The 53,880-nt window shown below is 57.7% G+C and carries 59 protein-coding genes and 4 pseudogenes (1 of these 63 only partly in view); 36 read left to right on the forward strand and 27 right to left on the reverse strand.

Going from position 1 to position 53,880, the window contains the following annotated elements:
- Window positions 1–1,224: 1,224 nt before the first annotated feature.
- Both JQ629_RS22495 and JQ629_RS22500 read right to left on the reverse strand, forming a co-directional pair.
- Window positions 1,225–1,434 carry a hypothetical protein gene (locus JQ629_RS22495; protein WP_212414501.1) on the reverse strand — a complete coding sequence of 70 codons (210 nt, stop codon included), beginning with the start codon at window positions 1,432–1,434 and terminating at the stop codon, window positions 1,225–1,227.
- Between the two features lie 31 nt (window positions 1,435–1,465).
- A complete protein-coding gene (locus tag JQ629_RS22500) occupies window positions 1,466–1,606 on the reverse strand; it encodes a hypothetical protein (RefSeq protein WP_212414502.1) in 141 nt (46 codons plus the stop codon).
- A gap of 48 nt (window positions 1,607–1,654) precedes the next feature.
- Here JQ629_RS22500 and JQ629_RS37190 point away from each other — a divergent pair.
- Window positions 1,655–1,750: pseudogene (locus JQ629_RS37190) on the forward strand (non-homologous end-joining DNA ligase); the annotation flags it as partial.
- A gap of 30 nt (window positions 1,751–1,780) precedes the next feature.
- Here the strand turns inward: JQ629_RS37190 and JQ629_RS22505 are convergent.
- From JQ629_RS22505 to JQ629_RS22520, 4 genes are all read right to left on the reverse strand, one after another.
- A complete protein-coding gene (locus tag JQ629_RS22505) occupies window positions 1,781–2,290 on the reverse strand; it encodes a hypothetical protein (protein WP_212414503.1) in 510 nt (169 codons plus the stop codon).
- A 717-nt stretch (window positions 2,291–3,007) separates the two neighbouring features.
- The gene (locus JQ629_RS22510; RefSeq protein WP_212414504.1) at window positions 3,008–3,253 is read right to left on the reverse strand and encodes a hypothetical protein; all 246 of its coding nucleotides are present in this window, start codon (window positions 3,251–3,253) and stop codon (window positions 3,008–3,010) included.
- Window positions 3,254–4,466: 1,213 nt separating this feature from the next.
- Window positions 4,467–4,634, reverse strand: a complete 168-nt coding sequence (locus JQ629_RS22515) for a hypothetical protein (protein ID WP_212414505.1) — start codon at window positions 4,632–4,634, stop codon at window positions 4,467–4,469.
- Window positions 4,635–5,077: 443 nt separating this feature from the next.
- Complete coding sequence (locus JQ629_RS22520; RefSeq protein WP_212414506.1) at window positions 5,078–5,215, reverse strand: hypothetical protein; 138 nt, start codon at window positions 5,213–5,215, stop codon at window positions 5,078–5,080.
- 148 nt (window positions 5,216–5,363) lie between these two features.
- Between JQ629_RS22520 and JQ629_RS22525 the strand changes: the two genes are divergently transcribed.
- The 5 genes from JQ629_RS22525 to JQ629_RS37930 all read left to right on the forward strand — a co-directional run bounded on the left by JQ629_RS22525 (window position 5,364) and on the right by JQ629_RS37930 (window position 9,198).
- The gene (locus tag JQ629_RS22525) at window positions 5,364–5,564 is read left to right on the forward strand and encodes a hypothetical protein (RefSeq protein ID WP_212414507.1); all 201 of its coding nucleotides are present in this window, start codon (window positions 5,364–5,366) and stop codon (window positions 5,562–5,564) included.
- Between the two features lie 62 nt (window positions 5,565–5,626).
- Window positions 5,627–5,980 carry a nuclear transport factor 2 family protein gene (locus JQ629_RS22530; protein ID WP_212414508.1) on the forward strand — a complete coding sequence of 118 codons (354 nt, stop codon included), beginning with the start codon at window positions 5,627–5,629 and terminating at the stop codon, window positions 5,978–5,980.
- A 1,385-nt stretch (window positions 5,981–7,365) separates the two neighbouring features.
- Entirely contained in the window at window positions 7,366–7,689 is a 324-nt protein-coding gene (locus tag JQ629_RS22535; RefSeq protein WP_212414509.1) for a hypothetical protein, read from the forward strand.
- A gap of 396 nt (window positions 7,690–8,085) precedes the next feature.
- Complete coding sequence (locus tag JQ629_RS22540) at window positions 8,086–8,364, forward strand: hypothetical protein (RefSeq protein ID WP_212414510.1); 279 nt, start codon at window positions 8,086–8,088, stop codon at window positions 8,362–8,364.
- 624 nt (window positions 8,365–8,988) lie between these two features.
- Window positions 8,989–9,198 (forward strand): DUF6894 family protein, encoded by a 210-nt coding sequence (locus JQ629_RS37930; protein WP_502753242.1) that lies wholly within the window; start codon window positions 8,989–8,991, stop codon window positions 9,196–9,198.
- 6 nt (window positions 9,199–9,204) lie between these two features.
- Here JQ629_RS37930 and JQ629_RS37935 read toward each other — a convergent pair whose 3' ends face one another.
- Together JQ629_RS37935 and JQ629_RS22545 are read right to left on the reverse strand one after the other, a co-directional pair.
- Window positions 9,205–9,444, reverse strand: a complete 240-nt coding sequence (locus JQ629_RS37935) for a DUF6894 family protein (protein ID WP_502753243.1) — start codon at window positions 9,442–9,444, stop codon at window positions 9,205–9,207.
- Window positions 9,445–12,396: 2,952 nt separating this feature from the next.
- The gene (locus JQ629_RS22545; protein WP_212414511.1) at window positions 12,397–12,714 is read right to left on the reverse strand and encodes a PilZ domain-containing protein; all 318 of its coding nucleotides are present in this window, start codon (window positions 12,712–12,714) and stop codon (window positions 12,397–12,399) included.
- Between the two features lie 171 nt (window positions 12,715–12,885).
- On the opposite strand from JQ629_RS22545, the gene JQ629_RS22550 reads away from it, so the two are divergent.
- The 4 genes from JQ629_RS22550 to JQ629_RS22565 all read left to right on the forward strand — a co-directional run bounded on the left by JQ629_RS22550 (window position 12,886) and on the right by JQ629_RS22565 (window position 15,664).
- On the forward strand, window positions 12,886–13,308 hold the full coding sequence (locus JQ629_RS22550; protein ID WP_212414512.1) for a response regulator: 423 nt from the start codon (window positions 12,886–12,888) through the stop codon (window positions 13,306–13,308).
- 94 nt (window positions 13,309–13,402) lie between these two features.
- On the forward strand, window positions 13,403–13,762 hold the full coding sequence (locus tag JQ629_RS22555; RefSeq protein WP_212414513.1) for a hypothetical protein: 360 nt from the start codon (window positions 13,403–13,405) through the stop codon (window positions 13,760–13,762).
- Window positions 13,763–13,765: 3 nt separating this feature from the next.
- Window positions 13,766–14,686, forward strand: a complete 921-nt coding sequence (gene ligD / locus JQ629_RS22560) for a non-homologous end-joining DNA ligase (protein WP_212414514.1) — start codon at window positions 13,766–13,768, stop codon at window positions 14,684–14,686.
- Window positions 14,687–14,935: 249 nt separating this feature from the next.
- A complete protein-coding gene (locus JQ629_RS22565) occupies window positions 14,936–15,664 on the forward strand; it encodes a Crp/Fnr family transcriptional regulator (RefSeq protein ID WP_212414515.1) in 729 nt (242 codons plus the stop codon).
- Here the strand turns inward: JQ629_RS22565 and JQ629_RS22570 are convergent.
- Window positions 15,661–15,876 (reverse strand): DUF6894 family protein, encoded by a 216-nt coding sequence (locus JQ629_RS22570; RefSeq protein WP_212414516.1) that lies wholly within the window; start codon window positions 15,874–15,876, stop codon window positions 15,661–15,663. The genes JQ629_RS22565 and JQ629_RS22570 overlap by 4 nt on opposite strands.
- A 790-nt stretch (window positions 15,877–16,666) precedes the next feature.
- Between JQ629_RS22570 and JQ629_RS22575 the strand changes: the two genes are divergently transcribed.
- The 4 genes and pseudogenes from JQ629_RS22575 (at window position 16,667) to JQ629_RS37210 (ending at window position 19,083) form a co-directional block, all read left to right on the forward strand.
- The gene (locus JQ629_RS22575; protein WP_212414517.1) at window positions 16,667–16,849 is read left to right on the forward strand and encodes a hypothetical protein; all 183 of its coding nucleotides are present in this window, start codon (window positions 16,667–16,669) and stop codon (window positions 16,847–16,849) included.
- A gap of 132 nt (window positions 16,850–16,981) precedes the next feature.
- Window positions 16,982–17,478: pseudogene (locus JQ629_RS22580) on the forward strand (ferritin-like domain-containing protein).
- A gap of 2 nt (window positions 17,479–17,480) precedes the next feature.
- Window positions 17,481–18,764 carry a DUF892 family protein gene (locus JQ629_RS22585; RefSeq protein ID WP_212414518.1) on the forward strand — a complete coding sequence of 428 codons (1,284 nt, stop codon included), beginning with the start codon at window positions 17,481–17,483 and terminating at the stop codon, window positions 18,762–18,764.
- A 181-nt stretch (window positions 18,765–18,945) separates the two neighbouring features.
- Window positions 18,946–19,083 (forward strand): hypothetical protein, encoded by a 138-nt coding sequence (locus JQ629_RS37210; protein WP_249135216.1) that lies wholly within the window; start codon window positions 18,946–18,948, stop codon window positions 19,081–19,083.
- Between the two features lie 148 nt (window positions 19,084–19,231).
- On the opposite strand, the gene JQ629_RS22595 is transcribed toward JQ629_RS37210, so the two are convergent.
- Complete coding sequence (locus JQ629_RS22595) at window positions 19,232–19,711, reverse strand: hypothetical protein (RefSeq protein ID WP_212414520.1); 480 nt, start codon at window positions 19,709–19,711, stop codon at window positions 19,232–19,234.
- A gap of 1,184 nt (window positions 19,712–20,895) precedes the next feature.
- Between JQ629_RS22595 and JQ629_RS22600 the strand changes: the two genes are divergently transcribed.
- Together JQ629_RS22600 and JQ629_RS22605 are read left to right on the forward strand one after the other, a co-directional pair.
- On the forward strand, window positions 20,896–21,105 hold the full coding sequence (locus tag JQ629_RS22600; RefSeq protein ID WP_212270015.1) for a hypothetical protein: 210 nt from the start codon (window positions 20,896–20,898) through the stop codon (window positions 21,103–21,105).
- 1,070 nt (window positions 21,106–22,175) lie between these two features.
- On the forward strand, window positions 22,176–22,691 hold the full coding sequence (locus tag JQ629_RS22605) for a Phasin protein (RefSeq protein WP_212414521.1): 516 nt from the start codon (window positions 22,176–22,178) through the stop codon (window positions 22,689–22,691).
- A gap of 424 nt (window positions 22,692–23,115) precedes the next feature.
- Here JQ629_RS22605 and JQ629_RS22610 read toward each other — a convergent pair whose 3' ends face one another.
- Together JQ629_RS22610 and JQ629_RS22615 are read right to left on the reverse strand one after the other, a co-directional pair.
- Window positions 23,116–24,306, reverse strand: coding sequence for an extracellular catalytic domain type 1 short-chain-length polyhydroxyalkanoate depolymerase (locus tag JQ629_RS22610; RefSeq protein ID WP_212414522.1), 1,191 nt, complete (start codon window positions 24,304–24,306; stop codon window positions 23,116–23,118).
- 5 nt (window positions 24,307–24,311) lie between these two features.
- Window positions 24,312–24,731 (reverse strand): ribbon-helix-helix domain-containing protein, encoded by a 420-nt coding sequence (locus JQ629_RS22615; RefSeq protein WP_211996179.1) that lies wholly within the window; start codon window positions 24,729–24,731, stop codon window positions 24,312–24,314.
- 321 nt (window positions 24,732–25,052) lie between these two features.
- Here JQ629_RS22615 and JQ629_RS22620 point away from each other — a divergent pair.
- Window positions 25,053–25,256 (forward strand): annotated as a pseudogene (locus JQ629_RS22620) (ATP-dependent DNA ligase); the annotation flags it as partial.
- Window positions 25,257–25,310: 54 nt separating this feature from the next.
- Here the strand turns inward: JQ629_RS22620 and JQ629_RS22625 are convergent.
- Window positions 25,311–25,853 carry a DUF421 domain-containing protein gene (locus JQ629_RS22625; RefSeq protein WP_249135217.1) on the reverse strand — a complete coding sequence of 181 codons (543 nt, stop codon included), beginning with the start codon at window positions 25,851–25,853 and terminating at the stop codon, window positions 25,311–25,313.
- 311 nt (window positions 25,854–26,164) lie between these two features.
- Window positions 26,165–26,455, reverse strand: a complete 291-nt coding sequence (locus JQ629_RS22630) for a hypothetical protein (RefSeq protein ID WP_212414587.1) — start codon at window positions 26,453–26,455, stop codon at window positions 26,165–26,167.
- A gap of 340 nt (window positions 26,456–26,795) precedes the next feature.
- On the opposite strand from JQ629_RS22630, the gene JQ629_RS22635 reads away from it, so the two are divergent.
- Complete coding sequence (locus JQ629_RS22635; RefSeq protein ID WP_212414523.1) at window positions 26,796–26,969, forward strand: hypothetical protein; 174 nt, start codon at window positions 26,796–26,798, stop codon at window positions 26,967–26,969.
- Between the two features lie 1,015 nt (window positions 26,970–27,984).
- A complete protein-coding gene (locus JQ629_RS37215; RefSeq protein WP_349631308.1) occupies window positions 27,985–28,248 on the forward strand; it encodes a hypothetical protein in 264 nt (87 codons plus the stop codon).
- A 48-nt stretch (window positions 28,249–28,296) separates the two neighbouring features.
- Here the strand turns inward: JQ629_RS37215 and JQ629_RS22640 are convergent, their stop codons facing one another.
- The 4 genes and pseudogenes from JQ629_RS22640 to ku form a co-directional block, all read right to left on the reverse strand.
- Window positions 28,297–28,911 carry a cell envelope biogenesis protein TolA gene (locus JQ629_RS22640; protein ID WP_212414524.1) on the reverse strand — a complete coding sequence of 205 codons (615 nt, stop codon included), beginning with the start codon at window positions 28,909–28,911 and terminating at the stop codon, window positions 28,297–28,299.
- 54 nt (window positions 28,912–28,965) lie between these two features.
- Window positions 28,966–29,643: an HAD family hydrolase gene (locus JQ629_RS22645; RefSeq protein WP_212414582.1), complete on the reverse strand. Its 678-nt coding sequence runs from the start codon at window positions 29,641–29,643 to the stop codon at window positions 28,966–28,968.
- A gap of 52 nt (window positions 29,644–29,695) precedes the next feature.
- Window positions 29,696–29,820: pseudogene (locus JQ629_RS37940) on the reverse strand (ATP-binding protein); the annotation flags it as partial.
- Between the two features lie 26 nt (window positions 29,821–29,846).
- A complete protein-coding gene (gene ku / locus JQ629_RS22650; protein WP_212414583.1) occupies window positions 29,847–30,770 on the reverse strand; it encodes a non-homologous end joining protein Ku in 924 nt (307 codons plus the stop codon).
- 146 nt (window positions 30,771–30,916) lie between these two features.
- Here ku and JQ629_RS22655 point away from each other — a divergent pair, with 146 nt between their 5' ends.
- The 3 genes from JQ629_RS22655 to JQ629_RS22665 are packed head-to-tail and all read left to right on the forward strand — an operon-like array spanning window position 30,917 to window position 32,211.
- Window positions 30,917–31,312, forward strand: a complete 396-nt coding sequence (locus JQ629_RS22655) for a hypothetical protein (RefSeq protein ID WP_212414525.1) — start codon at window positions 30,917–30,919, stop codon at window positions 31,310–31,312.
- Between the two features lie 36 nt (window positions 31,313–31,348).
- Window positions 31,349–31,798 carry a hypothetical protein gene (locus JQ629_RS22660; protein WP_212414526.1) on the forward strand — a complete coding sequence of 150 codons (450 nt, stop codon included), beginning with the start codon at window positions 31,349–31,351 and terminating at the stop codon, window positions 31,796–31,798.
- 53 nt (window positions 31,799–31,851) lie between these two features.
- On the forward strand, window positions 31,852–32,211 hold the full coding sequence (locus tag JQ629_RS22665) for an alpha/beta fold hydrolase (protein WP_212414527.1): 360 nt from the start codon (window positions 31,852–31,854) through the stop codon (window positions 32,209–32,211).
- Window positions 32,212–32,251: 40 nt separating this feature from the next.
- Here the strand turns inward: JQ629_RS22665 and JQ629_RS22670 are convergent, their stop codons facing one another.
- A complete protein-coding gene (locus JQ629_RS22670) occupies window positions 32,252–32,416 on the reverse strand; it encodes a hypothetical protein (protein ID WP_212414528.1) in 165 nt (54 codons plus the stop codon).
- Window positions 32,417–32,542: 126 nt separating this feature from the next.
- Between JQ629_RS22670 and JQ629_RS22675 the strand changes: the two genes are divergently transcribed.
- Window positions 32,543–32,797, forward strand: coding sequence for a hypothetical protein (locus JQ629_RS22675; RefSeq protein WP_212414529.1), 255 nt, complete (start codon window positions 32,543–32,545; stop codon window positions 32,795–32,797).
- A gap of 29 nt (window positions 32,798–32,826) precedes the next feature.
- Here the strand turns inward: JQ629_RS22675 and JQ629_RS37945 are convergent, their stop codons facing one another.
- Entirely contained in the window at window positions 32,827–32,970 is a 144-nt protein-coding gene (locus JQ629_RS37945) for a DUF4385 family protein (RefSeq protein ID WP_212414530.1), read from the reverse strand.
- 112 nt (window positions 32,971–33,082) lie between these two features.
- On the opposite strand from JQ629_RS37945, the gene JQ629_RS22685 reads away from it, so the two are divergent.
- Window positions 33,083–33,496: a hypothetical protein gene (locus JQ629_RS22685; RefSeq protein ID WP_211996190.1), complete on the forward strand. Its 414-nt coding sequence runs from the start codon at window positions 33,083–33,085 to the stop codon at window positions 33,494–33,496.
- 282 nt (window positions 33,497–33,778) lie between these two features.
- Here JQ629_RS22685 and JQ629_RS22690 read toward each other — a convergent pair whose 3' ends face one another.
- From JQ629_RS22690 to JQ629_RS22700, 3 genes are read right to left on the reverse strand one after another with little or no spacing between them, the layout of a single operon-like run.
- Window positions 33,779–34,216: a pyridoxamine 5'-phosphate oxidase family protein gene (locus tag JQ629_RS22690; RefSeq protein WP_212414531.1), complete on the reverse strand. Its 438-nt coding sequence runs from the start codon at window positions 34,214–34,216 to the stop codon at window positions 33,779–33,781.
- Window positions 34,217–34,273: 57 nt separating this feature from the next.
- Window positions 34,274–34,711 carry a type 2 periplasmic-binding domain-containing protein gene (locus tag JQ629_RS22695; protein ID WP_212414532.1) on the reverse strand — a complete coding sequence of 146 codons (438 nt, stop codon included), beginning with the start codon at window positions 34,709–34,711 and terminating at the stop codon, window positions 34,274–34,276.
- Between the two features lie 56 nt (window positions 34,712–34,767).
- Window positions 34,768–35,223: an ABC transporter substrate-binding protein gene (locus tag JQ629_RS22700; RefSeq protein WP_349631310.1), complete on the reverse strand. Its 456-nt coding sequence runs from the start codon at window positions 35,221–35,223 to the stop codon at window positions 34,768–34,770.
- A 1,343-nt stretch (window positions 35,224–36,566) separates the two neighbouring features.
- Between JQ629_RS22700 and JQ629_RS22705 the strand changes: the two genes are divergently transcribed.
- On the forward strand, window positions 36,567–37,742 hold the full coding sequence (locus JQ629_RS22705) for a zinc-dependent alcohol dehydrogenase (protein ID WP_212414534.1): 1,176 nt from the start codon (window positions 36,567–36,569) through the stop codon (window positions 37,740–37,742).
- Between the two features lie 445 nt (window positions 37,743–38,187).
- On the opposite strand, the gene JQ629_RS22710 is transcribed toward JQ629_RS22705, so the two are convergent.
- Window positions 38,188–38,406, reverse strand: coding sequence for a hypothetical protein (locus tag JQ629_RS22710; RefSeq protein WP_212387376.1), 219 nt, complete (start codon window positions 38,404–38,406; stop codon window positions 38,188–38,190).
- Between the two features lie 369 nt (window positions 38,407–38,775).
- On the opposite strand from JQ629_RS22710, the gene uvrA reads away from it, so the two are divergent.
- The 8 genes from uvrA to JQ629_RS22750 all read left to right on the forward strand — a co-directional run bounded on the left by uvrA (window position 38,776) and on the right by JQ629_RS22750 (window position 48,213).
- Entirely contained in the window at window positions 38,776–41,301 is a 2,526-nt protein-coding gene (gene uvrA / locus JQ629_RS22715) for an excinuclease ABC subunit UvrA (protein WP_212414535.1), read from the forward strand.
- A 381-nt stretch (window positions 41,302–41,682) separates the two neighbouring features.
- The gene (locus JQ629_RS22720) at window positions 41,683–43,467 is read left to right on the forward strand and encodes an AI-2E family transporter (protein WP_212414536.1); all 1,785 of its coding nucleotides are present in this window, start codon (window positions 41,683–41,685) and stop codon (window positions 43,465–43,467) included.
- Between the two features lie 3 nt (window positions 43,468–43,470).
- Complete coding sequence (locus tag JQ629_RS22725; RefSeq protein ID WP_212414537.1) at window positions 43,471–44,682, forward strand: DUF3618 domain-containing protein; 1,212 nt, start codon at window positions 43,471–43,473, stop codon at window positions 44,680–44,682.
- A 1-nt stretch (window position 44,683) separates the two neighbouring features.
- Window positions 44,684–45,310: a YtxH domain-containing protein gene (locus JQ629_RS22730; protein WP_212414538.1), complete on the forward strand. Its 627-nt coding sequence runs from the start codon at window positions 44,684–44,686 to the stop codon at window positions 45,308–45,310.
- Window positions 45,294–45,686, forward strand: coding sequence for a phage holin family protein (locus JQ629_RS22735; RefSeq protein WP_212414539.1), 393 nt, complete (start codon window positions 45,294–45,296; stop codon window positions 45,684–45,686). The genes JQ629_RS22730 and JQ629_RS22735 overlap by 17 nt, the downstream gene beginning before the upstream one ends.
- The gene (locus JQ629_RS22740; RefSeq protein WP_212414540.1) at window positions 45,683–46,360 is read left to right on the forward strand and encodes a hypothetical protein; all 678 of its coding nucleotides are present in this window, start codon (window positions 45,683–45,685) and stop codon (window positions 46,358–46,360) included. Before JQ629_RS22735 ends, JQ629_RS22740 begins: the two co-directional genes overlap by 4 nt.
- Before the next feature lie 113 nt (window positions 46,361–46,473).
- Window positions 46,474–47,337: a hypothetical protein gene (locus tag JQ629_RS22745; protein WP_212414541.1), complete on the forward strand. Its 864-nt coding sequence runs from the start codon at window positions 46,474–46,476 to the stop codon at window positions 47,335–47,337.
- Between the two features lie 495 nt (window positions 47,338–47,832).
- Window positions 47,833–48,213: a hypothetical protein gene (locus tag JQ629_RS22750; protein ID WP_212414542.1), complete on the forward strand. Its 381-nt coding sequence runs from the start codon at window positions 47,833–47,835 to the stop codon at window positions 48,211–48,213.
- A gap of 846 nt (window positions 48,214–49,059) precedes the next feature.
- Here the strand turns inward: JQ629_RS22750 and JQ629_RS22755 are convergent.
- On the reverse strand, window positions 49,060–51,036 hold the full coding sequence (locus JQ629_RS22755; RefSeq protein WP_212414543.1) for an AI-2E family transporter: 1,977 nt from the start codon (window positions 51,034–51,036) through the stop codon (window positions 49,060–49,062).
- A 504-nt stretch (window positions 51,037–51,540) separates the two neighbouring features.
- Between JQ629_RS22755 and JQ629_RS22760 the strand changes: the two genes are divergently transcribed.
- Window positions 51,541–51,894, forward strand: coding sequence for a hypothetical protein (locus JQ629_RS22760; RefSeq protein WP_212414544.1), 354 nt, complete (start codon window positions 51,541–51,543; stop codon window positions 51,892–51,894).
- Here the strand turns inward: JQ629_RS22760 and JQ629_RS22765 are convergent.
- Entirely contained in the window at window positions 51,854–52,201 is a 348-nt protein-coding gene (locus JQ629_RS22765; protein WP_212414545.1) for a hypothetical protein, read from the reverse strand. The genes JQ629_RS22760 and JQ629_RS22765 overlap by 41 nt on opposite strands.
- Before the next feature lie 118 nt (window positions 52,202–52,319).
- On the opposite strand from JQ629_RS22765, the gene JQ629_RS22770 reads away from it, so the two are divergent.
- Together JQ629_RS22770 and JQ629_RS22775 are read left to right on the forward strand one after the other, a co-directional pair.
- A complete protein-coding gene (locus JQ629_RS22770; RefSeq protein ID WP_212414546.1) occupies window positions 52,320–52,778 on the forward strand; it encodes a TspO/MBR family protein in 459 nt (152 codons plus the stop codon).
- Window positions 52,779–52,952: 174 nt separating this feature from the next.
- Entirely contained in the window at window positions 52,953–53,276 is a 324-nt protein-coding gene (locus JQ629_RS22775; protein WP_212414547.1) for a hypothetical protein, read from the forward strand.
- A 446-nt stretch (window positions 53,277–53,722) separates the two neighbouring features.
- Here the strand turns inward: JQ629_RS22775 and JQ629_RS22780 are convergent, their stop codons facing one another.
- Window positions 53,723–53,880 carry the final stretch of a hypothetical protein gene (locus tag JQ629_RS22780; protein WP_212414548.1) on the reverse strand. 193 nt of this gene lie beyond the right edge of the window, so the window shows 158 of its 351 coding nt (coding positions 194–351); its start codon lies beyond the right edge, outside the window; the stop codon is at window positions 53,723–53,725.

Below are 53,880 nucleotides of genomic sequence, written 5' to 3' on the forward strand. Positions count from 1 at the left end.
GATCCGCCGGGTGCAAACACCCTAAGGTTGGTTCCCTTAATCCCTGAAACCCGCTTAGTCGCTTCGCGCCTTCGGACCACTCCCGCTTAACGCGAGGGACTTAAGCGAACCACCTAACGGGACGACCTCGGGATGCCCCCCTCCGTCGCAGGACGATAAGAGCCGAACAGTTCCGATCAGGCAACAAAAGACAGCCACGTTTGAGGCAAGTCCGCCGCTTTTGCAGGCGCTTGTTGCAAAATTACCACGACACAAAAACGTGAATTACGCAACTATCTCCTTGAAATAACTAGTTTTTCGAGAAGCGAACTCGACCAGCTGATTTCAAGCCTCCGGGGGGTGCCGAGCAAGCAACGGAGCGGTGGTCGCTGGATAACTCGCCCCCTTGGTGAGAGAATCGGGGCAACGAACAAAACGACAAGCCCCGCTGTTTGGGGCATCGACACTAAGCAACACGGCCTCGCCGCGATCACTAACGAGGTATTCCTGTACGCTGGGCCGCTTCCGTAATGAGCGATCGCTCCAATCGAAACCGTTGCGGTGAATCGATCGCTCCGCCTGCCAACCCAATCGACCGACGGCCGCGCGCGTTGCTTATGCGGCAAGCGGCAGGCCCGCGCGGTGCATTGCATACTTCCAAGCCGTCCAAGCGTGGGCTTGGTTGGCATCAGGGCGTTGCCAGAATGATACCCATCGCAATCAGGGTGCGTCGGCCGATGCGGTTCATGCGTGCGGGAGGTCGGCAGATGCTCGGCTTGAACATGTTGGTCCATGGTCGCCGGATCGATCGCAGTGCGGTAGGATCGGACATGGATCACAGGGGCATCGAGTTCAGCGTCGTCCAGAGCGCCAATCCTTTCGGATGGGTCTGGACCGTTCACCTCCCTGGTGATCGCGAGAAGACCGGCAGGTCGCGGTCCCGGCTCCTTGCGGTGGAGCGTGCTCATGCAATGATTGATGATGCGGTCGCGGACACAGGCGCGGCACAGGTGCGAGAAAGTTAGGAACGCCCGGCCTCTCCTGTGATTATACCATCGTGCCGGGCCGCCCCCGGCACAAATCCGAGTGCCCGAGACGGTCTCAGCTCGCCCCCGCGCTGGGGCCGTCTTCACCGGCTAACTCATCAAGCGATAGACGACGCTGATCGCGGCGTTACCGAGGCAAACCGCGAGCACGAGGCATACCAGCACTTCATCACTGTGGCGTATGGGTTCGACCCAGCCATCAGCGGCTTGCCGCCTTTTCGCGCCGCACACCCTTGAACTTCTTCGCCGCCTTGGTCTTCTTGGCGACTTTCTTCACGGCCATGAACTCGCCGCTCTTCTTGTTGCGCTTGGTCCAGGCCGTTGCGCCACCCAACGTGGTCTTTACCTGCGATCGTTTCTTCACCGCGCCCTTGCGGGCATTGTCGCCCACCGGTTTGTTGACTGCCATTTTTAGACTTCTCCTAATGGGTGCCGGATTTCTACCACTTCTCAAGGTCGAGCTCGGCGTCGGCGTTTCTCTGCTCCTTTTCCGGATTACCTTTCCAAGGTTTGTCGGTTTGAGCGTGCGAGCCTTGGTCGGTTCGTTGACGGGGGTCGTCTTTCGGGGTTTCTTTGCTCATGGGCTCCTCCACCTGAGGTAATTACTTGAGCCCGCATCCGTTCCGAGTGAGCCGGACCTGCTGGCGGAGATCGAGTACCGGGCCAAGTCTGCCGAGGGTAAGGTGCGGCACCCGTTCTTCAAGGGGCTGCGGGAGAACCTATAATGACGCCTCGAACAAAGCGATGTCCCCGACTCATGGCGGAGCGACGATCAGACGGTCAAGCTCCGTCTGATCCAGCAAATCGCAATTAAACAGCGCCTCCGGCACACGCTCGACAGCGGTCCAATGCTGGTTGAGCAATGCTGCCGTGTCCTGCCGTAGCCGACGAAGGATTACATCTGCGTTCTCAACGATGGCGACATCGACCTCAATTTGTCCCCGGTCGCCGGGTTGCAGTTCGGGGATCGGCTCCCCAGCCATCAGCAAAGCAACTCTAATGGCGCAGCTCTCGCTTACGGCAATGTCATGTGACGCGCCGTCTCTCATTCTTCGGCTTTGCAGGCGGGATTTCCGGTACAGAGCATCTCCTACCGGCCCGGCGAGGGCAATCCTCGCATCAATTTCCAGGCCTGCAATCTGCGATGCGGTATCTAACTTCGCATCGTGAGCAGCGGACCGGCTCAACACACTAGCAGGAGTATCTTGATCAGTCCGAAACATCATCACGCCGACGACTTCGACGCCCTGCAGGCGGGTAGCCACGGCGTGGCAAGCCTCATGCCAAGCGATCGCCGCTGCATCAACGACCCCTCCCTGACCGAGTCGTTAAGATCGCACCGGGACCGCAAAGCTCTCCCTTGTCGTTCATGCCGCACCTCGTTCAACTGAACGAGAAAACAGCCAGCATTATCTAGCTTGCGCTGTTCAAAAGGAGACTCTGAACCCCCAATATATTTTCCGTTATTACCCCTGCAGGTGCTTGGCGCAGGCTTCTACAACGATCGCGCGATGAACACCTCGCGTTGAAACTGATTTAAAGCTGCCCGTGAAAGTATCGTCACACCTTAGGGAATTGTAAGGCGTACCCGTTTGAAGTCGCCGCGATCTATTACCGCACGATGGACCTTGCACGCCCGCGCGACGCTCGCTGATGCGGGCGGCGCGGCGGTTGAAGGTTTGTTGCCGGGCGGATCAAACGGCTCTCAGCGAGCCCCGACGGCCGCTTTGCCGCACATGACGGACTCTAGGCGGACATCGCGCCATGTCCGAAGGTGCCACATGCAGACATAGGCAAACGGATGCGTCTCGGCCAAGTTTCCGTGACCGAGAACGGACTGGGGGCCACCACTCCACACGGAGTCGGCGTTGACTCAGGGAACCAATGCAATCTCGCTCGGCCGCCGCTGGCACAAGCGGGCAAAGCATCAGTTGCGCGCGCAACCACTATCCTGCGCCATCACCCTTGCCCATCGCGCTCCGTTAATAAGCACCACGCCGCACGGCGCGACGCGTATGGCGGTACACGCGACGGTCGACACGACGTGCAGTCACGCGGGCGCGCCGGTACGTGACGGCCTGCGCTTGATCAACGCTTAACTCCACGCCCTGGGGTGTCACCTGCGGCGAGACCGGAATCGTCGCAAACACCAGGCCCGACGCCGCGAGCCCGAGCAGGGAAAAAACCCTTCGACGCGAAATCACTTCCGGCTTGATCTTTTCAGTCATCACAGTCTCCTGTTGGGCTTTGAACTCTAGCTGATAAGGCCGCTGCGACCTTGACCTAGACCGGACTTACCGTATTGCAGTGGTCGAGCCGACATCGGCGCAGCTCAACACGACCAACCTCGCTGCCTTGCGGCGCGGTTTGGAAGAACTTGGATACGCCGAGGGGCGCAATCTTGTCTTGGACTATCGGTCTGCAGACGGCAATGCCGCGCTCTACCCCAGCCTTGTTGCCAATGCGGGTAGCAGGTGTTCCGGTTGAGCTGGTTGAACGATATCTTCTGGCTCTCCGAAACACTCATCGAAGATCGGTGAAAATTGACTGCGGTTCTCGTGCAGCAGTCCAGGCGAAAGATCGCCGATTCCTCGCAATTGAAAACGGAGATCGGATCGAAACCGAGTGCCGCGGTCGGGGCGGCAGTGGTGATCGAACCGGTCTCCGCCGATAGTCTCCGCAAAACGGGAATATTGGCGGATATGGCCGGAGACTTTCGGCGATTTCTCTCTCAACTTCGGCAAACAGGGAGTCTGGAGACAAAGGCGAATGCGCGAAAAGTCGGGATTCCGGCCGATTCTCGCGTCTCTTCGGAAGCCTGGCCGAATCTCACAATGGGTGGCTGGCGACGCAGTGCTGATCGCACCCGTCTCCGGACAAATTCCCTGCAAACAGGGAATTTTACAGGGAATCTGGCGATTCTGGCGGCTCGGAGACCCAGCCACTGGCCAGAAAACGCTGTAGCGCAGCGCCTTTCGGGCCGATTCCCTGCGCAACTAACAGGGAATTTTATTTGGCGAACAGGTGTCTTCGGGAGCATAACAGGGAATCCGTAGGACGCCCGCGCGGCGACCGAACATTGCGGGCATGGCGGTTCAAGACTTAAGGGATCGCGGGGCTCGAACGGACTGGCTGCCGCTAAATCTGTATCTAGTGGGCCATCTGAACCGCCTTAGGTGAATAACGCTCATCCGCGCGCTGTTCCGCGCGGCTCACCGCTATGTCGGCTACCTCGCATCGATGCCGGGCGTATTTCCTTATTAGCGCGACCGCGGTGGTGCGCAACTCGTGCGACGAGCACGAGCTGGTCACGTTGCGCTGGAGCATGCCGCCACCGCCGCGCACAGCGGCCCGCTGGTCACCAACATCGGCAACACTACATCGCCGCACTCGCGCGCAGGCTGAGCCGGAGAACAGGAGTCTGGTCCCGGCCACTAGCTTTTAAGCCGGTGGCTGCAACTCCTTAGAAGCCACCCAATCGTCCATTTTGGCGTAGGACCGATATTGCCGGACTTTCTCAATCAGAACATCGCGCTCTGGGCTCGGTGGCATCGCGTCGGCTTGTCGCGAGCACTCTTCCGCCATGCGCGCATAATCAGCTGCTTTCATTTTGCCCCCCTGTTTGTTAGTATGAAAGTCTTGGCCAGAAATCCGGGCGGAACTTTGCCGAAAATAAAGCCACAGGTTGCGCTTTTTTGTCTCCAAGTGGATCGCGCCTCGCCGGGCGCCCACTGCCTTGGACCGTGTCCTAGCGCCGACTACTGTTGTCCACCGTAAGCCGTAGCGGCTTGCCGACCGCGCGACGCGCGGATCGGCTCGCATGTGAAGCCTGGAACAAGCGCATGCTTGGCCTTCAGGGAGCCGCACAACTTAGGCCTCAGTGGCGCCCTCAACGCTGTTTACCCCTCTCTTGAAGTCAAATGCCTTGGCTGCAACACGCATCAAGCGGTGCGGCGGACCATCGTGCGCCGACCGCTATCCGGCGGCGATCGCAAGGGGCTCGCGGAGCTGACCAATGCTGGTTTTAGCAATCTTTTTGCAACGAGCGACCGTCACCGACGGGTGACGATTACGCCGAGCAAGAATGCAATCGCCAGCAAATGAATGGGCGCCTCGCGCGTCAACGCGCTCACCCGGTCGATCCAGTTTGTTGGCCGCGGTGCGACCTCATTGGCGAGATCCTGCGACATGCTGTGGATTGCATCTGTCGCGTGCTCGATTCGGCGCTCGGCGCTTCCAGTGGAGGACGGAGGGTCTGCAGTCGTCATGGAGCTTAAACTCATCATTGCCCACGCGGGTTCCCTTACTCGCCCGACGCACTCATGAGGGAATGTGGTCATGACGAACTATCGCGAGGCCGGCATCTGCCAGCGCAGCAACGATGCACTTCGCCATGTGCTTGGCTTCCTCGGGATCAATCTGATCTGGGTGATCCGTGCGACATTCGCAGATGGCGGTGGCAATAATCGTGTTGACTTGGTGCTGATCGACCATGAGTTCCTCCGTTCTGATTTGACTAACCGAATACCAGCTAAATGAACGGTTCATCCGTTGTTCACTGCGATTGCCCTATTCCGCCGCGGGGCCAAAGCGAGGTGGACATGGCACAGGGCCAAGGCGGCTTCGACGCGATTGGAATAGTCGTTGATTGGATCGACGCCTGTAAAGGGCGACGCCTTTCGGCGCTGCTCGATCTTTACGAGGCAACGGCAACCGTTGAATGCTGCGAAGGTGGAACTTTCCGCGGGCGCGTCGAGGTTGAGCGGTATTGGACGACAAAGCTGGCCCGACCCGCCGCCGGCGCCTTTGAGATCGACGCCCTTTATCCCGAGGCCGACGGCATCTGCCTGGATTACCGGGGCTACAATGGAGAGCCCGTCCGGACACATTTCCGCTTCGGCGAGTCCGGCAAAATTCGCTCGACGGCGTGCGCACCGATCAAACTGGCAGCGTAAGTTCTACGGATCAGCCGCGACCACCCTGCTCCGCTGTCGGCGACGATCGCAAAGTCCAACGACCTTGATGCGCGGTGGCACTGGTCGGTGGAATTACCACTAACAGGGCCATCCGCCTCATCGCCTTCGCTGCGTCTTGATCATGTCCGAAGCACAGCGTTCGAGTTCATGGATTGGCATTGCCTTCGGCCAGGCGGACGACATGCGGTGCAAAGACGGCGAACGCCCTTGTGGCATTCATCGCGCGACGATGCGATCCGTGGGCCAGTTCCGGCACTCGATACCGCAGCCCACATGAGCGAATGGTCTTAGGCCCGGGCTTTAGGTCGGCAAGTTCGGCTTCCAGCTGATTCCGACATTTTTAATAAATTCGGAGCAGCCTCCCGTCAGCGGCAGGAGGTGTATCATGCGTAATCATGACTTCGTGTCTGACGGATTCCTCGCGCTAATCGTAACCGCCCTTGTGATGTTGTGCTCAGGTTGGCTCGTTCTCGCGTTCAGCTAGGCGGGTCAATCGCGCGTACGAGGGAAACTAGCTCCTATGCGGCTCCGACTGAAGCTGGCTGACGTGTTAAAAACCGGCCCCAGCGCGGGGACGCAACTGGAGCCGTGAAGACTTAACACGTCAAATATACCTCAAAGCTCGCAAGCGTCTGTACACTTGTGAACGCAGGAACCGAGTTGCGCGAATTGGGGCGCTCCCAGACGCGCGGAACCCGTTTCTTCGCTCCATTAGAAATGGGCAGTACGTTGTCTCGGGTGTTGACGGCCTCGCTATTGCCCGCCGATCGCCACACTGGCTCAACGTGAATCCCGCCTCACCTGCCATGCGCCGTGCGCAAGATGCCTTCAGTATGCGCACGAAATAAGCCGCCTGATCTCGATATTCGCTACAGCACTGGACCTTTTCGGCGCGACAGCCAAGCCCACTTGAGGTCGTTGCCGGTGGTTCCCGTCGCTCGAGTCCTTTGATGCCGTTGCACGCGCGGCCCCGCCGGCACTGGACGGCAGATTGGTATTCGGCTGGGAGAAAGATGGCGGTAAGAAAGCTACCGGTCCCTAACGGGGGTGGCGACCTGGTTTAAATAAACCTTCAGGCGCCGTCGCAGCCTCCGCCAATCGCCTTGGCCCTCGGACGCGGCGAGAATCTAGTTCGCATGACGAGAGCCCTGACCTTGTCGGCATTTTTGTCGCGTCAAACGCTACCGGCCCGGTCGATACTGATCGACGAGGCCGTCGATCCGGGGCGCCAGCCGTTATAGCGCTCGCCCACATAGGCCAGTACGACCAAAGTTGCCGCTCCTGCGCTAAGATGATCACGTCGGCTGTTAACCGTCGCTTCGCACGCCCCAACAATTAGCCCTCCACATGACTGAAGTGTTCAAATGAATAAGTTAGCTATCGTACTTGCCGTCGGTGCAGCAGCCCTGCTCGGTGGTTCCGCCGCAAATGCTGCGGACAATACGGCGAAGCCGAAAGCAGCAACCGTCCTAACGCAGCAGTCTACCGAAATCAGTTCTCAGCGTCGGCATTATCGTCACAACGGACAACGTGGCTTTCGTCCGTATTACGGTAACAGCTACGGCTATTACGCTCCTCGTCCCTACTATGGTGGCGGATACGGCGGCGGACCGTACTATGGCGGAGGTTATGGTTATGGTGGTCCGAGCGTTTCGTTTGGCTTCGGGGGCGGCCCGGGCTGGTACTAAGAACAGGAAGCCCGCAGCTATGCGGGCTTTTTCTTTGCAGCGAAAAAACTCGCTGCGTGGGCCCTCTCGAGCCGACGGAGAATACTAACCGGCCCTGGCAGAGTTATAGGCGAGAACCGTCCGACGACCAACTTCGACTTCTTCGGAGCACCTTCGTCTACGCGGCCTGGTCGGGCCCCGCGGCATCACCTCCAAGCTCTGCTACTGCAAAGCTCGTTTAACGGGCTGTCTCGGAAATAGCTACGTTGCGTGCGCGATGGGGACTTTGCCGTCTAACCAGTCCTGCTCGTCAGCAAGCGCCAGCCAACTGGCGGCCATTCGCTGATACCGCTTAAAGGTCGGATCGTCCGTTTGACGTCGAAGGCAGTTCTCGGCGTTCTCTCTGTGGATGTCTGATTGCTTCATTCTCCGTACATGAGGCGCCGTCCGGACGGTTCAAATCATCTCTACGTGATGCCTTGTGGAACTCTGGGTGGCACCAAACGTATGCTTGCTATGGAGTATGTTTACAAAGACAAGCTGCCGCCCACCAAAGATGAGCGTGTGGCAAAAAAAGAGAAAGCCCGCGGGGACGCGGAGCAGAACCTTGCTGCTCGCAAGAAAGTGGATGATGCCTTCCGCTCGAACTTCGAGAGGTTGAAGGCCGAGCGTCTCGCGCGGGAAAACAAACCATAGTCCGCGCCATCTCGGCTTACGAGCGCCTTAGAGAGCCGAAAGCTGCATAGTTCTTTCGTAAACGGTCGAGGGCTCATAAACGCAGCATCTGGTGGCGCTGGCCAACCAAAACTCGGCGGCGATCCACCATCGACCTGGTAGTCGAGTGAACGGTGCGAAGATCACCGAAATACCGCTCGGGCTGTTGCATCCACGCAACCTTCTTTCTAATCCGAAACGATAGTGTTTGGCTTCGGATCGGAGGTGGCACATGTTCGACGTGTACCTAAACCATAAACGTGATCTGCTAGTGGTGAGGCAGGGATCGTCGATACCTCTCGGTGACACGTCGGGAAGATGGCAAAAGAGAAAGAGGCGGGTCGCCAGCGTCAGCGACGAGATTAAGTCTACCGTTCAGAGGCAGGGCTATTACATGCGGAAGCGAAGTGAGTTGAAGACAAACTAGGTCAAGCCCGCGTATTGAAGCGTGGCTTTCATGTGCAATATCTGTTCGATCACCACCGACCAAGCATGGATCAGCGCGCTGGTTCGCATGAACCTTTGCGTCGGCAACCTTGCGCCGATGATGCACGGCGTTCCACGCCCCCTCTTGGAACAATGATGCGTCACCGGCATTACGTACCAATGCCGCACTATCATTTTGAATTAGCGAATGGACATCGAATTCCTGACCCGCGGGGCCTCAACTGTAAAGATAACGATGATGCGATCGCCAAGGCGCACCAAATTGCGAATGCGATGGCCGTAGAAGTCGGGGAAACTCCTCGTTGCCTTGTCGTGGTAGACGATGAAGGAAACGATCTATGTAAAGTGCCGATCGCCCCGGCGCCCTGAATTAGGTCAATTTAGTCGGCTTATTCGGAACTCCAGCTTGGCATGCATTACCTCGCCTATCTCGTCTCTGACCCAAATCGTGATCTCCGATACCGTCTGCCCAGTGTGCATCAAATCCCGCCCTAAGTTGCAAAGTGCCAAGCCGGCTTCCACACGAGCGGCATCGACGTCGGGAAAGCGCTCGCCTTCCTCATCAACCGACCGCGGTGCGTCCCCTATTTGAATGTCGAAATAATATAGACCCATGCAAGGCAAGACCTCGACCCAGGAATTCGTTCCGGCGCTTGCCTCCCGTTTGGAACGGCGTCTTGAATTAACGCCACGTCGTATCGCCCTGACGTTGTGAAGCTTGCGATGGTTGGAAGTAGGAACAGGCCTTGGACGGAGGAGGATGATCGCCGGCTGCTTGAATTACGTGACAGCGGCAGATCTTATCTTTCGATAGCGGTGGCCATGAGACGCTCGGCCTCTGCGATTAGAGGTCGTCTGTGTATTGTCCGGGCCCGGGAGAGATCCACCCCGAGCTCGCTGAGGACCGACGCGTAGCGCCATACCGCTCCGGCCGCTTACCCATTTGGGCGAAGGTCAAGAACCCGTGGCATGAGCCACCCGGATCGGGAACAAGTGGCAATGCCCTGCGATGATGGTTTGTCTGAAAGGACATTAGGACACGGACAACTTAACCGGCCCTAGCGCGCTTCCCCCTTAGCGCTGGGGCCGTTTCTTTTGCATCGCAAAGAAAGAGGCCGCGGGCCGTGATGAGCTTCACCCACGCGCAAACGGCCCCAGCGCTGATACGCAACGCTGCACCAAGGCCGCCAACCCAATGGGGGTTTTCTCCCGGTCGGAGGCTGAGGAGTCTTCCGGGAGCGCAGAGTCGATTCCTGCCGGGCCGGATCGTTCCTAGCGTCAAGAAAGCCCCGCCGGTTAGGGCGGGGCTAAGTCGAGATAAGCATCCAAAAACCCGCGCGAGCCGGCAACTAGATGCCAGCCATCACGCCATCCCCGCCAACTGTCAGTCCTTCGAACCGACTTGCTCCGCTAGGATGCGCATACGGATTTACGGCACGCATGAAGTTCAGCACTCTTGGACCATATGCCGATCCGGAAGCCGCTGCCCGCAGCTGCTGGAGACGATCGAGGCGATCCAGGACGGCCGCATCGACATCGAGAAAATCAACGGACCGTTCTGTTTACGCATGGCGGCAGCCCCGCTGAATACGGCGCGGGCCTCGCGCTTGCGATCAAGCGCGGCTGGTTTGGAAATAAGAATCCGGGACCTATGTGAAGTTCACGCCGCAAGGCACCGAGCTATTCGCCTGAACTGCCGGCTCACTTCTCCACAAACTCAATTTTGGCCGGTTTTTTGCGGCGATAGTAGCTGGTCCGCCCGCTATCCCATTTCACTCTTAACATCCGCTTCGACCATCGTGCGCATCTCGCCGGAATCTTCCCGCGCGACGCGCTGCCCTACCTGAAGGTCGGTCATGTTGATCATGGTCGAAGTAATTGGCCGCTTATCTAGGCGGCTGCAGGCCCCGGGATGATAGCCATTCCTGCATGTGAGCGGCTGCTTCAGCCTGCCGGGCTTTGCGGAGCAGCAGGTCCCGCTCGAAACTTGGGCGGGTGCCTTCAGCCTGCTTCCGCAAGCGCTGCGCCTCTTCGATGAGGCGCTGGTCCAGCGGGGTATCATGTAGGATACCGCGTCGTTGCATGGGCGCTGCTCCATTCCTGAGGAGGGCGGGAGCGCGACCGGCGTTCTCATCACCGATATAAGCCACTGACCGTGCGGTGATACCGACATAACTGCCCAGCCTTCTGTCCGGTTCCGGACAGAAGGCCGATTTAATGAAAGTTCGGGTACTGGCCGAAATAGGCCACTCGCAGTTGCGAACTAGGCCTCCAATGAAAAAGCCCGGCTCTAGGCCGGGCAATTTCATCAGGTGATGCGTTGAGCAATCAGTGAGCCGAGTACCATCCTAGATTGGCAATTTCTTAATGCTAATTTCCTAGCCAGATGTTTGTCTGTCCGCTGGCCGACTCTGCAATTCAAAATTTCGGGAACAGGTGGCAACGACCGGCGTTGAGGCCGCATGTCTGGAGTGAGACGACCCGGACATATCAATGGCCTCAGCGCGTTCCCCCGAAAGGCGCTGGGGCCGTTCCTTTAGGAACGATCCGGGTGACCGTGACTTGGGTTCGCGTGTGATCTTTCCCCGAGACGCATGAGGCTAACTAATCCCTAGCCAAGCGGTCCTAGCTCTCCCCAGTGCTGGGGCCGTTCCTGGCTTCAGGCCACTGCACAAAACGGGAATGGCGCAAACTGCGTATGACTAAAGTTAGCGGGGAATTTCGGGAACAAGTGGCAATGACTTTTGGAACTTCGCAACTTCCTTCCCAAGAGCGAGCGGAAAAGGGTGACGACGGGTCCACCAACTGAGGCGGCCTTTATTTACTCCACTGAGCAAAATTGAACGTGTCGGATTAACCAAAGCGGTCCAAGGTCGGGCATGACAGAAGTTGAAACGCTCACCGCCCCGAGTTCGCTCCCTGCTGCCTTGGGCAACCCGGCTGTAAATAGCGCTCCGCCCGCGATTCCCGCCGATCACGGCTCCCCGATTGATTGCGCTGGGCTACGTGGTGACCTCGCTGGACGACTCCGCATGACCAGGCCGGGGCGTTTCCGGATATATGCCGGGCAACTCGGAGTTGACCCCGCCTGGGCCTGTGGGGCGGGTTGCGTTCGGGATCCCCTTGACCGACACCGCTCCGGAACGAACCGCACGCTTCCGATTTTGGCGCGCAGACGAAAAACCCCGCCGGTTGGGGCGGGGCTAAGTCGGGGTATTATTGCTTCTTTAGCCCGCGTGAGGGCTGCGGACACCGTAACGACATAGCCGGCACAGTCGACTCGCTTTTCTTGCATGCTTGCCTACTTATCCCGCATACGGACCACCGGTTCGATAAACTGTCTCCCCCTTGCAACATGCAGGATGTTCCGCTTCTTGGAACGCTAAATGTAACTTCCGCGATCAATAGTCTTGCGGCAGCTTCGGCGCTATCGGGACTGGGAGTCTGCATTGCACTGACATTCAATTTTCCCGACAAGGCCACAGCGCGCGACGCCTGTGGCCTTTTTCTTTGGCCAGCAACCAGCACAAAATAACGGATTGCTAGACGTCAAACTGATCCAATGTGTTATTCAACAAACTCAGGATCTTTCGAAGATCGGTTAGCCTTTTTCCCCTTCTGTCGATGGAACGAGACGCCCAGCTGGTCTCCATTTACCCATTTAAGAGAGCAGCGCCGATAAGCGAGACCGGTGGAGGAAAGCAGGAGGAAAAACTCCTTAAGCTGTAGCCCTTCAATCGAGGCATTCACCGTCAACTTTGCGTCCCCGTCGGATATATCATTGATGACGCAGTCCCGGCGCCAGGTGCCGTCAATGGCCATCATGTGCGCGCTCAGGCCGTGTTCGAACTTCACCCGACGTTCGCTTTCCTTTGGTGTTACCATCCCACTCTCCGGTCAGGCCTTTGCCATTTTTTCCCGATTTTTACGGAAAGGAATTAAGGTCGTCTAAGCGCCTAGTACACTTTCTGGGCATGAGCTAAGTATACTTTTGTACATAAGCGGCGGAACCAATCCGAGACCACCGCGTGTTGTCTATCGGCGGCGGGAAAACTGATGGAAACTGTTCTGGTCCTCGTCATCGAAGATGATCCCGCCGTTCAAGTGATCCTTGACGAAGCACTTTGTGAAGGGGGCTACGAACCTGCGTTGGCAGCATCCGGCGAAGAAGCCGTGACCTTGTTGAAGGGCAGGAAACTCCCGTGTCGCGTCTTGGTAACGAACATCAATCTGCTTGGTAGGATCGACGGTTGGCAGGTCGCCAAACAGGCTGGACCCGAATTTCCCCGTCGTCTACATGACCGGTGCTGCCGCGACCAATGGCCGGTCCATGGCGTTCCGAACAGCCTCCTTCTCACCAAACCATTTGCGCCAGCGCAGCTCGCAATATCCAATCTGCTGAATGCAGCACCCCTGGCGCCGAAAAGACTGAGCCCGCCTGATTGGATCGATCGACGATCGACGGAATTACCGAACTAGTTGCCGAACTGCAGGCCAAAAAAGCCCGCGCCTGCGCCGGAACGAATCACGGCAGTTCGGCTTGAATCCCGGTTCTGTTGCGTGGAGTGCTTTGATGCGTAAGTCCAATTGGACGCCGTCGATCGTGCCCAATGGCAACGACGAGACGGTCTACCTGGTGGCGGATGATTTCGGCAAAATCGGCCGTGCCTGGCGCGAGACCGACTGTGAGACCACCAACCTCGAGACGGTCATCCAGGACCTGCTCACGGGGCAGTACAGCAACCCAATTCGCGTTATCGCCTTCAACACCGCCGAGCGCTGGTCCGACGACGTTTCCGAGGACGTCGTCCACGAGCTGCGCCGGCGCTGCGATTTGCAGGGGCGCGATATCCCGTTTTTCCTGCAGGGCTTTACCGACGGCTTCGAACGCCATCGCGACGTGCAGCTGCCGCTGCCAATACGCCTGGTGTGACCCGTGGCGTTTCAGCGCAGGAAACCGGCCCCGATCGGCGTCAAGACGCCCTTCCTCGGTTTCATCGAGCCTGCGCTTGCAACCTCGATCGGCAGCGTCCCCAATGGCGAACGCTGGATTCACGAAATCAAGTTCGACGGCTACCGCGTTCAGGTCCACCTCGCTAACGAAGCGATCAAGGTCTACACCCGGCGCGGCAATGACTGGACCAACCGATTCAGGAAGGTTGCAGACGACGCTTGGCACATCAGCGCTGGATCCGCGATCATCGACGGCGAGGTCGTGGTGCCGGCCGCCGACGGCACCACGGATTTTTCCGTTCTGCAGAACGAACTGAAGGGCAAATCGACCCGCATCGTGCTGGTCGCCTTCGACCTGCTCTATCTCAACGGATACGATCTGCGAAAGCTGCCGTTGGTGGAGCGCAAGGCGCATCTCAAAAAGCTGATCGCCGGAACCGAAATCCAGTTCAGCGAGAGCTTCGAGACCGATGGACGAGATATTTACAAGCACGCCTGCAAGGTCGGATTGGAGGGCGTCGTCTCGAAGGTGCGCGACGGCGCCTATTCGTCCGGCCGGGGCAACAACTGGGTGAAGAAAACCTGCGCGCAGCGCGAGACGTTGACGATCGCCGGCTTCGCCCTAGACGGCAACGACTGGGACGGCATCTATCTTGGTCGGCGCAAGGGCAACGATTTGATCTATGCCGGCAAAGTCGACCACGGATTCGACAAAACGTCTGCTGCCGAACTGCGACGCCGCCTGACGCCGCTGATCCGCAAAACTCAACCCTATGCCAAGCGCATCGCCCATATGGGAATTTGGGTCGAGCCGCACCTACTCGCCGAGATCGAGTACAGGGCGAAGTCCGCCGAGGGTAAGGTGCGGCACCCGTTCTTCAAAGGTTTGCGCGAAGATTTATGATTGCGCCTTGTTGCGCTTGGTGGTGGCGCTGTCGAGCTTCGTCTTAGCTGGGTGCGTTCCTTTATCGCGCCGTTGCGCATTGTCGCCGTTCGCGTCGGCCGACGTGGGCCTGTTCGGCTGACTTCGCCAGCACCACGTCGCCGCTCTGCTTGGCCGGTAGTTCGGAACCCAGCTCGCTCGCAGCTGTTATTCAGCTACCGACCTTGGACGTCCTCGGACTCCGGTTCGGGTTCCTGACAAGGACGGTCGATGACGGCACATCTAGCGGCTGCGTTGATAACAAAACTCACCGTCTCCAACTTTCTCGATGAGGAAGACATCGAGGCGCTCCGACGGCTGCCCATACACCAACGCGAGTTCAAGTCGAGGGAAGCCATCGTGTCCGACGGTCAGCGTCCCCACGAGTGCTGTTTGATCGGGGACGGTTTTGCCTTTCGCTCGAAAACGACCGTCGAAGGCCAGCGGCAGGTTCTTTCCCTTCATATTCCTGGCGAGGTTCCGGATCTCCAAAGCCTTCATCTGAAGGTCATGGATCACGATCTTACGACGCTAACGCCCTGCACTCTCGGGTTTATTCCTCATACCGCGGTGAATGCCCTGAACAAGGAGCGCCCCAACGTTGCTGCCGCCCTCTGGCGAGAAACGCTGATCGATGCTGCGATATTCAGAGAGTGGCTCCTGAGTCTGGGCCGCAGATCTGCGGATGCGCGAATGGCGCATCTGCTTCTCGAGCTTCATCGAAGGCTTGACGCTGTCGGTCGTGCGCGGGAGTGGGAATTTGAGCTGCCGGTTACCCAAGCCGATCTAGGCGATTGCCTTGGTCTTTCGACCGTGCACATCAACCGGGTTCTGCAACATCTCAGAAAAGAGGGGTTGATCGAGGTTCAAAGAACGAACTTTCGCCTTCTAGATCCCCAGAAACTGGAGGCATTGGCTCAATTTGACCCGACTTACCTGCACCTGCATCCAGAGATTTAAGATTCCACCTTATGGGCGGAAACATCGATCCTGAAAATCGGTTTTTCTTCCCGTCTGACTTCAAGCGACCATTCTCCGCCTTCAGACGAGAGTGATGATTCGATGTCCCTCACGGTGAGAATGGCTTCCCGCCATGCCACCGCGTCACTCGCCAGATCCTGCGAGTGCAGAAACGTCTGGCCGTTCGTAATTTGAAAGGAATAGCGCGTCATGCCAATCCGAACAGACGGGGGGCTGCGTTGTTCCTATCGCAACAAAATCCCGGACGTTAACCCTTGTTATAGAGTTTCGAGACGCAAAGACTAAGCTTCAATCACCACCGCGAGGCCTTAGGCATCTATCGGTGATGAGCGCGCCAATTGTGCTCCCGCCTCCCTCCAACGGAAGAAGACCAGCGCGATGCCGCAGCAACGCCGACGTTTCAAGCACACTCAGACTTTTGAAGAACGACTAGCCGAGGAAGCTGAACGCTTCAGGAAAGCCGCAGAGAACGCTCCGCCGGGTTTGGCCCGGGAACTTCTTCTCAAGCGGGCTCGGCAGGCTGACGCGGCTTCTCACATGAGTGATTGGCTAAAGTCGCCTGGACTACAGCGACCCACCTGATGCCATGGCTCGGGAGGTATTGCGCCTACGTCGTGAGCGACGCCGGCCATATCCGCAATCGCTTTTTGCAACAATGATGAGGAAGCCAAACGGCGAACTGAGCTGCTGGTTGATGGCCACATCCTCGAGCCATCGCAAGACGCGCGTCGGATCGCGACTTCGACCCCAAAGTAGCGCATTGCTGGTGCGCGGGTAAGGCAAGTCAGTACAGAAGTGTACACAGCCGGCCAACGGACCACCAGCGACGCTAGTCGGCCCTTCCGATCCGCACTTAGCAACCATTGAGTTGCAAGACTGTTGGGCAATTGCAGCGCGCCCGCTGTGAGGAGACAGCGAGATGCTATTTTACCCCTTCTATTCGGCCCTCATGTTAGCGGCGAAGCTCAGAACGTCATCGACATGCGCCTATGGAAGATCGCCACCGGCGGCGTGCACGCTGGGAAAGAGACGCAACTGATGGTCTCCGAAAAGATCGATGCCGCAGTGGAAGCTAGCGCGATGCTGATGGGTGGCGAGACCACGGGCGAGGTCATCGACTTCTATCGCAAGCAAGTGGCAGCTAATGCGACGCGGCTTACCTAATGCCGAGGCGCACCAGTACCGCGTGTGGGATGAGCGGGTACAAGGATCATCTTCGTTCCTAAAGAAGCGCGCGGACAATAGGAACGATGAGTGGCGAGTCTAGTTGGACGGTCACGAACAATGGAGACGGTAATGACCACCACAGCAAAGGACGTATACGTCGTCGGCCTGCGCAATGCGCACGCGATGGAAGTACAGGCGAGAGAACTGATGGAGCGTCAATCGGAACGACTGACCGACTATCCTGAGGTAAGGGCGCGGTGAAGGAACATCTGGCAGAAACCAACAACCAGCTCAGTCGTCTTGAGCAATGCCTGGAAGCGTGCGGTGAAAGCAATTCCACCCTCAAGGACACTGCGCAATCCGTGATGGCCAACATGATGGCAATGACCCATGCAATGGCTGGAGACGAAATTCTCAAGAACACCTTTGCCAACAACGCTTTTGAGCATTTCGAGATCGCCGCATATAAATCGCTCCTGACCCTATGCGACAGCGCTGGTCAAGGCAGCTCCCGGTCGCTGCTGGAGCAGAACCTCAAGGAAGAGGAGCGAATGGCGGCCTGGATCGATGCCAACGTTGCAAAGGTGACCCAACAGTATCTCGCGATCGAACAGAAGGCGGCATAATCATGTACCATCACGTCAAGAAACTGATGTTCACCGTGCGCGTCGACGAGCCGGACGTTCGATTCGGCAACATGCTACTGGAGCAGTTTGGCGGTGCCAACGGCGAGCTGGCTGCTGCCATGCAATACTCCATCCAGGGATTGAATTGCGAAGACCCTGACCGCAAGGATCTCCTGATGGATATCGGGACCGAGGAGCTCAGTCACCTCGAAATCGTCGGTTGTCTGGCACGCATGCACCTCAAGCCCTCGAAGTTCGACCGGCAGGCGGCAGAGACCGACCCGCTGATTGCGATCGCCGGAGGTGGCGGCGTTAATCTGTTCAACTCGCAAGGCAATCCGTGGACCGCGGACTACCTCAAGATCACCGGCGAACTCGACGTCGACCTGCGCAGCAACATCGCGGCGGAAGCCAGGGCCAAGATCGTCTATGAGCGGCTCATCAATTTTTGCGACGACGCCGGCACCAAGGACGCGCTTCAGTTTCTCATGACCCGGGAGATCACCCACATGAAGGCTTTTGCCGCAGCCTTGGAAAGCATGAAGAAGCCGGCGTTCAGCATCGGCAGGCTCGCCCCGACGCCAGGGCTGGTGAACCAGTTCTTCAACGATTCCACGGGGGCCGGCGATGAAGGCGAGATCGATACGCGTGGTCCATGGAACCAGGGCGGCGAATGGGAATTCGTGGAGTCGCCCGCCTTCTCGCAGTCCGAGTCCGGCATCAATGGCACGCAACCGATCAAGACAGAGAGTTCGCCTCCCCTCGCGCCTGAGGGCATGGCTGAACTTCTGGTCGACGAACTGCGGGACATCCTGCACGCGGAGAAGCAGTTGACCAAGGCACTGCCCAAAATGGCAAAGGCGGCGCGGTTTGATCGCCTGAGAGAGCTTTTCGAACAGCATCTGATAGAAACCGAGGAGCAGGTCGAGCGGCTCAACGAATGTTTCTCGCTGCTCGGCGAGACCGCCCGGGCCAAGACGTGCAAGGGCATGATGGGTCTGGTGGAGGAAGGCCAGGAAGTCATGGAGCAAGGTGCGGACAAAGAAGACGCGCTTGCCGATCTCGCGCTCATCGGATCGGCGCAGCGGGTCGAGCACTACGAGATTTCCGGATACACGACCGCCAAAAACCTGGCACAGCAACTGCGCCACAGCGCCGTGGTGGAATTGTTGTCAAAGTCACTGGCAGAGGAAGAAAACTCCGATCAACTGCTGAATCAGGTGGCCCGGAGCTTGATGTCGGTTGCCCAGATGCCGGCGGCCGTCGAGCGTATCGAAGTCGAATAAGGACTGCCGGCCGGCGCGCCATGCAAGCGCGCCGGCCGCCTTTCGTGCGTGGTAACCGAGTTCGAGGAGCGAAACAGGTGCAAGCCGTCACAGCACGCAAATGAGAAATCATCGTCCTCCCCTGAACGACGATCGTAGCCCACTGCTGGATTTGATGACCTGCACTATTTGCATGCAGACGATGAAGATCGAGAAGGCCGACCCGGACGAAAACGGCAACGATCTCATTCACTACCGGTGCGCTATTTGCCAGGCAGTTGAAACGGTGCGGCTCGTTCGCCGCCAACCTCCGATCAGCCAGCCGAAAAGATCGCTGTGAAGCGCATGGTTGACGAGTCGGGCTCTAATTTCGGCGAGGCCCGCTGAGAGCTGTGAATCGAGGCCGGTCGTTTCGTCCTGTTGATGGCTCACTGGTAACTGCGAGCCGCCAAAGCAACAGCAACTTTCATCGTTCGATATGAACCGCCTCAGGGTCCTTGCCGATAGCGGCAGTACTCATCGCCGTTGTCGTATTCGATGCAGATCTTCACGCGCCTCCGAGGGCGATCATCGTCGTAGCTTGGATAGTCCCGGTGTCGGTCCGCACGGTCCCAACCTCGATTGTCGCGGTCGTTTCGATCGCTGTATCGACGCCGATCCATGTCGAGCTCGCGATATTCTTCGCGGTCACTGCGTCGCACTTCCGGACCCATTTCACGGTCATCGCGGCTCATACGGTCGCCGTCACCCCGGCGCGTCCGCCAGTCCCGACCCATTTCCCGCTCCTCGATCTTGGGTTGGGCCCGGTCGGTGCGTTGATCTCGCGGTTGCTGGGCATTCTGGTCGGATGGGGCGGGTTGAGTAGGCACGCTTTGCGGCGACGAAATCGGCGGCTTCCCTTCGCCCTGGGCAAAGGAGGGCAGGCTCGATGAGGCCAATAAGAGGCTGGCGAGGACAACAACGCGCATGTATTTTCCTCCGGTGAAGTGGCCACCAGTAACGATTTCCTGATGGATTGGTTCACCTCAAAGGTAGCTATTCGGGACGCGCTGACTGCAGCCTATAGAGGATGTTAGGCAGGCGTCGCTTATTGATACTGTTGATGTTAAACGTCGCGACCCACGGCGACGGCCTGCGCGACCCGAATATAGTCAAGCAGCGGCGCGCCGGCGTCCTGATGGTCGACGAGCTTGACCACATTTGGCTCCAGGTCCGGCGGAACAGAAACGACGGGCCTGGCAAAGCCGCGGGTTTGAGCACCGGCTGGTTCGGTGTGTGCCCATGCGTGCCTGCCCGCTAGTTCCTCCATTAACTGTTCCGGTGTGAGCAATTTTGACCACTACGTCGGCTGCCGGACATGCCAGATTATCCCGATCACCGCTCCGCCTTCGGCTTCCATCGGTGACTGAGAGTGTTGCGCTCCCGCCTGACCAAAAGGGATGCATCACATGCCCCAACCTCATACCCGTCCTGAACCGTCGCTGATCCCATTTGAGCGGCCCCGCTGCCCCCAATGTTCCAAACGAATGATGCTGACCATGATCAGCCCAGCGTCTGACCGCGATGACAGCCGGACCTTTGAGTGCGCCAATTGCAATCACACGATGACGCGCACCGTCGCGCGAGATCCGATGTCGGATAAGTCGGGCTGGCAATCCAGCACCCTCAAAGCCCCGGAGTGAGGCTGTGCGGCGCCGCCTTGTCAGCCCCAGCACGACACTTGAAGAACGCCTGATTAATTTGGCACGACGGGTCCGGTCAGATGTGGAGACGCTTGCGCCATGCAGCGAGCGGGACGAATTAGTCCAGAAGCTTCGCCAGATTGAAACGGCACTTGATATGAGCGAGTTCCTGCTGTCCTCTGGCTCCAATCGCTAGTTTGGCCGCCTCAGTTTGGCGGCCTTTTTCATTTCGCGAGCCGCAGAAATGCGGCCCTATCAGGGGCCGGGAGGCTGCGCTGGGGGCCGCCCATTCCAACCGCAACGCTGAAAAAAAACGCCAACGGCGAGTAAAGTTAACGCAACTTGGTTGGATCGTTCCCCGAACTACTTTGGAGTACTTCCGCGCTCCAGAGCTTACGCCCTCATTGGAACCTGAGCCGAGATAGAAGTTCAAACGTCATTCTAAGTGGTTTTTTGTCACGGAGTGCATTGTGAGTGACACGCAAGAATTTAGCAGGCTGGTGGTCGGCGCTCGCTTCAAGATGAGTGAACTCGGAGCCACTCGATGCCGCTCGCTGGCCGGCAAGACTGGGATCGTGGTCGAGGTTTTCCGAAGCAATACAGGCGTCACCGTTCTGTTCGATGGTGCCAACAGACCAACTTGCCTGCACCGTGATTTTATCACCCCGATCTCGCGATGACGCATTGGCCGGACTTTACCCGCTTATGAGAGAAGGTGTTGTGGCGGTGGCGCGGGCGCCTTCCATCCCCCCGCGCGTCACGGCCTCGGCGTCCCGGTCCGGAGATTGCTGTGAAAATGTCCAAAATTTTCCGGGCTTTGTGCCGGGTAAGACTACGGGCCCTGACTTTTCATTATCCACTTAGTCGTTGGTCCCTTTTAACTTTTTAGGTGGCCCTTTTTGGTCCACGCCAGCGCCGCGTTCTTGCCGCGGTCTGTTCGTCCCCCGAAGGGGGTAGTCCGGAACAGAAACGGCAATTGCAAAGAGGGAACGCCTTACCGCGCGCCAAGGGATTTAGACCGTAGTTTTAAAATTCGAAGCCGCAGGCGGCCTCTAAGCTGCGCCCGCATTTACTTCCTTGCGACGGCCGATCACACTTCAATTACCCCGGGTGCTGACCCGAGTCTTCAGAACAACCTCGCCGTCGGGAATGCCAAGGGCATCGAATACAGTGGACTGTATGGGCACCCGCGCTTCAATTGTGTTGCCCCGCGCCGCCGCAAGATGGCGCCGAACGGCCTCTGCGGCATGGTGCCTGTCCGCAACGCGGGCGTAGTAGGTTTTGGAAGACTCAAAGTCATCCGACGGGCTCTCCTTCACATTGACAGCCCAGCCACTCGACATCAAACTACTTCCTCACGATCCGCGCAGCGCGCCGATGGTCGTTAGATCAAACCTCAATTACGGGATGATGTTCCAGGCACTGCCGAGCTTCCTACTCCGCCGCGGCGACCACCTTCTCGACGGCACGCACCGGCGATAAGCATCGCAGATTTGAACAGCGCTGATAGGATGGCGACCAGCCAAACTTGGCTTTAATGCATCTTCACCCGGAGACGCATGGGGCTATCTGATCCTAAGCCTCCAGCTTCGAGGTAGCGTGGAAGGATTACCTGCCGCGATGCACTGGACAATCTGGCATATCCGGAAACCGATATACTGGTCAAAACACCTCAACGGGTGGGCATTAATCCGCGTCGCACTGTAATTCGATGGAACGTTGAACTGCTCAGCATGTTGGCTCTTCAATCATGACCGTTTTGGTCAATAATAATCTTTGGAGTGCTGAAATGACCAAACGTAAAGCGCCAACGGCGTCAAAGCCCGCCCGCAGTTCGAAAGTAACCGCGAAGGCCCAACGGGCCAATTCGGCTGTTATTAGAAGCTCTAAACCCAGCCGCGTGCGCTCGGTTGCAGCCGACCCGATTAGATTGTCCCCCAAGGGTCATGCCCCGAAACAAACGGCTGCCATTCTTGAGAGTCCGGCGATGGCACTGCAGGACTCCGTCAAACAGATCATGAGCGAAACGGAATTAAAGAAAGGTTTTGATTTTTCTTCAGCCACGGCAACAGCGCGGGCGTATCAAGTAAAGCTGTTGGAAATGGCACAAGCCAACATGCAATTTGCGCTTGAATTCGGACCGAGGCTTGCGTCGATCAGGTCGCCCTTTCAGTTAATCCGCGTAATTGAAGAGCTCACAAAAGAGCGGATCGCAATGTTCCGCAAGTTCTCGAATGAAATGGTTGAACTAAGTATTAAGCGATGAAGTCCCAAAGGCCACTTATCCGAGCAGCGACACTTCCATCTTTACGGACATATAAGTAGAGGACGGTGGATGTTCGATTAATGATGTGGCAGTCAATCGCGTAATCGCGTTGCGAATGATGCTTTGAACTCACGTCATCAATGGAAACGTGAGCGAGGTTGCCCTCCCCCTATCGCTGCTTTCGTGATCCACTGCGCCGCCGATCTGACGTGCAAGCGAGGCACCTCACCATTGCCGATACCCTACCAGGCGCACCCTTATCCTACCGCCCTCCGGGCCGAATGCATGCTTGATACTGTACATCGCAGTCTCATTTAAAATGAGGATCAATGCAGATTGGCCGCCGGCTTTAGCTGGCCGCAATGCTTCACATGAGGGTAGTCGTCTTAATATCAATTGCCGAAAGGCCGCTCGTCGCTGGTCGTCAAGGAAGCGAATGCCCGAGGAAAAAACGCAATATTTCCCTCGTTGCGTCCGGTCCCCGCGGATCGGTGTACGAGCCCGCAGGACTACCGCCCGACCAAGCGTGGGCAGCGCCATGGATATTCCAATACTCCAGGATTTCGCGTCCGCCCGCGTCGGTGTGGGTCGTGCGGGTGTACTCATGCCCTCCAGGTATCTGCCCGCGATGCACCGTTTTTTGCGTGCTCGTTGTACCTATGGCCTGTTCAAGAACTTGACCGCCATTGTTTGGATGCACGGTGGTGTCGCGGTCACCGTGAAAAATAACTGCCGGTACAGACGGCCCGTTGCCGGAAATGCCCCTGCGACCGGATCCGCCGCCTTGCCGCATCGCGGCAAATGCGGAGGGCATGTCAGTAGCGGCCCCGCAGGCGAGGCCGGAATGGATCCCTACCGCCGCATACAGATCGCTGTACGTTGCTCCCATGATAGCTGCAGCGGCCCCTCCGGCCGACAGTCCGGCGACATAGACGCGTTTTGGATCGACCGAATAATCGCGCATGACCTGGCGGGTAATGCCCGCGATAAGCGAGGGCTCACCGCCGCCGCGTTGCTGGTCGCCTGCGCGAAACCAGTTCCAGCACTTCGATTGGTTGGCGTCGCTGCGCTGGGCCGGATAGACCACGAAACAGGTTTGTTCTTCTGCGATGAAGTTCATTCTCGTACCGGCAGCGAAATCATCCGGCGACTGGGTGCAGCCGTGAAGCATCACGACCAAGGGAATCGGCTGCCCCTGATAGCCACTAGGGACGAAGAGCTTGTAAGCTCGGCTTCCCGCCGGATTGCTGTAAGCGGCTTCGATGAAATTCGTCCCGTCCGGCGCGATTTCCGATGTCGACGGCGGGGTGCGCTTCACGCCTCGCATTCCGAGCCAGGAGCCATCCTTTGCTCGATCGAGTAACGGCCGAAGCCCGCGCGGTGGAGCGGAAGGGGCCCGCGCCAAGTGCGCGCTATCGGTCTCTTCGACGTCATTGACCTTCGCATCGATGGTAAGCGGCTCGCGGCCTGTAAGAGGGATGCGCCCCACCGTGCGCCATATCGCGTCCGGCGTGCGTTTGCCGCCGAACATACGCTGAAGTAGCGCCGTGGCCTCCGCGAGTTGGCCCGCATGCGTCAGCCGTGTGGCTTCGCGAATCGTGTCCTGATCCAGCATCGAATTTACCCTATTCTGTCGGCGAGAGCGGCCTTGACCGCCGGACTGGCGTGCAAAGCTCCGAGCACGGAGACTGAGCCAATGGTGGCGCGGGCGAGATCGGCAGTGACGTCTTGGGCGATGCTGGCAAGGCCCAGAACATTGATGTGCACCATCTCGCCGGCCCGCCGCGCCGCTTCGAGATCCGCTCGGCTGTAATTCCTCAGACCGAGCTCCAGGCTTTTTCGGGCCGCGGACTGTTTGACTACGTCTGCGTGCCGTTCGAGTTGGTTACGGATCGCTGTTCGGATAAAATCAGTGCGGTTCGAATAGAAACCTTCCTGCACCATCAAATCCACGTGCCCAAGATCGACATACCCGAGATTGATCGTGATTTTTTCGGTCTCGGCAGGCTTTGGTCGCAGTTCGTGGACATTAGGGGGCATTTCTCACCATCCATATACCATCTCTATGGATGGTATATGGATGGTGAGAGCCGGTATTCAAGGGCGCGCCGGCTGAATGATTGTGCGCCGTCGCCCCCGACCATCGGCAATGGTTTGGGCATTGCGGTGACGGCCGCATTTGTGGCTCGCAGTCCGCTGTCTGACTCAAGATTGGTCTGCTCTGCGAGCCATAAGCGGTTGTGTCCGGAAGATCCGCTTTTCCAGACGGACTCGCCTTCCGTCGATATGCCCGGAACTATGGATGGGCTGGGACTCGCTCACGTGCGCGCGCGGCATATAAAGCTTTATCGTCGTCCCTTCGCCGACGACGCCTGGCACATTAGCGCCGGATCCGCGATCATCGACGGCGAAATCGTCGTTCCGGCCGCCGACGGCACCACGGATTTTTCGGTCCTGCAAAACGAAGTGAAGGGCAAGTCGACGCGCATCGTGATGGTTGCCTTCGACTTGCTCTATCTCAATGGCTACGACCTGCGAAAATTGCCGCTGATCGAGCGTAAAGCGCCGCCGGGCTATCCATTTCGATCCCCGCGGCGTGGCAAATATCGATCGCATGATTCAACCGGGTTTTGCCCTTGATTTCGGATGTTTCGAGCTTTCCTTTGAATCTGATTTGATCACACTCAATTCTCCGTTTGCCTCCAGACAAGCCTCTCGAACCTCGGCGAGTTCAGAAACTCCTTGTTGTCGCAACTGACCCCTTAGCTCTTCTTCGGTGATAAACTCCTGGCGCATATTACGGCGATTCATCTTGCCATTTTTTATAAGCGGAAGCGGCGGGGGAGATAAAAGCCGCTCAAATATTTTGAAGCGGTAGCTGATCCAATTAAGGAACAGGTTCCAGAATACGATAGTGAGGACCAGAACTACACCCTCTGTAATAGACTTATATTCTTTGGCAAATCCGTTTTGTCCAGCGTCGGCTATCACGACAATAACAAGTATGTCGGCAATCCCAATTGTTGAGGTCTGACGCACCATCACAAACCGTAAGATAATGAAAAGCGACAGGTACATCACCGTGCCCCTCAACATCATCTCCGCAACGGAATGGGTCGGAATTATCAGCTCCGCCCATTCGATTAACAGTAATTTGTCCAAGTTTTCCTCGCATTAGAGCCTGTTGCCAGCCTTCGTCCCCATGGACCGCAAAATCAAATCTCAAGAGATCGACCCTGTCCGGTCGACCGCACGCGTTGCTATCGAAGCTCGTTCAAAGGGTTGCTTAACATCAACTGATCCAAATCTTTCGAGCGTTGTACGGTGATTGACGACGATCAGAGGAAATCGAAGCAGCAGAGCGGCCGCCTGCTTCCAGTACCAGGAGTCGGCGGTCATCCTCATCGGTCCAAGGTGGTTCTTGTTCGCGTCATCGCATCAACCGACGCGGTTTGTGAGATGCCCCAGCCTTGCTAGTTGGCGTCGCGGTTCTCTTTCACATAAAGGTCTTTTGTCGCCTGATCGGTCATTCGCTTTTCCGCGCTGGTGCGGCTGCGGGTGCGCAAGATTCCATAAGCGATGGCAATGCCCAAAACAACAGCACCGCCAAGCCATAGCGCGACCGGAAGATGCGATCCTGTCTCAACCGGTAGTCCTTGGGCCGCGGCACCTTCCGGTAAGCAAAGCAACAAAAGCGACCCGATGATGCCTGTGGCTGTGCCGGATAGGTAGGTAGCCGCTACGCCGCGAGGCAAAATCCCCATCTGCAAATCCTCCGTTTAGGGAGTCTAAATCCCCGACGACGTCGAACGTTCCTGTACGCGTCTTAAGCGCTGGCACCTCCAAACGTTGTCTTCAGCACTAGGCGGTGAATTTGCAACCAACAGTCTGGAGCAGCGTTAGACCACGCACCGCCGGGTGACAACCGGACGCAACGGGGATGTTGGACGCGGAGCATTTTTCCGGTTTCTGCCCGCGACATCAACGCATCGGTACGCGCTGACAACTAACTCGTTTCCGGCGAGTGCACTTATTCAATCGCCTTCATGTTGCCCGCGGGGAACAAACCTCTCGATTCAGAACTTGGTGTCTTTTGGAGGCACCATGGCCGTTAACAAACCCAAAGGCGACAACGCTCGTAAAGGCGCAGTCAAGAAGCGCACTCAGTTAAAAAATCCACTTACAAAGACATCGACCAAGCGCAACAAGAAGGGCGGGCAGTTCATGGCCGTCAAGAAGACCGCCATGAAATTCAAAGGCGTCCGACGTGAAAAGTAGATGAGCCGCTTCTTCCTCGCGATAATCGCGATCAGTGCTCTGATTTTACTGGCGCTCTATCTGCATGTGGTTGCCCTGTAGGCTGTTCAACCGCCACCCGGATGCACCGGCATGGCATTCCGGCACCGCACTGGCAACCTTGAAAGGAACCAAGCCACATGTGGGTGGTTCTCGCACACCAATCTGATTCCTTCGCAAACCGGACAATCAACCCCTCTTAGCTTATCCCATCGTTGCCGCAAGTCCGTTGGTTGAGCTAACCAAGATAACGGGGATCGGATGTGTCAGGTCTTTCACGGCACGCACCTGGGCTGGTGTCGGGTAGCGTACTTTCGATGGCTGACTGTCGCATGTGCAGTTTGTGCCACGAAGAATTTTCTGTTCCTTTTCACGGCTAAAATCTTGCCAAAAACTCCCGGCAAATCAATGCGGCCATTCCGAGGGGGATTCCCATGGTCTGGTGGCCCGGCGTATGTCGTCCGGCAACGTCGTGCGTCGGGCCCTCCAAAAGCTCGGCCCCTGGAGCGCGCAATCCAGGGCCGCCTTGCGAGGCTTCTGTAACGTTTCTGCAAGCTCGCGTTGGGAATCGCCGCGTCGCTCAGTTAGCGAATAAAAGAAACGGCCCCAGTCTCGGGATGAGACATTGGGCCGCTTTGTTCGGCCCGGCGGCCTTGGGGGCTGATCGCCGGGCGAGCGCGTACCAAGTTGCCAAAAACTGAATCGTTCCCTGGGCCGTTTCAAGGACTCGCGCGACATCAAAGTCAGCGAAAGTTTTCAGACAAATTCCGCAGGACGCAAAGGCGACATCGTGGTGAAGGCCGACCCGATTCGCAGTGCGACGCAATTCAGGAACAGGATCGGTCTCGCGGCGAAGTGGGCACGGGGACCGGACAACAAACGCTTCTTGGATAACACATGTGACGCCAATCCAGCCTAATCCTGCATTCCCATTACAGTCACGAACCGGAACAACTGGATGATCTGAGGATTCATCCCTGACGAGGGAGATTTTCCGGTGCTGATGACTCACACGCCAAGGCCACCGAGCCGCACACTTCAGGGATGGGCTATCGAAGTCCTGCAGGAAGTCGGCGCCATTCGAGAGTGCGGAGAGCACGGATGGATGCAGGACGGCGCCGATCCGGATGCCCGCGAGCGCGCGCTCGAAATCGCCCGCAAAAGTCCGCCGCCAGGAGTATCACCGCAGGTGGCTGCTGGAGCCGTCGCACAAGTTCTCGATTCGATAGGAGATACGTGCCCCGAGTGCCTGCCAGAATGATGCCGGTCGCCCGCCGCTACGTCGATTGTTTGAAGCAATCTTGGGTGCCTAACCACGCGCGCGCTGCAGCGCAGCTTCCAATCGCTCCCTCTCCTTATCCCAGCGGACGTTTTCGGTTCGCGATCTCTTCTCGAGAGCGGCCGCCTCGGCCTGGATGGCCGCAACTTTCTCCTCATGCTCCCGCTCGGCCGCGTCCAGCGCCGCTTGCGCCTTATCAACGGCCCCTCGCCGGCGTTCGCGCTCCTTCTGTTTGGCAGCCTCTTCCCTCGCCCGTTCACGCTCGCGTCGCTTCTGTTCCATTTCGAAGGCAACTAAGCCCTTGCGCTCCGTCGCCTTGTCGACCGTACGCGGGGAAGGCTTCTTCACTTTGTGGCTTTTCGACTTGCGGACAGTCTTCGGTCTTTCGCCGTCACCCAAATTGGTGGGTAGTTCAGCATGCTCGCCAAAGGGTCCGTCGGAGCCGACAGGCCGCCTGAGAACGACGCCCGGCTTCGCCATGGTCGCCGAGAGTACGTCCGGATCGTCAGTTTCCTTCGCCGCGCCCTGGTGGAAGAGATTGCTGTCGGCGCCCCACGCTTCCAGAGCCGCTTTCATCGACGGCGCGGCAATTGCCAGATCGAAAAAGCCCAGCGAAGTCTGATAGGTTTTCAGTTTTCTCGCCATAAACCAATGCTTCCCCGCACCTTCCACTGGCCACTGCCATGGTCAGCCTTATCGTTATCTCGCAAGTAGCGAATTTGCGAAACAAGCGAACAGCGAGGCCGGACCATGATGGATCTCGGCCGCCCCGGCCCGCCGCAGCGAACCCTCCGTGAACCCGCCGCACAGCACGCCGATGGTTGAGATCTTCGCCTTCCCCGCAGCGATCACGTCGTAGGGCGTGTCGCCGATCGCGACGGCCTCAACGCCTTGGATCCCGAGCTTCTCTAGAACTACCTCGAAGATGTCCGGCGCAGGTTTCGATTCCTCGACGTCGTCAGACGACGTCGTCACCTCCACCAGTTCGGTAATGCCAGCGATTTCAAGATATTTCTCGACTTCATCCTTCTTAGCGGAAGAGGCGACGGCAATCCGAAGTCCAGCGTAGCGCACGCGTCGTAGCAAGTCCGGGACCGCCGAAAAGGGACGTACAAGCGGCAGATACTCGGTCTTGAAACGATTGCCGCGCCACTCTTCCAATTCTTTGCCGTGGTCCCGTTGTTCATCAGCGGACAGGAAGACGGGAATGAGCTTGTCCCCTCCCTTGCCTATTTGGCTCCGAGCTTGCTCGAAACTCACATCATGGCCGAACCTAAGCATGGCTTCCTGCCATGCGAGCGCGTGGAGATCGACCGAGTCCAGAAGCGTGCCGTCCAGGTCGAAGATAGCGGCTTTCGACAACTTGCAATCCTCCATAGTCGAAGCGAGCGAGTTCGCTTCCTGTGGCACGGCAAGTTACCCGCTCAGTATCCGTTATTATGAACCGCACTTTGGCCGCCAAGTCCTCTATGCTGAACGGCTTCGGCAAAGATGTGTACCGGCATTGTGGACGATGGCGTTCCGCGTGTAGCCAGTGGTGAACAGTACCTTGACGATGGCTTCATGGCCAAAAGCCGGGTCTAGGCTGACTTACGCTGCGGTTTCGCCGACGGCTTCTTCGCCGCAGCTTCCTTCGCCGACTTCTTGCCGGCGATCGGCATGAGCATTTCCTTCTGACCGCTTGCGACCTTGCGTGGCTTTTTGGCCGGCTTGGAGTCCTTTGAAGCCTGTGCGCCGCCAATACTCTTGCGTAGCGCGTCCATCAGGTCGACGACGTTCTCCCCACGGGGACGCTCTTTCGCAGTGATGGGTTTGCCGGCGCGCTTCTGGTTGATGAGGTCAATGAGGGCCGTTTCATACTGGTCTTCGAACTTGTCTGGCTCGAAGTGACCCGCCTTCTGATTGACGATGTGCTTGGCGAGATCAAGCATGTCCTTGGTAACTTTGACGTCCTGAATATCGTCGAAATACTCTTTCTCCGACCGGACTTCGTAGGGATAGCGCAGCAACGTTCCCATCAAGCCCTTGTCCAGCGGATCGAGGGCGATGATGTGCTCCCGATTGGTTAGCACCACGCGACCTATCGCGACCTTGTTCATCTCGCGGATGGTTTCGCGAATGACGGCGAAGGCGTCGTGGCCGACTTTACCGTCGGGTACCAAGTAGTAGGGACGGATCAGATATCGCGGATCGATCTCGCTGCGGTCGACGAACTCGTCGATCTCGATGGTTCGCGTCGATTCCAGCGCGACATTCTCGAGCTCCTCCTTGGTCACCTCGATGTACGTATCGGTATCGACCTTGTAGCCCTTGATGATGTCTTCGTTTTCAACTTCCTCACCCGTGTCTGCGTCCACCTTCGCGTACTTGATCCGGTGGCCCGTCTTTCGGTTGAGCTGGTTGAAGGAGACCTTTTCGGATTCCGACGTGGCGGGATAGAGCGCTACCGGACAGGTGACGAGGGAAAGACGCAGGAAGCCTTTCCAGTTAGCGCGGGGGGCCATGGCTGGGAACTCCAAATACTGTTGCTGGGTTCAAGACGAACGGGCAGCCTTGGTTCCGACAGGGTGGCTTCCCAAGAAGATGATTTTTTCTCAGACCCCAGCACAAGCGGACTCGACTTTCGTTCTCTTTATGTTCTAGTTCAGGGATGATCGACCGACCTGCGAGCTGGCGCATGCCTACCCCGAAACAGCTGGAAAAACTGGCCGCAGAGGCGGTCCGGAAAGCAGCGAGCCACGGTGCGGCTCCTGACCCTGCGACCCCTGCCGAATATTGGGATGTGATCCTCAACGATCCTCGAGCAGGGACAAATGGGCTTCGATTGGCGCAACGACATCTCTCGGAAATCCAGCGCCACGTCCTGCGCGTCTTCTGCCGACGTTGCGACCGGACTGTGGAAATCCAGACCGCCGATGCGGTCCGATTTTATGGCGGCAACGCGGTCTGGAAGCATGTCGCGCAGCGGCTGCTGGACAACATCTGCCAACAGCGCACCGGCCGGCTTGAAGAAGACGGCTGCTGGCCGGCGTTCGATGCGACTTAGCCTTTCACCCAATTTAGTCTGCACTTGGATCTCCGAATGGCGCCGAAACACCACCCCACGCCGCTTTCGGGGAGTCACCGAAAGGCTTTGATAAAGGAGCTCGGCAAGGCGCGCGCGATGACGGGTATCCTGGCTGCGCAGTCATTGGAAATGCGTTCCAAGGGCGCTGCGCTGATTCAACAGGCCGACAGGTTGCTCTGCGAAAGCTGGAACGAAAGGATGTGGAGCGATGGCGAGCCGATCGATCCGTCACCCACCATCGACCAAGCTATCAATGGCGGCTTTCCCTGGCTGGAAATCCGGTGCTCAAGGTGCAACACGCCGAACGATGTCGACCTGGCAGCTCTTAGACACCCGCCGACCACTTTCGTGCACGATCTCGCAAGTCGGCTGCGCTGCCGCAGGTGCACCAAGATCGGGCGCCGCCCCTCGGCGACCTTGCTCCAACTTAGCTGGCAGCCGCGCCATCCCAGAACCGAAGCTTAAACGAACAATCTCTATTCGGCGCACTACTGAGCCGAGCCATCTGGCCGCTGATGATGGCGAAGATCTTTGGTCCAAGATCCGTACCGAAGAAGTTTGAAGCATTTCCGAAGGAAATGGCACTCCGGCCATCTCAGATAAGGGCTTCTGCCGCGGAGTCGGCGCTAATGATCCCGGACGCGTTCATGCTGCGCAATCAGTATGCTGACCTGAAAATGCCAGTTGTCATCATTGCTGGCGAGCAAGACAAGCTCATCGATATCGACACTCAGTCAGCCCGCCTGCACTCCGGCGTTCCCCAGAGCAAGTTTCAGAAAGTCGCGGCGAACGGCAACATGATCCAACAGACTGCCACCGATCAGGTGATGTCAGCGATCAAGGAAGTCGCGGGCCAATCGACTGAACTTGCCGCCTGAATAGCTGGACCTAAGGCCGGGCTTGCGGCGCGCAAGAGCGTCAATCTTTAGACGGCTTTGGTTGAGTTTCGCTGACCGGATCAGATGCCGGAAAGGTATCCTCCAGACCCTTTTCAAGCTTTCTCTGCTCCTTGTCGGCTTGCACGGCGTGCTTTGGATCGTCTGCGTGCTTGTCGCGAGGCGCCGGGTTGAATTCCTTGGACATAATGCCCTCCTCTTTACGCACTCAGATCGAGTGCCAGCGTTCGCTCGACAACCCGCGAAACCAGCTTTCGTTGCTGATACTAGGAACGGAACCTGATTGGGGCAGTTGACCGGCCGGAGTTTCATAATGTCCGATGCTGTCGACTATCTGCACGCATACGCCGTAAGAGCCATCTGTAAGGCGCGACGGATGCCGATTGGCAAGTCAAAGCGCCTTCAACGAGCAGTCGGGCGAATTTATCTGCTTTTGACCAAGGAAGCGGCTGTCGCCCCGAACGTCGATCATCTCGACGATTTTCGAACGGCGCGCCAAGTGGAAAAGTCGATCGCCACGGAAACCGGCTCGGCGATGCCGGCGATCCAGAAGTGGCCGCCTACCTGACACCTACACCGACTGCCGAGACGTTGGCGTTAGGAAGCAAATACTCCAAGGAAAGCCCTCGAAACCTTTCGTTGCGCTTTGTTGGCAATGGCCGGCCTCTTAAAACGCCAATGCGTCGTAAGCTCGCTCTTGTGGGAATCGCAAATCGGGACACATTGTTCGCTCTCGCCCACGCGGTAAAGCTGACTGGGTTCGATAATTTACGCCCGCTTTCAGACGCGGTAGCCGGAACCATGTTTCTCGTGACTGGTTGGCGTGACGGTTGACGCAATGAAAGCATACTGAATGCGCTATCTAACCAGTCGGTCACTCGTTTGTTGGATTCTTCCCTTTCTTGTTGTTTCCAGCGAGTGCATCGCTGCGCCAGAGTGCGACTCCCTCGAAACCCGGAAGGCCGTGCTCCAATTTGTCTTGGGCGACGGCAACAATCCACTGGTTACTTATGCGGCCAAGAATTCAACGGCCGGTAAGGCGTCGGCTGACGCGACCTCGCAACATTCAAAAAGCGAAAAGCCTCTGTATCAGCTCGGTCAGAGGATAGTTACGACCTCAACGAGCAAGGACAAGCTGACGGTGAAATGCAGTGGCGGGATTTCGGCCGCCGTCGGCGATATTAAAGCGACGAAAGAAGTGACTTTCACCGTCCAGCAGTCGTCCGACGGCCAGACTTCCGTCTCCGTTGATCCGTTTCAGTTTTGACTCCTGCTAAAGCCTCATTTCAGATTGGGGGCACGGGTTAGTGGCGCACTGGCTCCAACCGGCGGTCTTCATGGCGTAAAGGCCCACGGCGAGACGTCGCTGAGCTCTGTCCATTGACCATGAGGCAGACATCGGGCTTCGACAAGCGACAATTTTACCTCGGCCCGTCCGTCGGCTTCCACTCGTCGGCGCGCAGAAGAAGTCTAACTCCGGCGCTCTAAAAGTATGCTACTTAAGGCTGGCGGAATTTTTCGCGTGCAACACGCCTCGCATTGAAGTAGCTCAAACGATAAACTCACCTTCCTCCTCTCCGTCCCAGTACGTGATACGAGAAGCCTTCACTTTAATGAGTACGATGTTGGGAGTATCAACGCCATTCCCGAACCACCGGTCCAAGTCGCTGGTCCAATGAGCTTTAAATATTGCTTTGTCTCGGATTAGCTCGGCCTGCCCTTCGACCGCTACATAGATAGCATCGGAAAAAATGCCCCCGTGGCTGGTAAAGCCAAGTGCCACCTTAGGGTTCTTTTGTATGTCAGCAACCGTCCGTGCTTGCTCAAATGTAAAATAGTAGGAGGTGCCGTCATACTTTACGTCACCATTGTTGCTCATCGGTCGATTGGCGATTTGGCCGTTTTCCGTGTGAGTCGATAAGATCGCAACGTCAATCCCCGCCATTCGTTGCGAAATATCTTCCAAAGATAACGATTCTTGGTTCATGTCTGGTCCTCGTCGCTTTCAAAAGCTTGTTTCGACAAACCCTGCGCCCGTCGGCCGTCAAGTCAGCGGCACTTTTAATAACTCCTGGATGCGCCAAAGTTTCAGGGGAAAGCCAGGAGCTCTAAGCCCGCGGTGGCAGCGTGCCGAAAGCCGGGCCGCCCTGAGCGACGATACGTTTTCTTGCTCGTCTGGATAAAGAAAAGCGCGAAGACCTGCACTAAACGAACCTAACGCCGACAGCACAAGGATACCGCCCCAAAAGTAATCGCCGTAGCGCTCAAGAAACGTCCGCTCTGTTCCGTCGATGTACGCGGCTACGCCAGGATGCGCGGGAATAGCCGTATCCTTTTCTGTATTAGGTTTTTCGATCGTCGCTGTATCAGGTATCTCGCGCAATATCATTTGACGATGAGCGAATAGCTCACGGGAAAAGGCCGCAGCAGATTGCTCCGAGAGGGCTTTGCCAGCGACGACAAGATCGCTAACCGCGACCACACTTACTGCTTCTGGCGGCAATGCTGGGTTAGATCCGAAAGCAGACTTTGGTATCTCTACAGCCTCAATCGTCGGCTTTCCAGGGCAAGAAAATTTGGCGCTTCCCGAAGCCTTGAGAACGATCGAAACATTTCCGCAGCCGCCTTGCTCTTGATTGCACCCATGGTCGCAAAGAAATTAAAACTTTTGTCACCTGCCATGGCATCCATGGTGCCAAGTGGAACGATTTCAACCTTGCTGGGTGCAACGCCCTCTGAGGATAGAACAACATTGAGCAACGCAAGGTCTGCAGATGTCCCGTTTAGTACAGCGATTCTGGAGCCGACGAGGTTCTTCCACTCTGTGGCTCGAGAAGACTTTTGACCAGGTATGTGTGTCGTCCAAAGAAAAAGTGCGCTTTTTCGTAACACAGCAATAGAAAGCAGATCGGCGGACATTATATCGCTTCGGACGGCCGCTAAGTCTGCGTCGCCTCTCCTCAAGAGCGTTGCCTCCTGACCTTGGTCCACCACGCTTACTGAGAGACGTACTGAGCTTTGTTCACGTGTAAGAACGCGAGTTATAGCTTCGACGATCCTGGCATCTCGCTGGCGAAGGCCACAGCGATACGAAGTGTCATGGGTCTCAAGGTCGCAAACAGGATGCCACTGGCGATCATTGCAACGAAAAAGCTTGCCGCGGCCAAAGCGTAAAGAACTCTGCGTCGATGTTCATTTCTCCGCCGTCTAGACTTCCGCGACGCTGCCTTTATGGCCATGAAATTGCGCCTTTCGAAGGATACTAGACATTGCTTAGAGAGCAGGACGTCGCGTAACGACTTCTGCGATCGCTTTGGCTTCGATGGCAGCTCGACTAACGACGATCCTCTCAGACCACAGACTCTTAGTATTCACAGTTGAGCCTGTTTCAGTCCTGCCGACCGGCCATACCGATTGCTGCAAAGCATCACCGATTCTGCCATGCCAACCTTAGCCGCTCCCACTTTGTTTCCATCCAGGTCAGAGATCTAACGAGAGGTTTTTGCAAGAATGGGACATCCTGCGCAATGAAAAGGAGACCGAGGGGCAGCATCCAGATACCCAACACAGGTAAGAAGCTAAAGACACCGCCAAGAATCAGCAATAAAGCGACAGTTAGACGAGCCGCGAATGAGGACGGCTTTCGCAACCACTGAATGAACCGAGAGATCCTGGCCGGCACTCGCCGATTGATCATCTCGAAATACCTATTCATCTCTTTATAAGAGGCAGTCATTTCATCTCGCATTAGCTATCGCCCGCGCAACTATTGGGAACAACGCTAGAGCTCCAGAGTTCCGCGGGTGCAAGACGTTGTTCGAAAGCGGCCTGCCGGAAGCTGGCGACAAACGATCTATTCCCTCGCTCAGCCCATCCGAAAGGGACATTAGTCAGGCCGCGTGCGCAGGTATGTCAGGCTCCGGACAATTCCGGAGCCTTTTTAACGACCCTGAATCCTATCCACCGTACAACTGGACTCGATCAATGGCGCGTAAAAGCAATACGAAATGGTCCGAGGAGGACGACCGGCGGCTTCCCGAGTTGCGAGCGGCGGGGGAGTCAGTCCTCTCGATTGGGCTCATGCTTAGGCGGTCGTCGTCAGCCATAGAGGGCCGCTTGGGGGTTCTAAAAGCAAAGGCGCGGGGCATAAAGTCGGAGCAGTTGATGGCAAACGGCGCGGCCGCCGGCGATTAGTCTTGCCTTGCTTAAAGAGGCGCGCTGTCAAGTTTCGAATGTGAATCGTCTTGCTGAATTTGGAACGTTTGGAGCTTGAGCCGGTTGCGCTCAGACGACATGGACCAGGGTTGTGCATGCCGTTTCCGCAAAGGAGAACGACCATGCGCGCGTTGTGTTGGCACGGCAAAGGCGACGTCCGCGTCGACACGGTGCCCGATCCCAAGATTCAGCACCCGCGAGATGCGGTGATCAAGATTACCGCCTGCGCAATTTGCGGCTCCGACCTCCATCTCCTTGATGGCTATCAGCCCACTATGGAAAGCGGGGATATCCTCGGCCATGAGAACATGGGCGAGGTGATTGAACTCGGCTCCGAAGTCAAAAATCTAAGAATCGGCGATCGCGTCGTCGTCCCTTTCACCATCAGCTGCGGCCAATGCTGGTTCTGCCAGAAAGGTCTGTTTTCGTGCTGCGACCGGACTAACCCCAATGCCGAAATGGCCGCGAAAGCCATGGGCCAATCGCCCGCTGGGCTGTTCGGCTTCAGCCATATGCTGGGCGGATACGCCGGTGGTCAGGCCGAGTATCTCCGCGTTCCGATGGCTGATGTGGGCCCGCTTAAGGTACCGGACAACGTGACTGACGAGCAGGCGCTGTTCCTGTCAGATATCTTCCCGACCGGCTATATGGCCGCCGTGAACGCGCAGATTGAGCCGGGCGACACCGTGGCAATCTGGGGCTGCGGTCCTGTAGGGCAATTCGCGATCCGCTCCGCGCTGCTGCTTGGAGCCGGACGAGTGATCGCAATCGACGAAGTCTCCGAGCGGCTGGCCATGGCTGAAGCTGGCGGTGCCGAGATTATCGATTTCTCGAAAACCGATGTCTACGATGAGCTCATGAAACGGACCAACAAGCGTGGTCCGGATAGCTGCATCGATGCGGTCGGGTGCGAGGCATCCGGTCACGGCGCGACCGACGCCGTGCTCGACAAAGTGAAGGCTGCAGCATTCTTGGCGACGGATAGGGTTCACGTTCTCCGCGAAGCAATCATGTGTTGCCGGAAGGCAGGTACGGTCTCAATACCCGGCGTTTACGTAGGCATGGGCGACAAAATACCGCTCGGCGCAGCCATGAATAAGGGGCTCACGATCAAGACCGGCCAAACCCACGTGCAGGCCTATACGAAGCCGCTTCTGAAGCTCATTGAAGCTGGCGATATCGACCCGAGCTTCGTCGTAACGCATCCTGCGAGCCTCGAAGACGCGCCGGAAATGTATAAGAAGTTCCGGGACAAGAAGGAGGGTGTGATCAAGGTCGTGTTGCGGCCCGGACGATAGTTCCAGCTGGCGAACTGAACGATTTGAGGTTTGGCGAAATCACATGTTCTTCTTCTTTTCAAACCGGGTGGGCTGCTTCGGCTCGCTCATCCTCTCGGCCGTCGTTACGGTGGTCCTTCTCCTCATCTTCGGAGTTCTTCGCTTCTGACCCGATGTTGCTTGTGCATGAACGCTTCTATCCGGCCTTCCATGAATTGCCGACTTAGGTCAGCCCTCGAACCTTCTTTCGCCCCAGTTTCCCCCGTCAGAGGGCGACGTCCGACGTTCCCGCGGGCCTCCAGAGTTGCGCGAAAAGTAGCGTTAGCCAAAAGTCGCTCTGAGCAGATCGGTGACCACCCAAGCCAAAAACGTCGCTATTGCGGCCAAAATCATTGTTGGATGGCGAGTACTGGCAATCTGGCGCCTGACGTTATCCCAAAAATTGCTCAAGGTCCCTCCGCCAAAGTCAACTGTCCGGCCCGATCTGGAGCTCAAGCAACGCTAACCGCTGCAAAGCGAGTGGATCGCATTCGCCATCCCGGACGAGTCGAAGGATTGTTTCCGCCAAGCGATGGATGATGTGTGAACTGACCGGCTCCGGAAGTGCGTTGATGGCATCCTGGAGCGCGATATCCATCATCTGGATCGCTTCCGGAGAAAATGACGCATCCGCAAAGTCCTTCATGTTTCTGCACGGCAAGGGGTTGAAGCATGCCGGTAACGGGAAAAAATGGCAATCGTTCCAAAATCATCGTTGGGACCGTGTGGGGGTCGCAAGACGAGGGGCTTCAAGGTTTCTGGACAGGGACGCGGACATGCGACCAGCGCGATAGGGTAGTCGGGGACAGCGACGAGCAGTTCCGATGCCGACGGGACGAAGTGGGGGCAGTTGTCTCCTACAAGCGCCCTTAGCCGAACCGGTCTTCCGTGCCTCGTCGACCATTTCAGCGCGCTTTTTTTAAATGCCGTCTGTGGAACCTGCACCGTGCCGAAGGGTTTTCCCAGCCTCTTGGACGGGTTGGACCACTGTCCTCGCTTGTGCTGAAGGGACAAAATGGACGCCGCCGTCAACAACCGAGAAAAGCTGAAAAATGGTACTGCGGGCGACTTTGTTCGTGTTTTTGGCGCCCGTGTGCACAATCTAAAGAACGTCTCGCTTGAAATTCCTCGCAACGCTCTTGTGGTATTCACAGGCGTCTCAGGATCCGGCAAGTCATCTTTGGCGTTTGGTACGCTCTATGCGGAAGCGCAACGCCGCTATCTTGAATCAGTTTCACCCTACGCGCGCCGGCTGTTTCACCAGATGGCGGTGCCCGAGATCGATGAGATCGAGGGTCTGCCCCCGGCGGTGGCGCTGCAGCAGCAACGCGGATCGCCCACCACGAGGTCGTCGGTGGGAAGCGTCACGACATTGTCGAACCTGCTGCGAATGCTGTATTCGCGCGCTGGTGACTACCCGGCTAACCAGCCGTTGCTGTACGCGGAGGCGTTCTCGCCGAACACGCCAGAGGGAGCCTGTCCGAATTGCCATGGCATCGGCCGCGTCCACGAGGTCAGTGAGCGCTCGCTGGTGCCTGATGACAGGCTGACCATTCGGGAACGGGCCGTCGCCGCGTGGCCGACTGCCTGGCAAGGGCAGAACCTGCGGGACATTCTGGTCACCCTCGGCTACGATGTCGATAGGCCATGGCGAGAGCTTCCGAAGAAGGACCGCAATTGGATCCTCTTTACTGACGAACGACCGACAGTGCCGGTCTACGCCGGATATACTCCCGCCGAGACAAAGCGAGCGCTCAAGCGCAAGGAGGAGCCCAGTTATCTGGGGACCTTCACCGGCGCCCGCAAGTATGTGCTGCAGACCTTCGCCACGACGCAAAGTGCGATGATGAAACGTCGTGTGACGCAGTTTCTGTCCAGTACCGACTGCCCAGTCTGCAACGGCAAGCGATTAAGGCCGGAGGCGCTATCGGTTACCTTTGCCGGAATGGATATCGCCGAAATCTCACGGCTGCCGCTGAAGCGACTTGGCGAACTTCTTCAACCCTATCTGAATGGCAGAAGCAGTGTTTCCGACACTCATCCTGAGAAGGCTCTCGTCGTCCAACGTATTACGGAAGATTTTCTCGGGCGTTTGGACGTGCTGCTCGATCTCGGGCTCGGTTATTTGACCCCTGAGCGCAGCACGCCGACGCTGTCTCCCGGCGAACTACAGCGACTTCGTCTGGCGACACAGGTTCGATCCAACCTGTTTGGAGTGGTCTACGTATTGGACGAACCGTCGGCTGGACTTCACCCGGCTGACACCGAGGCATTGCTTCGCGCGCTGGAGCGTTTGAAAGCTGCGGGAAATTCGCTTTTCGTCGTCGAGCACGAACTCGACATCATCCGACACGCGGACTGGATTGTCGACGTCGGCCCGGGTGCCGGAGAGCAGGGCGGCGAGATACTATATTGCGGTCCATTATCAGGCCTCGCCGAAGTGCGAGAATCTCAGACGCGGCGCTACTTGTTTGCGGAAGGTCAAACGGCCACGAGGTCGCCTCGGCATCCTCAAAAATGGGTCAAGCTTCGGGGAGTTACCCGCAACAACCTCGACCGTCTCGACGTCGACATTCCGCTGGCAGTATTTACGAGCGTCACCGGAATTTCGGGGTCCGGGAAGTCGAGCCTGATCAGTCAGTTTCTGGTGGAGGCCGTTGGCGACAAACTGGGTCAGCGAAAGGAGCCTAGCGAAGATGATGACGCGCTTGATGCGGGCGTAGAAACGTTTGGTGGCGACATTGTCGAAGGTCTCGACGGCATAAAGCGGCTGGTTGTGGTCGATCAGAAGCCGATTGGCCGAACGCCGCGCTCGAACCTTGCGACTTATACAGGTCTCTTCGATCATGTCCGCAAGCTGTTCGCAGCCACGAAGCAGGCTCGCGCCAGGCGCTATGATGCTGGTCGTTTCTCATTCAATGTTGCGAAGGGACGCTGCCAAACCTGCCAGGGGGAGGGATTTGTAAGCGTTGAACTGCTCTTTCTTCCGAGCGTGTACGCACCTTGCCCGACCTGCAAGGGGGCGCGCTACAACGCGAGGACGCTGGAGATCAAGATTCGAGACAAGTCGATTGCTGATGTGCTCGCCATGACGGTAAATTCAGCATTTGAGTTTTTCACCGACGACGCATCTCTCTGTCGGTCCTTGGGCGTTCTTCAAGAGGTCGGGCTGGGATACATTCGGATCGGTCAATCAGCCACGGAACTATCAGGCGGCGAGGCACAGCGCATTAAACTCGCCACCGAATTGCAACGTTCGCAACGTGGCGAGACACTCTACGTGCTTGACGAACCCACCACGGGCTTGCACCCGTCGGACGTGGCGAAACTGGTGGTTCAACTTGACGGTCTCGTCGAGTCTGGAAACACCGTAGTCGTTGTCGAGCATGATATGGGGGTAGCGGCAGCCAGCGACTGGATCATCGACATTGGGCCGGGAGCGGGCGACGAGGGCGGCCGGATCGTTGCATCAGGGCCGCCAGAACGGGTTGCGTCCACGCCTCAAAGTCGGACAGCTAAATATCTCGCCCAAGTTCGGTAAACGACCGTTGCCCGTGACGGCAAGTGGCAAAGGGCTGGTCATCGCAGAACGTCCGCCACGCCGGTGCCAAGGGCGAGTATCACAGCAGCAGATGCCAAATGCTGAGTCCTTCCTCCAGTTTCATGATGCATCGATGAAAGTGCAATGTTCAGATTTGGTTCCGTTGAGGGTCAGCGAGGAGCAACGAGGGCACCGACGATTACCACTTCGTCCCGGTGACTATTGCAGGCACCCAACATCTGTGGAGACGCATCGAGACAACGTCTCATGTTGTTGGCTATTGGAACCTTCCAATAGGATTTCCATTAAGTGGCTACGCGGCGCACTCCCGTGCCGGGTTGATTCGCGCATCGGTAGATTGAGGTGTTGGTCCCAGCTGGCTTGGCATTTTCAAACTTCTTGATCGGCGCACTTGTCGTCGCCGCCCTCTATTTCACGCGTGAAATCCTCGTTCCGATCGCAGTCGCCATCCTCTTGAGTTTTGTCTTGTCGCCCCTTGTGAGGGCATTCCAGCGCATGAAAGTGCCGCGGTCGATAGCGGTGCTCAGTGCGGTCAGCCTGGCGCTGGCCATCGCCCTCAGTCTTGCGGCGATGGTGATGATCGAGGTCAACCAACTCGCGAGCGACCTGCCGCGCTATCAATCTACGTTGGGCGAAAAAATCCTTAACCTGCGGGACAGGATTGGCAGCGTAGGCGTGCTCAAGAACGCCTCCAGCCTGTTGAAGAACCTGGACAGGGAGCTGAAGTCGCCTGGAAGTGGCGATGCTGAAACGGCGAAGCCATCGTTGTCGGACGGCCCGGCAAAAACGCCTATCCCGGTCGAAGTCCATCAGCCAGACCCGGGCGCGTCGGAGGCACTGATCGCCATGCTGCGACCACTCGCAGCTCCCTTCACCACCACCGGAATCGTGGTGATCTTCCTCATCTTCTTCCTTTTTCAGCGGGAGGATCTGCGCGACCGGTTCATCCGGTTGCTCGGCAGCGAGGATTTGGAGCGCACCACGGCGGCGCTCGATGACGCAGGGCAACGGTTAGGCAGGCTGTTCGTGACCCAACTCATTCTGAATGCGACTTTCGGCGTCGTGATCGGACTGGGCCTGGCCGTCATCGGCGTCCCGAGCTCGCCGCTATGGGGACTTCTGGCTAAGATCCTTCGGTTCGTGCCCTACATCGGCGCGATCCTCGCTGCCGGCTTGCCAATTGCCTTGGCCGCCGCGGTCGGGAGCGACTGGACCATGACCTTGTGGACGATCGCCTTGTTCGCAGTGGTGGAACCGCTGACCGGCCATGTTGTAGAGCCGCTGGTCTGTGGGCGAAGTGCCGGCCTGTCCCCGGTCGCCGTGGTCGTGGCCGCATCGTTCTGGACCTGGCTCTGGGGACCCTTGGGGCTTCTGCTCTCCACTCCGCTGACGCTGTGTCTGGTCGTGTTTGCCAGGCACGTCGACCGTCTCCAGTTTATCGACGTCATGCTGGGAGACCAGCCGGCGTTGACTCCGCAGCAGACCGCATACCAGCGCATGCTGACGGGCGATCCGATTGACGCGATCGAACAGGCACGGTCGTTCCTGAAGAAGGGGACCGCTTTGGCCTATTACGAAGAAATCCTGCTGGGCGCCCTGAGATTGGCTGAGGCCGATGCCGCCCAGGGCCGGCTTGACGACGTCAGGCTCGAGAATATCCACGAGACGGTTTCCGAAATCATCGAGGATATCGCCGCGCACGAGACCGCTGAGGGGAGCGCGAGTGCGGAAGCGCCCGCCAGGAAGGGGAAGATCGTCAACATCGACGCGCGCAAGCTGGGCAAGCCGGTTTTCTGCATACCCGGACTGGGTCGGCTCGACGATTGCGCCGCGCTGATTGTCGCAGATGCGTTGAAACGTGAAGGATTCAACGCCCGTGTTTCCGGTGCCGATACCGAGATTGACGCCGGCAACGCAGAGACGATCTGCGTCTGTTTTCTGGAGGAGGTATCGGAGGCGAGGTCGTCGTTCACGGTTCGCAAGTTCTCCCGACGGGCAGCTTCGGCCAGGATCATCGTTTGCCGGTTGGGAAATTTCGAAGCGGACAAGGAGCAGCGGAGTGATGATGTAGCGCCGCAGTCGCTCGCGACCGTGATCGCCGCCGTAGCCAAGAGTGCCAGCGTCAAAACGCGTCGGGAACAATAGGCAATGTCCGAGAGTTCAGGTTTGGCACAGCAAGGAATCAAGGTCATGCAACAGACGGCCAATCGATCGCTCCGAGAGCTACAGCGCGAGACCGAACAGACGCGCGAAGGTCTGACCCAAACGGTAGATCAGCTCAAAGCGAGCGTAACCGACACCGCGAGCGAAATTCGCCAGCGCATCAGTCCGGAAAACATAAAGGCGGAGGTCACGAGCTACGTCCGCTCCAAAGGCGAAAGCATGTTGGAGGACATAACGGCGGCCGCGCGCCGCAACCCGATGCAGGCGGTGGCCGTGGGCGCAAGCCTCGCCTATCCGCTTTTCAGGTTCGCAAGGGCTATTCCCTTGCCCGTGCTGATGGTCGGTGCGGGAATCTTTTTCGCCGGCACAAAGAGCGGCCAATCGATCACCCAAAAAGCCTCCGACATGGCCTCCGATCTCTCGGACGAACTCGGCCGGCGTGGCCAGGATATGTCGGCACAGGTTGGAGAGGCTGTCAGCTCGGCAACGGGTGCGGTTTCGGATGCCGCCGGACGCGTTAGCGACGTGCTGTCCGCGGGCGCGGACCAGGTTCGCCGCACCGCAACGTCCTCGACGCCGGAGCTCAGTCTGGCAGACCGGCTAAGGGACTCGGCCGCCTCGGCAGGCGACGCGATCAATACGAGTGTCTCCGATATGAAAGACAGTGCGTCTGAAGTGGCTGGTTCCGCGATGGATTCGTCGCGTGATATCGCCGCTGGTGCAGCCGCCGCCACGCGAAGCGCCGCCTCGTCGGCGGCGAATGCGGGGCTGGAAGCGGCCCGGGATGTTCGGGACAGGGCAGCGGATTATTCCAATCGCGCCGGAAAGACCATGTTGGATACGATCCAGCAGAATCCACTTCTGGTCGCCGGCGTGGGCCTGTTGGTCGGAGGTCTGATTGCGAGTGCGCTTCCCAAGAGTGAGTTGGAGGAAGATCTCGTCGGAGACGCAGCCGCGGCCGCCAGAAGGCGGGCGAGCGAGGCGGCTTCCAAAGGCTTCGACGCTGCCAAGGGCTTAGCGGGCGAAATTTTTGAAAACGTGGCGCGGCAGGCCGGCGCGGAAGGCCTGACCCCGGACAAGCTGGACGAGTCGGCAAGCGAGATCCTGCAACGCGTCAGGCGCGTGGCGGAAAGCGCTGTCACGACCGCGTTCGATCCGGACAAGACACCCCATTCACATACCGGCGGAGGAAACTGACATGGCTGACCTCATTGGAACTGCACATCAAGGCACGTCGTCTTCCGGCCAGGACTCCGCAAGAGCGAAGTTTGACGACGCGGTTGCGTCAACGAAAAGTTTGAGCGAGCAGGCCATGTCGGCTGGCCGAGACCTCACCGACAAGGCGAAGGATCTTGCTGAAAGCTCGACCGACGCCATCAAGGGCCAAGCCTCCGATCTCGTCGATGCGGCCAAGGATGTTGCATCTCAGGCTACTGACAAGCTCAAGGACGCGGTCAACAGTCAAAAATCGTCCGGCGCGGAATACGTCGGCAACCTGGCGGATACAATGCGGCGCGCGGCACGGGAGTTCGATACGGATCTACCGCTCGCGGGCACCTACATCCGGAAGGCGGCCTCCCAGATCGAGGGAGTTTCTGATCACATCCGCAACGGCAACCTGAACGACGTGGTCCGGAAAGCGCAATCCTTTGCGCGCCGTCAACCCACGGCCTTCCTTGGGTTGGCGGTCCTGGCGGGTTTTGGAGCCGTTCGGTTCCTCAAGAGCTCCTCCAGTGACGACGGCCCGAGTTCGCAAGCCCTGAGAACGGACAGCCGCTCCTCCGCAGCAGACAACCGAGGGTACCGCGATGACTTCTCGAACTGATCGTTCGATCCCGGATCTGTTCAGCGATGCGGTCGGTCAGCTTGCAAAGCTGATCGGAAACGAATTTGCGCTGGCTCGCGCCGAACTGTCCGAAAAGGCCGGGCAGGCCGGGAGAGCTGCCGCAATGATGGGTGCTGGGGCAGTCATCATGATTCCAGCGCTTGTCCTGCTGTTGTTTGCCGCGGCGGCTGCCCTCATACAAGGCGGTTTTTCGGAGCCCATCGCATATCTCGTCGCCGGTGGCGGCGCAGCGGCCTTATCGATCGCCCTCATCGTGGTGGGCCTTAACCGCCTGTCGGGCGATGCGCTTTCGCCCACTGTGCTGATTGAAGAAGTCGAGCGAGACAAAGCGGCAGCGAGGGAGATGGTTCGATGACCGACATTACTGAAAAAGGCTCGGACTTTATCAAGGACCTCGGCAACGCAGCGCGCCGTAATCCAATCTCTGCGGCCCTCATCGGAATGGGACTGGTCTGGCTGTTCGCCGGCAAATCCGGAGGTGCACCTGGCGATATTCTTCAGAAGACCGGCCTCGATCGCCTGCCGGACGCGGCAAGGAATGCGATGAGCGCCACACAAGACCGCGTTGTATCTGCTGCCGACACGCTCCGTGAGACCGGCAGCGACGGTATTGAAACCGCGACCCGCATGGCCTCGGAGTACGCAAAGGCCCTGCCGGATTCTGCCGATGTTCTTGGCACGGTGCGGGGCAATCTGACCGATCTGTTCAAGGCACAGCCCCTGGCATTGGGCGCCATTGGATTGGCCATCGGCGCCGGCATCGCCGCGGCCTTGCCGAACACCGAGATCGAAAAATCATACCTTGGCGAAACCAGCGACACCCTGAAAAGCAAGGCTGCCGAAATCGCCGGCCAGCAGATCGACAAGGCGGCCACGGTTGCAGCCACCGTCGTCGAAACCGCGTCGGACGAAGCGCGCAGGCAGGGCCTCACGATCGATGACGCAAAGGCGGCGATGGACGCCCTTTCAGGCAAGGTCAGCCGCATGGTCGATGCGGCGGGAAAGAGCGCGTCGCAAAGCGCAACATGAACTGCAAGTGCGATCGTTAGTAAACGAGGAGAGAAAAATGAACGGTATAATTTATCTGGTTGGATTGGTCGTCGTCATCCTGGCCGTATTGTCGTTCTTCGGGCTGCGCTGACATGGTGAAACAGATTGAACCCGGCGCGACTCCCATGGGAGTCCCCCCGGGGTATTTGAACTGGACACCGGCGATCCTGGGTGCGCTGGTGGCAACCGCTCTGTCGTCGATCCTGTTGGCGTTCGGCGCGACCATCGGGTTGGGGATTTCGTCGACGGCGCCAACGTGGCGGGACGCGTCCGCCGCACTTTGGATCTTGTCGGGACTCTATCTCATTATCCAGGCCGCACTGAGTTTCGGCGTGGGAGGTTACATTGCGGGGCGAACGAGTGTCGCGCCGGCGGCTTTGGATGCTGACGAAATTGAACATCGCGACGGCTTGCATGGCCTCGCTGCCTGGGCGCTTGCCGTCGTTCTCGGGGTGGCGCTTGCGGCGTTGCTTGGAAGCGCGTCCCTGACACGGTCCAACAGCAACATGCCCTCGGCACGAACCAGCGCTGCAGAGCCGCTGTTGAGCTATGAGATCGACCGGTTGTTCAGGCCATTGCGCCGCGCCGCGAACGTGGACCTTTCGCAGGAGCGGGCGGAGGCCGGACGAATCCTCCTAACATCGTCGAGCCACTCGGGAATGAGCAGTGAGGACCGGTCCTATCTGGCGCAACTCATTGCGGCGAATACCGGCCTTGCCGGGCCGGAAGCCGAAAAACGGGTCGATGGCGTGATCGCAAATTCTCGGGCCGCGATAGCCAAATCTCGCCGGAGCTCGGTGATCCTCGCGTTCTCCGTCGCCGCGGCTCTGTTGTTGGGTGCTGTCATCGCATGGGCAGCGGCCGGTATAGGCGGACGCCACCGTGACGGTGCGCCGATGCCGCATTGGATGGGCGCTCGCGGGTCTGGAGTTGCGTATCGACGCGAAGCCGTGTGAACGGGCGGGGTGAGGTGGATCGGATGAGAACCCCCAACCTCGCCCCCGATGCCGTATTGATCCCATGTCCAAAATGCAAGGCGTGGCCGATGGCGTTGAACATCGTCAAGCCGTCCTGGTCGTCTCGGCCGATAATTCAGTTTATGTGTCCGAAATGCCATTTTACTTCCGAGTTAGAAAGGCGCGGATACGCGAGATCGGGCTCCGACTAATCCTTGCGCCGCCCATTCTCATATCGCGCGGCGGCAAGGCACGAGACGAGGCACTCGAGAGCAAAGCCATGTCCGAGGTGTACAAGATTAAGGCTGCCGCCCCAAGCACACCGCCGAAGTGACGCACTTGCACAAAATGGAAGGTTCCAATTATGTTGCGGATTTAACGCGCTTAGGAAAAATCGGCAATCCCGTCCCGTTTCTTGATCGTAACCAGATGGACCAGAAATCATCCTGCCCTTAGCTTTCACCACTATTCTCGGTCTCGGTTGCGGGGCGTAGCGTGAATTTTCAGATCACAGTCTTGAAGGTCTTAGCAGGACACCCTGAAGGGCGCGCCTCGCTTGCGGACCTTAAGAAATACGTTGCGGTTCTCACTTGTAGCGGCGCAGATTGGTCACAAAGGATGAAGAAGCTGGCCGCACGCGCGCCTGGATTGGATATTTTCTCCAGCGGCTACGTGCTACGAGACCCCAGCGGGTGGCAGATATCGGAGAAAGGCCGTGATTTTCTAATCATGATTGAAACGCCATCGGCCGAACCGCTTATCGCGCCGGTCGCGTTTACGCCACCGGTGGATTCCGAAGCGACGGACCTTCCGGCGAATGTTGTTCAATTGGTAGGTCATAAGATCCAACGCCGGCGCCGGCGCGCCGCTGCTTGAAATTGGGCAATTAGGTCGCCGCGTTCGGGTCGATCTATGCGAAAAGTGCTCGCGGACGAGTCCGCGACCGGCTCTGTCGAGTGCCTTTTCAATCCCGGTGTGTCGTTTCCCAATCTTTGCAGCCATCACCGGCTCTTCGAAAGCTGCGCCGCTTTCAAGTAGCGCAGGTTCGAGTGGCTGTTCGGCGCCGGTATCGCAGCGGCATCCTGGCCTCACGCGCCGGCGTCATTTACCGTGCAATCTTGCCTACCGCGTCCAAGCGGCGCATCGGTATGGGGTTGTTCGGCCCACCAATTGTTCGGCGCACCGTTGTGTCAGTTCGCTCGGGATGCCGCCCCGCAAAGGGACGCGGCGGCCTTCGATCCGGTCCCGGTTCAACTTCGACGCTGATCCGCGAGTTCCTTATAGGTAGCGAATTATCCAGCGCAACCGACCATGGGCAGATGCGTGTCAACGTGCGGACTGGACGTGCTGAAGCATCTGAGCGTTTCTCGCAGGCTCGGTTCTAGCCGATCGCCCATCGGCGACGACTTTGGCACCTCCGACCCAAGCAAGAATATATGCGCGGTAAAATTACGACTAAAACGCCCGCCGCGCCGTTGCCCGAGCTGCGCTGTAGTTCGCAGACGCAACCGATCAGACCATGGCCAACGTTAACGTCACCGCCGTCAGGCGTTTCGCCAGTGCGAACATCCTGCCAAGCAAAATTTGGTATCCGCCCATAACGGCAAACAGCGCCCAACTAGCCCGATCGATACAATCGCATTTTCGGTGGAAAGGACGAGCGGTACCGCACAAGATACTCTGCCAACCGAAAAGTCGATGCTGCGGCAGACGTTGCCGGAGTTAAGCCGCCGTTATTGCAGATAGTTCGTCGTGCTTTGTCTTCAGGCTGTCGACGTTCAAGCCCGTGGCCTCAATTGCCAATTTGACGGCCTCGCCGAGGTTGCTCGCGATCAGATCAGCTTTTGCTGCCTCGCGGAGCCGCTCCAACTCTGCCTGATCAATGTCCTTAAGCCAGCAGCACAGAATTATGGCTGCTTTCGGCAATTTTCGACGAAGACGTCGAACGGCATAGCGCATATGAGCGGGTCCAGTTCCATCCAAATAGACCAGGTATACTATCGAGACACCGTCTGTCTGGAGCCGAAAGATATTGGAGGTTGTCAGCGCTTCGGGTCCCTCGGCGCGAGCCGTCAGCCCGTGTGCCGTAGAGAGCTGCGCCAGCATAATGGCGGCGGCTTCATCAATTAGACTACGCCCACCCATGCATAAAATCGGACATTCGCTCTGCCATTCGCCTGGAAGATCCTCCTTGCTGACGATTGGCAGGTTTGCGTATGGCGCGTCTTCAGCCACGCTCTCTACCGCCGAGGTCGCTTCTGCGTCCGAAGTTGAGCGGACTTTTGGCGCCGGACGATCGTCCTGATCAGAAAGGTTGTTGGCAAACTCGATTGCCGCATCTCTAATTTTTGTCAAACGTTCCTGATCGAGAGCGCCGCGTTCCGCGTCAGCTTGAGCCAATTGTAAGCCCTTCAACGCTACTTCATCGTAATAGGAACTAAGGGATCTCTCCTTCAAGAACTCTTCCGCCTTATCGGAAGCTTCGGTTGGATCTCCCGCAAGCATCCGCTGATAGAAAATCTCAGGTGGGGAAAGCGCGGGCCGGTCACCAAACATTACGTCAAGAAATGCTAAGCGTTCCACATGCCGGCCGAGCACCACTAGGCAGACAGTTAAGGGAGTCGCCAACACCAGTCCAATTGGACCCCAAAGCGCGGTCCAAAACGTTGCAGACGCGACAACGGCTACTGGGGAGAGCCCGGTGCTGTGACCATAGACCATTGGCTCGATCACGTGCCCAACAATCGGCTCCACTATAAGAAAGAGGCCAAGAGTCCAGAGCAGCATCGACCACGTCGGATCCACGGCAACGGCAAGAGCCAGTGGAAAGGCCGCGGCGATAGCTGCGCCGATGTAGGGCACGAATCGCAAAACCGCCGCTAAGATTCCCCAGAGGATGGCACTTGGAACACCTATGAACCAAAGGCCAGCGCCAATGACTACGCCGAACGCTCCGTTCAACAGGAGCTGGATTAAGAAGAGCCGACTGAGGCGCCTGGCGGCGTCGTCGAGTGCTGCTGTTGTGCGTTGCAGGTCATGCGACCCTGCGAGCCGAATGAGCCGATTACGGAGGTCCTCCCGTTGAAGCAAGATGAAAATCACAAAAATGATAATGATACCCGTCGTAGCGAGTGGGTGCAGGAGTGGCGAGATTAACGCCTGCAAACTCTCCAGAGCGCCTGGATCCGGCTGCCGTACCTCTACGGGCACTGGAGTAAGTGGCGCTTTGGGGTTGACCATCGTATTCGCACCGAGTGCGGACCCGGCGTCTTTCGGCTTATCGAGTTCTTTGCTCAAGTCCTTCAACATCCCGGAGGCGCGTTCGAGGGTGCCCCGGCCAGCCGTGGTATCCCGAAATAGTTGGATCTTATCACTTATCGTAGATTGATAACGCGGCAACTCACTTGCGAGTTGCGTTAATTGCGATGCGAGGAGGCTGCCTATTGCAAAGAGCAACGCAAAGGCGAGGACGACGACGCTTACGACCGCGATTGCGCGGGGAACGCGGGTTCGTTGAAGCAATCCCACGAGGGGAGCCAGGACAAAACTAAGCAGAATTGCCAGCGCAATCGGGATGACGATGTCGCGTCCAAAATAGAGCGTCATCACGATGATTACAGCCAGAACCGCGGTCGCTACCGCACTTTGCAGCGCAATCAATTCCTCTGAGGTACGCGCTTTGAATGGCTGATTGGCCATTTTGACCTCTGTTTAACCCGGGACGACTGGACCGAGTTTCGGTGCATTTTGTATCCTGCTGAACTTTTCCGATGAGGCGGCCAGAACAATGTCTTCGATGACGGATGCTACTGCGCCGGTTGTCGTTTGACGGACCGTACCCCTGTTGCAGGGACTCCAATGAATACTGTGCGCCATGCGGGCCAATTGCCGGCCTTGATTCAAAAAAGTTGAGAAAGTGCTCTCTCTGCGGTGGGCTATGGTCATCGGGGCGCTCGCAGTGCATGCACGATATCCTGAAAGACCAGGGAGATGTTGCAGCGCAGGTTGAACGAGCAAAACTGTCCTTCGTTCCTGTGCCTGGAGGGGCAATCGCGCGTTAGAAGAGATGAAAGAGGTGCGGCGTCCTAGGTCGGGGAAACGTTCTCGAACCGCCGCGTTTGTTCCTGCTAGGCTACCGCATGATCCCATCGTGGCGGTCAGAATCAGTTACGCTGCTGCTACGCACTCTGGAGGGCGTACGTCATGGACACCGAGAAGAAATCGAGCGAACAGACTACGGAAGAGCCCAAGAGGGATATCGGCGAGATCGTTGGCGAATTGGTGGTCAGCGGAGCCACCGTGTTGGCGCACACAGCGGCCGAGGCCGTGGTCAAACGTGTGAGGAAAGCGACGGCGAAAACCGCCCCGGTAAAAGCCATAACAAAGGTCGTGAAGAAGGCAAAAAAGTCGTCTAGCGCATCAAAGGTCGCTAAGAGCAAGAATAGGTCCAAAGCGAAATCAGGTGCGAAGAGAGCCGGCAAGAAGGCTAGTAAGAAGGCTGGTAAGAAATCAGCCACTAAGAAAACGAAGAAGACGTCGAAAAAGTCAAAACGCTGAAGGAGAATGCTGTGGCTAAGAAAGCTAAGAAATCCGTTACCAAGCAGGTAGTCAAGGCCGCGAAGTCGATGGCTAAAAAGGCAAAGAAAGCTGTCAAGAAAATGATGCCTAAGAAGACAAAAAAGGCGAAGAAGAAGAAGTCCAAGCGCTGATGATCCGATGGATTGATTTGGAAAGTAACCGGGCGGCGTTTGGACAGGAGCAATCCTACGCCGCCCGGCCTTGGAGGATTGTCTCCATGGCTAATCGAGGCCGCTTTTTTCGGAGTTGGCTTGTTTTTCAAGGTGGCTTTCGGGTCATCTGACACTCTCTGCTCAAAGCGCGGACGTAAAATTTGCGCCTAATCGGCAGGCGCCTGCATGGTTGGGCTGCAATTGCCACGCTCTGCCATCGACTTTTAACTCCGGCGCAGCCAAGGCTGAGGCATGGCAAAACGGCACCGATCTCTCGCTCTTTTCATCGTTTTGGTTGTCGGTATCGGCTGGGCGGTCGGCGCTACCAACTTGCCGGGTGCATGGTATGCCGGGCTGCATAAGCCACTTTTCAATCCGCCAAATTGGATCTTCGCCCCGACCTGGACGGTCCTCTATGTGATGATCGCGGTGGCGGGGTGGCGAACCTATCTGCAAGACGATGCGACCGCTCTGCCAATGCAGCTCTGGCTAGCGCAAATGATCTTGAATTTTCTTTGGTCGCCAATCTTCTTCACGCTTCACCATATGACGTTCGCCCTTGCAATTATCCTGACCCTATTGGCCGTCATTGTGAGTTTTATCTGGGTGCAATGGCATGAGAATCGAGTGGCCGCTGCCTTGTTTATTCCCTATGCGGGTTGGGTCGCCTTCGCTTCCCTTCTCAACTATTCCCTTTACCGGCTCAACTGACGTCGCCTGGCCCGGAACTCGTGAGATTCCGAAAACTATGCCGGCAGAGTAATAATGGGCCGGTTGGACGTGAATATGAACGGCTGTTCAATAACTTACGCCAATTTAATGTCGCACATCGGAACGTAAGATATGCGCATCAATTAGCACTCCACATGTAACTGGAGTGTTCAAATGAATAAGTTAGCTATCATATTTGCCGTCGGTGCAGCAGCGCTGCTCGGCGGTTCTGCCGCAAATGCTGCGGACAATACGGCGAAGGCGAAAGCGTCAACCGTCGTAACGCAGCAGTCTACCGATATCAGTTCTCAGCGTCGGCATTATCGCCACTACGGACATCGTGGCTATCGTCCGTATTACGGCAACAGCTACGGCTATTACGCCCCCCGTCCCTACTATAGTGGCGGATACGGCGGCGGACCGTACTATGGCAGAGGCTATGGTTATGGTGGCCCGAGCGTTTCGTTTGGCTTCGGCGGTGGGCCGGGCTGGTATTAACAACAAGAAGCCCGCAGTGATGCGGGCTTTTTCTTTGCCGCGAAAGATAATCACCGGCCCTGGCAGAGTTATAGGCGTGAATGTTCGACCTGCTGATGCATCCACGCGACCATGTTTTGATGCTCTTATTCATGCAGTGTATCACGGACATTGGCAGCGTTATCCACACTAAGTCTTCGACCGCCGTCCCGTATCCTTATTGAGTGGGCCTTTTCGTTCCTTCCGCAGGTCCTTCGGGCAGCGGGTTCTGGTCCCGGTAGCGGCTCGGGCCGCACGTCTGCGCCCCGCTGTGCCTTCTGGCTCGGCGTGGCGTTCTCTCTAAACTGATTGGGTTGAGGACTGCCGCATTGGTAACTGGGTCGTACGCTCCGACGCGCTTGTCGGTAAAATCGCGCATAAGTATCTCCTTTAGCGCTTAACGGAGTGAAAGGGACTGGGTTCTGTCCTTACCGCGCGACGAAAAGCATAGAGGCGACGATCGAAATACCAATGAACAAAGTAGAGCCGATGAGCCACCAGGCATGCCCCAGCCCTGTAGTGCGTTGTCTTTCCTTTGTCGGGCGAATCTCGTGAGCGGCGGCCAATCGGACCTGCGCTGCGGTGT

This window comes from Bradyrhizobium sp. AUGA SZCCT0222 (assembly GCF_018130205.1).
GTDB lineage: Bacteria > Pseudomonadota > Alphaproteobacteria > Rhizobiales > Xanthobacteraceae > Bradyrhizobium.

What these genes read in the sequence shown, in the direction of transcription:
- JQ629_RS22655 (WP_212414525.1), top strand. Translation starts at nt 30,917, where the DNA reads ATGATCGACCGACCTGCGAGCTGGCGCATGCCTACCCCGAAACAGCTG.
- JQ629_RS22610 (WP_212414522.1), bottom strand. Translation starts at nt 24,306, where the DNA reads ATGCTGGATCAGGACACGATTCGCGAAGCCACACGGCTGACGCATGCG.
- JQ629_RS22640 (WP_212414524.1), bottom strand. Translation starts at nt 28,911, where the DNA reads ATGGCGAGAAAACTGAAAACCTATCAGACTTCGCTGGGCTTTTTCGAT.
- JQ629_RS22515 (WP_212414505.1), bottom strand. Translation starts at nt 4,634, where the DNA reads ATGAAAGCAGCTGATTATGCGCGCATGGCGGAAGAGTGCTCGCGACAA.
- JQ629_RS22495 (WP_212414501.1), bottom strand. Translation starts at nt 1,434, where the DNA reads ATGGCAGTCAACAAACCGGTGGGCGACAATGCCCGCAAGGGCGCGGTG.
- JQ629_RS22525 (WP_212414507.1), top strand. Translation starts at nt 5,364, where the DNA reads ATGACGAACTATCGCGAGGCCGGCATCTGCCAGCGCAGCAACGATGCA.
- JQ629_RS22550 (WP_212414512.1), top strand. Translation starts at nt 12,886, where the DNA reads ATGGAAACTGTTCTGGTCCTCGTCATCGAAGATGATCCCGCCGTTCAA.
- JQ629_RS22690 (WP_212414531.1), bottom strand. Translation starts at nt 34,216, where the DNA reads ATGAACCAAGAATCGTTATCTTTGGAAGATATTTCGCAACGAATGGCG.
- JQ629_RS22775 (WP_212414547.1), top strand. Translation starts at nt 52,953, where the DNA reads ATGAATAAGTTAGCTATCATATTTGCCGTCGGTGCAGCAGCGCTGCTC.
- JQ629_RS22595 (WP_212414520.1), bottom strand. Translation starts at nt 19,711, where the DNA reads ATGCGCGTTGTTGTCCTCGCCAGCCTCTTATTGGCCTCATCGAGCCTG.
- JQ629_RS22575 (WP_212414517.1), top strand. Translation starts at nt 16,667, where the DNA reads ATGCGCCTATGGAAGATCGCCACCGGCGGCGTGCACGCTGGGAAAGAG.
- JQ629_RS22770 (WP_212414546.1), top strand. Translation starts at nt 52,320, where the DNA reads ATGGCAAAACGGCACCGATCTCTCGCTCTTTTCATCGTTTTGGTTGTC.
- JQ629_RS22685 (WP_211996190.1), top strand. Translation starts at nt 33,083, where the DNA reads ATGCGCTATCTAACCAGTCGGTCACTCGTTTGTTGGATTCTTCCCTTT.
- JQ629_RS22760 (WP_212414544.1), top strand. Translation starts at nt 51,541, where the DNA reads ATGGACACCGAGAAGAAATCGAGCGAACAGACTACGGAAGAGCCCAAG.
- uvrA (WP_212414535.1), top strand. Translation starts at nt 38,776, where the DNA reads ATGGACGCCGCCGTCAACAACCGAGAAAAGCTGAAAAATGGTACTGCG.
- JQ629_RS22615 (WP_211996179.1), bottom strand. Translation starts at nt 24,731, where the DNA reads ATGCCCCCTAATGTCCACGAACTGCGACCAAAGCCTGCCGAGACCGAA.
- JQ629_RS22500 (WP_212414502.1), bottom strand. Translation starts at nt 1,606, where the DNA reads ATGAGCAAAGAAACCCCGAAAGACGACCCCCGTCAACGAACCGACCAA.
- JQ629_RS37935 (WP_502753243.1), bottom strand. Translation starts at nt 9,444, where the DNA reads ATGGGTCTATATTATTTCGACATTCAAATAGGGGACGCACCGCGGTCG.
- JQ629_RS22645 (WP_212414582.1), bottom strand. Translation starts at nt 29,643, where the DNA reads ATGGAGGATTGCAAGTTGTCGAAAGCCGCTATCTTCGACCTGGACGGC.
- JQ629_RS22630 (WP_212414587.1), bottom strand. Translation starts at nt 26,455, where the DNA reads ATGGGGATTTTGCCTCGCGGCGTAGCGGCTACCTACCTATCCGGCACA.
- JQ629_RS22740 (WP_212414540.1), top strand. Translation starts at nt 45,683, where the DNA reads ATGACCGACATTACTGAAAAAGGCTCGGACTTTATCAAGGACCTCGGC.
- JQ629_RS22555 (WP_212414513.1), top strand. Translation starts at nt 13,403, where the DNA reads ATGCGTAAGTCCAATTGGACGCCGTCGATCGTGCCCAATGGCAACGAC.
- JQ629_RS22530 (WP_212414508.1), top strand. Translation starts at nt 5,627, where the DNA reads ATGGCACAGGGCCAAGGCGGCTTCGACGCGATTGGAATAGTCGTTGAT.
- ku (WP_212414583.1), bottom strand. Translation starts at nt 30,770, where the DNA reads ATGGCCCCCCGCGCTAACTGGAAAGGCTTCCTGCGTCTTTCCCTCGTC.
- JQ629_RS22660 (WP_212414526.1), top strand. Translation starts at nt 31,349, where the DNA reads ATGGCGCCGAAACACCACCCCACGCCGCTTTCGGGGAGTCACCGAAAG.
- JQ629_RS22510 (WP_212414504.1), bottom strand. Translation starts at nt 3,253, where the DNA reads ATGACTGAAAAGATCAAGCCGGAAGTGATTTCGCGTCGAAGGGTTTTT.
- JQ629_RS22565 (WP_212414515.1), top strand. Translation starts at nt 14,936, where the DNA reads ATGACGGCACATCTAGCGGCTGCGTTGATAACAAAACTCACCGTCTCC.
- JQ629_RS37210 (WP_249135216.1), top strand. Translation starts at nt 18,946, where the DNA reads ATGAAGATCGAGAAGGCCGACCCGGACGAAAACGGCAACGATCTCATT.
- JQ629_RS22675 (WP_212414529.1), top strand. Translation starts at nt 32,543, where the DNA reads ATGTCCGATGCTGTCGACTATCTGCACGCATACGCCGTAAGAGCCATC.
- JQ629_RS22570 (WP_212414516.1), bottom strand. Translation starts at nt 15,876, where the DNA reads ATGACGCGCTATTCCTTTCAAATTACGAACGGCCAGACGTTTCTGCAC.
- JQ629_RS22585 (WP_212414518.1), top strand. Translation starts at nt 17,481, where the DNA reads ATGTACCATCACGTCAAGAAACTGATGTTCACCGTGCGCGTCGACGAG.
- JQ629_RS22535 (WP_212414509.1), top strand. Translation starts at nt 7,366, where the DNA reads ATGAATAAGTTAGCTATCGTACTTGCCGTCGGTGCAGCAGCCCTGCTC.
- JQ629_RS22705 (WP_212414534.1), top strand. Translation starts at nt 36,567, where the DNA reads ATGCGCGCGTTGTGTTGGCACGGCAAAGGCGACGTCCGCGTCGACACG.
- JQ629_RS22665 (WP_212414527.1), top strand. Translation starts at nt 31,852, where the DNA reads ATGGCGAAGATCTTTGGTCCAAGATCCGTACCGAAGAAGTTTGAAGCA.
- JQ629_RS22520 (WP_212414506.1), bottom strand. Translation starts at nt 5,215, where the DNA reads ATGTCGCAGGATCTCGCCAATGAGGTCGCACCGCGGCCAACAAACTGG.
- JQ629_RS22670 (WP_212414528.1), bottom strand. Translation starts at nt 32,416, where the DNA reads ATGTCCAAGGAATTCAACCCGGCGCCTCGCGACAAGCACGCAGACGAT.
- JQ629_RS22605 (WP_212414521.1), top strand. Translation starts at nt 22,176, where the DNA reads ATGACCGTTTTGGTCAATAATAATCTTTGGAGTGCTGAAATGACCAAA.
- JQ629_RS22755 (WP_212414543.1), bottom strand. Translation starts at nt 51,036, where the DNA reads ATGGCCAATCAGCCATTCAAAGCGCGTACCTCAGAGGAATTGATTGCG.
- JQ629_RS22710 (WP_212387376.1), bottom strand. Translation starts at nt 38,406, where the DNA reads ATGAAGGACTTTGCGGATGCGTCATTTTCTCCGGAAGCGATCCAGATG.
- JQ629_RS22725 (WP_212414537.1), top strand. Translation starts at nt 43,471, where the DNA reads ATGTCCGAGAGTTCAGGTTTGGCACAGCAAGGAATCAAGGTCATGCAA.
- JQ629_RS37930 (WP_502753242.1), top strand. Translation starts at nt 8,989, where the DNA reads ATGCCGCACTATCATTTTGAATTAGCGAATGGACATCGAATTCCTGAC.
- JQ629_RS22730 (WP_212414538.1), top strand. Translation starts at nt 44,684, where the DNA reads ATGGCTGACCTCATTGGAACTGCACATCAAGGCACGTCGTCTTCCGGC.
- JQ629_RS22635 (WP_212414523.1), top strand. Translation starts at nt 26,796, where the DNA reads ATGGCCGTTAACAAACCCAAAGGCGACAACGCTCGTAAAGGCGCAGTC.
- JQ629_RS22735 (WP_212414539.1), top strand. Translation starts at nt 45,294, where the DNA reads ATGACTTCTCGAACTGATCGTTCGATCCCGGATCTGTTCAGCGATGCG.
- JQ629_RS22745 (WP_212414541.1), top strand. Translation starts at nt 46,474, where the DNA reads ATGGTGAAACAGATTGAACCCGGCGCGACTCCCATGGGAGTCCCCCCG.
- JQ629_RS22545 (WP_212414511.1), bottom strand. Translation starts at nt 12,714, where the DNA reads ATGGTAACACCAAAGGAAAGCGAACGTCGGGTGAAGTTCGAACACGGC.